This window comes from uncultured Maribacter sp., from assembly GCF_963977385.1.
Taxonomy (GTDB): Bacteria; Bacteroidota; Bacteroidia; order Flavobacteriales; family Flavobacteriaceae; genus Maribacter.
Genome location: NZ_CAXBOU010000004.1, coordinates 1 through 57,671, shown reverse-complemented (window position 1 = coordinate 57,671; position 57,671 = coordinate 1). Strand labels below are relative to the sequence as shown.

The window sequence follows — 57,671 nt, the reverse complement described above, 5'->3', positions numbered from 1 at the left end:
AATAGGTCAGAATCTCAAGTATGATATTAAGGTTTTAGATAAATACAATATTGATGTTAAAGGACCTTTGTTCGATACCATGTTGGCTCACTATCTAATTAACCCAGATATGCGTCACAATATGGATGTATTAGCAGAAACATACCTTAACTACACTCCAGTATCAATTACAGAGCTTATTGGCAAGAAAGGTAAAAATCAGTTGAGTATGCGCGATGTTCCATTAGAGAAACAAACAGAATATGCCGTAGAAGACGCAGATATCACCTATCAATTAGCGCAACATTTTAGACCAGAATTAAAAGAGGCAAATACAGAGAAATTATTTCAAGACATAGAAATACCATTGTTACGTGTTTTAGCAGATATGGAATTGGAGGGAATTAATTTGGATGAAGAATTCCTGAATTCACTTTCTTCAGATTTGAATAGCGATATTGCCATGCTTGAAAAGAAAATATATGAAGCCGCAGGTGAGGAATTTAATATTGGCTCCCCAAAACAACTAGGAGAAATTCTGTTTGATAAATTAAAATTAGTAGCCAAGCCTAAAAAGACCAAAACAGGTCAGTATTCCACTGCAGAAGATGTATTGTCGTACTTAGCAAAAGACCATGAAATCATTCAAAATGTATTGGATTACAGAGGTCTTGCAAAACTAAAAAGCACCTATGTAGACGCATTGCCAGAACAGGTAGAACCATTAACTGGTCGTGTTCATACGGATTATATGCAGACAGTAGCTGCTACGGGTCGTTTAAGTAGTAATAATCCAAATTTGCAGAATATTCCAATACGTACCGAGCGAGGTCGTCAAGTTCGTAAAGCTTTTATTCCAAGAGATGAAAATTATACGTTGTTAGCCGCAGATTATTCACAAATAGAGCTACGTATCATTGCAGCTTTAAGCGAAGAGACTACCATGATCGAGGCTTTTAAAAATGGAGAAGACATTCATGCATCTACAGCATCAAAAGTATTTAATGTGCCGTTAGAAGAAGTAACCAGAGAGCAACGAAGTAATGCCAAAACTGTAAACTTTGGTATCATCTATGGCGTTTCTGCTTTTGGTTTAAGCAACCAAACAGACTTATCTCGTTCAGAAGCAAAAGAGTTAATAGATACGTATTACAAGACCTACCCTAAACTTCGAAACTACATGAGCGAACAAGTAGATTTTGCTCGTGATAATGGATATGTACAGACCGTTTTAGGAAGAAGAAGATATTTAAAGGATATCAATGGCAGTAATGCCATAGTTCGTGGAGCTGCAGAGCGAAATGCAGTAAATGCCCCGATTCAAGGAAGTGCAGCAGATATTATTAAAATTGCCATGATCAATATTCACAAAAAACTTGAAGACGGTAATTACAAATCTAAAATGCTACTTCAAGTGCATGATGAATTAGTCTTTGATATTTACAAACCAGAATTAGAAGAATTGAAGACTTTAATTAAATCTGAGATGGAAAATGCATTTACAATTGCAGTTCCTTTAGATGTTGAAGTGGGTGTTGGAGAAAATTGGTTGGTGGCGCATTAAGACTTGCTAATTGTAATGCTTTTACCAAAACATACAAGTTTATGATTGTAGTATTTTAACGAAAAAATTGTGTTAATATAATCTTAACCTTTAAATTCGTCATAGACACTTTACAACCATTACTATGATTAAAAACTACTCTAGGCTGCTATTGGCAGCCCTCTTTTTGTTTTATCTACAACTTTCCGCACAAGGTAATGCAGCTTCAGATAGAGATGCTCTGATTGCTATTTATAATGCTACCGATGGTGACAATTGGACTAATTCATGGGACTTAAGTGCTCCTACAAGTACATGGGGCGGGGTTACATTAGACGCATCAAATAGAGTAGTTGAACTTAGGTTCAATTTTTTCGTGCAGGGTTCATTAACCGGTAGTATTCCCGAAGACCTTGGCGACTTGACTGAGCTTAAAATCTTACTTATAGTAAACAATTCTAGTATTACTGGTTCTATACCAAGTAGCATTGGTAATTTATCTAAATTAGAACAACTTGAAATATCTTCAAGTTTTTCCGGTACGATACCTGCAAGTTTTTTTAATCTATCAAATTTAAAGGTCGTAAGAATTACAACAGGAAATCAACTTACTGGTAGCGCCATATTAAATTCATTTACGTCCTTAACCAATCTAACAGATTTAGATATAAGTTACAACAACTTCACAGGTATTATTCCAAGTTCTATTCAAAATTTAACGAATCTTAAAACGTTAAGACTTAACAATAATAATTTGACGGGGACTTTACCAGATGCATTAGGCAATATGCCAAATTTAGAAACTTTAGACCTTCGATTCAATGAGTTTACAGGTGTTATACCCCCTGCGCTAGGCAACCTTAGTAATCTTAAATTATTAAACTTAGGCAACCTAAACCTCGAAACAACAATCCCTACATCTTTTGGGAATCTTACTAACTTAGAATCTTTATTCTTAGAGAGAACTGGCCTAATAGGCAATATACCAGTAGAGCTTGGTAATTTAACGAATCTTAATAGTCTTATTCTTTCTATAAATGACCTAACAGGTCCTATTCCTGAACAATTAGGGAACTTAACAAATCTTACTTATTTATTCCTAAGTTCAAATGATTTAACAGGAACAATACCCCCATCATTTAGCAACCTAGTAAATTTAAAAACCCTTGCTATCAATACCAATGATTTAGAAGGTACTATACCTATAGATTTTTCCAATTTAACACTTTTAGAAAACCTTAGATTATACTCTAACAACCTAACAGGAAATATCCCTACAGGATTAGCTAATTTAAATAATCTTAAATCTCTTGAATTTGCAACGAATGATTTATCGGGGAATGTTCCATTAATTGATTCACCCAATTTAACCTCCTTTAATATCAGTGGCAATCAATTCATTTTCGAAGACATAGAAGATAATATTTCTATGTTTGACAACATTTCTCGTTATAATAATCAATCTAGGATAGACGATATAACAACTATTGATTTAATAAAAGGTGAGTCAACTACTCTAGAAGTAGAAGAAACTGCTAGCTCCCATAATTCTTATCAATGGAGAAAAGATGGTGCTGAAATTACTGGCGCAACTCAACGTACATTGTTTATAGAAGATGTTTCACTTTCTGATGCCGGAAGTTACACCTGCATAGTAAATAACAGTATCGCCACAGAATTAACACTTGTTCGATATCCTATTACGGTCATTGTCACGTCTACTGATGATGATGAAGACGGAGTTCCGAATGATATTGACCAATGTTCGAACACACCAATGGGTGTTGAAGTAGATAGCCAAGGCTGTATCATAACAGACCCAACACAAACTAATTTTTTACAAAATTTCAGTTTTGAGAATTGGTCAGGTAACCCCCTAACACCAAATAACTGGACTATCACCAATGCAAACAGTATTATAAGAAATACTGAAGCAACAGATGGCAATTATTCTCTAGAAATTGATTTAAATAATTCATTACAATTTAAAACAGAATTACAAAATACAGCTACCATACAATTAGCTACCAATACCACATACAAGTATAGCTTTGATTATAAAATAAAAAGAGGTGACAACGTAAGTGCAGAGATACAAATATCAAAAGATGGCAATCCGTTTGGTATAAGAATCGCTGATGAATTTGTCGGGTTTGTAAGTGACGGTGCTTGGCATACCTTTTCATTTGAATTCGATACAAACGATATCGATGAAGACCATATCTTTAAATTAGTCATTAGAGCAAATACCGCCATAACGGGCATAATACAAATAGACAACATGCGTGTACTTGGAGAAGCACTTGCAGATGCCGATAACGATGGTATTTTAGATGATAATGACCTATGCCCAAATACCCCTTCAACGGTGTTAGCCGTAGATGAGAATGGTTGTGAGATCAACATAGACACATCAAACCTATTAGAAGATCCAAGTTTTGAAGATTGGTCTCTAAATGGTGGCACTAATTTGAGAAGTTGGGGCATAAATCTAATACCCGGAAGCTCTTGGAACAAGAATGAAGACATTAGTGATAACTTACTTTATAGCTTAGAGTTAACCACGGGAGATAATGGCTCTAACGCCTCCTCTATATTTCAAAATGACATTGAATTGTTTAATGGTGTCGAATATTTAATAAGTATTGATTACAAAGTTTTAGAAGGTACTTTCAGTTCTTTGGAACTTGAATTAACTACCGGCTTTTTTGAAACTTTTGAAATCTTTACAATTGACCCAACAGATGCTGGCTGGCAAACACTGACCAGAACATTTACGGCAGATTCAAATGCTTTGGCTGATTTAAGAGTAACGGTAGTTTCAAATCAGGCACAACGAAGAATTCTTTTGGACAATATGGTCTTGAAAGTAAATGTTGCTACAACAGATACAGACAATGACGGTGTTGAAGACACAAATGACAATTGCCCTAATACTCCATCAGGAGATACAGTTGATGCTAATGGCTGCACAGTTAATACAATTACAGATTCCGACAATGACGGCGTAATAGATGCTGATGATGATTGCCCTAATACACCTGCGGGTGAAACTGTAAATGTAAAAGGATGTGCTTTGGACCAAAATCCTTTACCAGAAATTTCAAATAACGGTATTCAAGTGAAAGTGACCAGCACCAGTTGCCCTGATAAGGCCAACGGAGAAATTTCAGTTTCTTTTGATGAAGACTATAACTATACCTTACAGATTACTGGACTTTTATTAGACAACACATTTAGCAATATAAGTAGCACAGATGGCTTGGTTCGGTCAAATCTTTCTTCTGGCACTTACACGGTTTGCGTAACAATACCAGAATCCCCAAACTATGAACAATGTTTTAATGCTATAGTAGAAACACCTGAAGAGTTCAATTCCGGTAAAACAGTTATAGATTATACCACACAAAAAGCAAGTATTGTTGTATCTGGAAGTAAGAATTATGAGGTATTGGTGAATGATAAAATTTATTCGTTCCAATTTGACAATACTACCAATCAACAATTATCCTTTCCATTGGATAAAGGTTCAAACCTTATATCTATTGAAACCGACAAAATATGCCAAGGTGTTTTTAACGATAGTGTAATTGTAAATAATGCCATCCTATCTCCTAACCCGGTTGCAGATGTTTTAAAAGTTGAGGGACTTGAAAGTATGGGCGATGCTCAAATTGTTATATCTAATCTGAACGGAACAACCGCACTACTAGAAAGCAAACAAATTACAAGCGGCATATTAGAAATGAATATATCAAGCCTTTCACCAGGCATTTACATATTGACAATTACAAACGGTGAAAAGGATATCAACATTAAATTTGTAAAAAAATGAAAATAGCTATAAAATTAATTTTAGTAACGATATTACTGGCATCCTGTGGAGGTAAGGATAACAATAACCCTTCTCCACCTGACGAAACGGAAAAAGAACTGGGAGCTTTCAACCTGGTATTCCCTGATAACAATTTAATTTGTACAGAAGGTGAGGACAATGGTACTGATGGTGTAAATATTGAATTTCAATGGTCCGCTTCTTCCAACGCAACATCTTATGAGCTAGAAATTACCAATCAAGAGAACAGCACTATTGACAAACGTACTGCTAATACCAACTCTCTTACTGTTGGGTTACCTAAAGGAACTCAATTTTCATGGTCTGTTTCGGCAATAGTAGATTCAAACACTTTATCGACCGATTCTTGGAACTTCTATTCAGAAGGTTCAACTACAGAAAACTTTGCTCCTTTTCCAGCAGAAATCAGTGTTTCAGATAATGGTGATGGTTCAGTAACCGCCTCTTGGGTAGGTGAAGACTTAGATGACGATTTGGCTAATTATGATGTATATATCGGTGCTACAGAGATTTTAGAATTGATATTAGAGAACACAACAGCTTTAAGCATAACCTATAACATAACTGCGGGGCAGCAGTATACAATTAAAGTAATTTCGAAAGACAGTAACAACAATTCGTCTACCAGTGAAACATATTTTGCTTTCTAGAAAGTTAAAGTTTATTTAAAGCTAGACGAAAACATATTTTACAAACGTTAGCATATAGCGTACTTCTACTATGAGGTACGCTATTTTTTATGAAACGTCTTTTTATTATATCATTTTTTCTACTTCTTAGTGCAATAACATTGTCTGCACAAGAGAATAAATATGACATAAAGATTTTTCCCAACCCAGCCACCAATGTCATAAATGTTCTTGGTTTAAAAAATGACACAAATGCTGCAATAAGTATTAGGAATAGTTATGGAACGCAAGTTATCTTCCACCAATGGGATATTAAACGAAATGCCCTTAACATTCCCGTATTTAATCTTGAAAAAGGATTGTATATGATTACAATACAATCGGAACTTCAAAATGTAAAAGCAAAGTTTTACAAGCAATAAAAAACCCTCACACGGTGTGCAAAGGTTAATATTTATTATATGAGATTTAAGCTTTTATCGCTTAATGAATATTAATCGTCCGTCTTCAGAAAAGTTAGGAATATCAAGATCACTTGCATCAACAGTCATAATATCCCCATCTATTGTTACTCCTATAGTCAACTCTTCACCATTTTCATCTATGGTGGTTACCGTTTCTCCATCAAAAGTATAAGTGCTTTCAGTTTCATCTGACTCTGTAGGGCAAGGAATATCTAAACCCGTTGCAGTCGCGTTTACTTCTACATAATTCGATGAATTAGAAGCGGTAGCCGTCAAATCTTCGTTAAACTGCAATGTTATAATGTAACAATCTTTATTCGTCAGAAAATCTAAAATTTGCTTGCCAAATTTAACATCATCATTTGCCGTTTCATTATCAATTTCAAGCTCAGTAGCATCCCATGTACCTATAATAGTAGTACTGGCAACTTCAGCTTCTACCCCATCTTCGTTTTTGTCTGAACTACAAGAAATTAGTACTAGAGCCATTCCTATACAAGATAAAATATGTTTATACATAATCGTTAAATTTGGTTATCAACCTTTTAAAACGAAAATATTCATAAATTATTTCAATAACCTTTGATTGAACTACTCACTCATCCAGCCTGGCACCAATAATTTGGCACAAAAACAATAAAGTCGTCAACACATAGAATATTATCCCATCCACTATTTGAAAAAAAACATCAATAATAATTGACTAACCAGCTGGCATTGGTGCAGCAGTATAATCCTTACTCATTTATAAGGTGTCATTTCTAGCATTTAAAATAAATATAATTTAAAAAAATAAGTTCAAATAAAGGTATTTACCCATAATAAGACGTTCTTTGATTAATTGACTCTGAAGGCTGAGTGACTCAAAAAAAACAGTTCATTTATACAAAAATGGTATCAAAATAGAGGACTTTAACAAAATTGTATTTGTTTTAAATTACTATGAAATTGCATTTGCAATAAAAATGTGAAAAATAAAGAAACAAGTATTTGTTATTCAAGTTAATAATCGTAGATTTGCAGCCCCTTTGACGGGATTGATTAAAATAATAGTTAAAAATAGCAGTAGTGGATACATTAAGTTATAAGACCGTTTCGGCCAACAGAACAACTGTAAACAAAGAGTGGTTATTGGTAGATGCCGAAGGAGAAACATTAGGACGCATGGCTTCAAAAGTCGCCTATTTGTTAAGAGGAAAGCACAAACCAAGCTTCACCCCTCATGTTGATTGTGGTGATAATGTTGTTATAATCAACGCAGAGAAAATAGTTCTTTCGGGAAATAAATGGTCGGATAAGACTTATTTAAGATACACAGGCTACCCAGGTGGTCAACGTTCTACTAGCGTAAAACAATTGTTGGAAAAAAATCCAGAAGGTATTCTTGAAAAAGCAATAAAAGGGATGTTACCTAAAAATAGATTAGGAGCGGAACTTTTCAGAAACCTAAAAGTTTACGCAGGTACTGAACATGGTCAAGAGGCTCAGAAACCTACTGTTGTTAATCTAAAAGACATTAAATAAGATGGAAGTAATTCATAAAATTGGTCGTAGAAAGACCGCTGTAGCTAGAGTATATCTTTCTGATGGAAATGGAGACATTACTATTAACAATAAAGATTTAAGTGTATACTTTCCAACTGCAACACTTCAGTATAAAGTAAAACAACCTTTCACATTAACTGAAAGTTTAGATACTTACAATGTAAAAGTAAATGTTTACGGTGGTGGTATTACTGGTCAAGCAGAAGCAATACGTCTTGCACTTTCTAGAGCAATGTGTGAAATTGATGCTGAGAACAGAACTATCTTAAAGCCAGAAGGTTTATTAACAAGAGACCCAAGAATGGTTGAACGTAAGAAATTCGGTCAGAAAAAAGCACGTAAAAAATTCCAATTCTCGAAACGTTAATTCGAATTACAAAAGCACCAGGCACTCTTTATGGGTGCCTGTTTTATATTTTTTATCATACTGGAAAATCCAGATTATTAACAAGTTCATTGAAAGTCCATCACGGACAATTAAAAATCCTTTAATCACTTTAAGATTTAAGGTAAATTAGTTTAGCATCTAAATGGTGAAGGCTTTTGCTCAATTGCAAATACCACTTTATCATTGCTAATTCATAAGAACGTAAACTAAATTTAAAATGGCGAGAGTCGAAGTAAAACAATTATTAGAAGCAGGTGTACATTTTGGTCACCTAACAAGAAAGTGGAATCCAAACATGGCTCCTTACATCTACATGGAGCGTAATGGTATTCACGTAATCAACCTTTACAAAACAGTTGCAAAATTAGACGAGACCAATGAGGCTCTTAGTAAAATTGCAGCATCAGGTAGAAAAATACTTTTCGTAGCTACCAAAAAACAAGCAAAGGACATTGTTGCTGAAAAAGCAGGGAATGTAAACATGCCTTACATCACTGAAAGATGGCCAGGTGGTATGTTGACCAATTTCGTTACTATTCGTAAAGCTGTAAAGAAAATGGCTTCTATCGATCGTATGAAAAAGGACGGTACATTCTTAACTCTTTCTAAAAAAGAAAGACTTCAAGTAGATCGTTTACGTGCAAAATTAGAAAAGAACTTAGGTTCTATTTCTGAAATGACACGTTTACCAGGCGCTTTATTCATCGTTGATACGATGAGAGAGCACATTGCTGTTAAAGAAGCTCAAAAATTGAACATTCCTATTTTCGCAATGGTCGATACCAACTGTGACCCTAGAGATGTAGATTATTTAATACCTTCTAATGATGATGCTTCTAAGTCAATTGACATCATTATGACTGAAGTTACCAATGCGGTTGCCGAAGGTCTTGCAGAACGTAAGTCTGAAAAAGGTGATGCTGCTGAAGGTAAATCTGATGCAAAAAAAGAAAAAGCTCCTAAGAAAAAAGAAGCTGCTGATAAACCAGCGCCAACTCCTGAAAAAGTTGACACAAAACCAGCTCCGGTAGTTGCTAAAGTACCAGACGTTGAAGTTAATGTTGAGGCTACTAAAGAAGCTGTTGAAAAAGAAGCAAAAGTTGAGGCAGATGACTTAACTAAAGTGGAAGGTATCGGACCTAAAGCTGCTGAAGCATTAGTTGCTGCAGGAATAGTTACTTTCTCTGACCTTTCTAAAGGGGATGCTGAAAAAATCAAAACAATCTTAACAGAGGCAAGTTCAAGAATGGCTCATTTAGATCCAACCTCTTGGCCAAAGCAAGCTAAAATGGCTGCTGATGGTAAATGGGATGAACTTAAAGAATGGCAAGACAACACTAAAGGTGGTGTAGAATAAGTAACTACATTTTTTTATATAAACAAATTAAGAATAACCCCTAAAACGGGTACACTAAAAGTAAAAGAAATGGCAAAGATTACAGCCGCAGAAGTTAATAGATTAAGAAAAACGACAGGTGCAGGAATGATGGATTGCAAAAATGCTTTAGTTGAAGCTGAAGGCGATTTTGAAACTGCAATTGAAGTTCTTCGTAAAAAAGGTCAAAAAGTAGCAGCAAAAAGAGCCGATAGAGATTCTTCTGAAGGTGCTGCTATCGCTAAAGTAAATGATGCTCATACAAATGGCGTAATCATTTCACTTAATTGCGAGACTGATTTCGTAGCTAAAAACGAAACTTTTGTAACGTTGGCAACTGAATTAGCAGATTTAGCAATCAATTACGATTCTAAAGATGCATTCTTAGCCGCCGATTACAAGGGTATGACTGTTCAAGAAAAACTTATTGAACAAACAGGTGTTATTGGCGAAAAGATTGAAATCGGAGGTTTTGAAACATTAAGTGCTCCTTTTGTAGGTTCATACATTCATGCAGGAAATAAAATTGCTGTTCTAACAGGACTTTCAGCTGCGGTTGATGGTGCAGAAGAAGTTGCAAAAGATGTTTCTATGCAAGCTGCAGCTATGAACCCAGTTGCATTGAATGAAGATGGTGTTGATCAATCGGTAATCGATAAAGAAATTGAAATTGCAAAAGATCAATTACGTCAAGAAGGTAAGCCAGAAGCAATGCTTGATAATATTGCAAAAGGTAAATTAAAGCGTTTCTTTAAAGACAACACCTTGGTTAATCAAGATTTCATTAAAGACAGTAAACAAAGTGTTTCTCAATACGTAAAATCTATTGATTCTAATTTAGAAGTAATAGGGTTTAAAAGAGTTGCATTAGGTTAATTACAATACAACTAACTCAATAAAAAACCGTCTTACTGTTAAAAGTAGACGGTTTTTTTATTTCCACTATGTTAAATAAAAACAAAACTTATTCAAATAGTTAGACTAGCCCTTTAACCAAGCATTTCTTAAAGCCGTCAAATTACTATCCACTTCTTTTAAAGGAACTATCTTTTTGACATTTTTAGAAGGTTGCCCCACCTTTCCCTCAACTGAAACTACCTCTCCATTTCGTTCAACAGTTATATTAACCACAGTTTCAGGAACCCAACCAAAGCTTTCACCTATTATCGACCTTATTGATTCAATTGTAATTTCACTACCATTTATAGATTTAAAAACATCACCCCCCTGTAATTTCAAATCAGAAAAAAAGGAGTTCAAATCAATACCCTTTCTAATGTAAACAACACTATCATTTTCAACATCTACATCAATATAAGGTACTTGACCATCAAAAAAATATCCTGCTGGCTCTTCAACATTCGAAATACCCAAACCAACCTTTTCTAAAAATACCTCATAATTAATTGGTCTATTACCTACAACATGTTGCTTAAAAAAAGAATCTACCTCAGGGTAAGTCATAGAAACAATTTCATCTAACAAAGCTTTATCTTCAAAAGGTACATTGGCACCATATTTTTTAGAGAGCTCTTTCATAAGCCACAACATACCTTTTTCACCATTACTTTTCTCCCGTAGTAAAATATCTAAACACATATTAATTAAAGCACCCTTTTCATAAACATTGGCATAATTTTCCTCGTAAGGCTCTTCTAAAATATTCTCGCTCATTAAAGTAAAAGACATGTTATCATCATAATACTTTGCATTATTCATCTTTTCCAACATGCGAACATAGAAATCATCTTCAGTTATCAAACCCTGTTGAATTTGAAATAGATTAGCAAAATATTCAGTTGTTCCTTCATACATCCACAAGTGCATTGACATCTTAGGATCATTGAAATCAAAATATTGTATCTCTCTAGAATGAACGGATAAAGGTGTTACAATATGAAAAAATTCATGAGACACAACATCTACCATAGCTTGCTCCAAAGGTTCTAAAGGCATAGCTTCTGGCAACACTACCACAGTAGAAGTATGATGTTCTAAAGCGCCAAAACCTTTAGCATCTAATGTATTCACATCTGATAAATAAAGTAAAATATTATACTCTTTTGTACTATTGACTTCCCCAAGAAATCTCTTTTGAGCCCCCATCATTGCCATCATTCTTTCTTTCAAATCTGATGCTTTATAAACCCCGTTCGGCGAAAAAAGACTTAGGGTAACAGTAATTCCATTAATTTCAAAAGTTTCACTATTAGCCTTAGCGTACATAATAGGATTATCAATGACCTCAAAATATCTATCAGCTACAAAAACATCTTTATCCCCATTTACATATTCCGTTTTCTTCTTCAATGATGTAGTAGAAATTAAACAATTAGGTTTTAAAATTTCTAAACGATAGGCGATCTCTTTTAAACCATCAAAATACCCAACAAACCCATGAAGATTAAGCATGTAATTGCTTCCTTTAGAAATATTGGTTCCCGCAGGTGAAAATACGGCCTCTACAACTTCGTTTTCAGTATCATACGTATCATTTACCCAATACTTAATCTTATCAAGCTGTACTCCATTGACAATATTCCACGAGTTTTCATCTAGCTTACTAGCTTCAAGCTGATTTCCTTCATAATCAAGCGCTATAAAATCCTGAATATATTTACCATAATTATCCGTACTATATGTACCAGGAACCGTTTTAGGTATTCTAAACAACACTGTTTCGGTAGTAAAAACACCAGGATTTATTTCTACCTGTACTCGGTCATCAACTACATTAACTAAATCAATTGTAGTTAATATTGGACTACCATTATTAGATAATATCGATTTACCAGCTCCGCAAGCATAACAAAGAAATGCTAGAGCGAAGACTATTATAATTTTTCTCATAGTAAATAAAGTATTTTACTTTTTAATTTTAGGATACCAAAGATATATAATCTGCTATACACCTTTTAGTATCAATTATGTTTTGCTTCAATTAAATATTGACAACACCCATCGAATATTTTCATTATTTTTGATGGCAAATAAAAAATTAAGATGCACTACAAAAGAATTCTTCTAAAATTAAGTGGCGAAGCCCTAATGGGTGAAAAGCAATATGGTATTGATTCCAACAGGCTTAATGAATACGCAGAAGAGATTAAAGAAGTAGTAGAGAAAGGTATTGAAGTGGCTATTGTTATTGGTGGAGGAAATATTTTCCGTGGATTAGCAGGAGCAGCGACAGGAATGGACCGAGTTCAGGCAGATCATATGGGTATGCTTGCAACTGTTATAAATGGTCTTGCCTTACAAAGTGCATTAGAGTTGTGTGGTGTTCAAACTAGACTGCAGTCAGCAATAAAAATAAATGAAGTAGCCGAACCTTTCATAAGAAGGAGAGCAATGAGACACCTAGAAAAAGGTAGAGTAGTTATATTCGGAGGTGGTACAGGAAACCCTTATTTCACGACCGATTCTGCAGCAGTTTTAAGAGCTATTGAAATAGAAGCAGACGTAATTTTAAAAGGCACCCGTGTAGACGGTATTTATACAGCAGACCCAGAGAAAGATAAAAACGCAACGAAATTTGATTCTATATCTTTTAATGACGTCCTTAAAAAAGGACTTAAAGTTATGGATACGACTGCCTTTACATTAAGTCAAGAAAATGAACTACCAATTGTAGTTTTTGATATGAACAAAAAAGGAAACTTACTTAAAATTGTTGACGGCCAAAGTATTGGTACAACAGTCAATATTTAATTTTGGTACAGTTTATGTTTCGAGAAAATAATATAATTGCTTTATGAACGAAGAAGTACAATTTGTTTTAGACGCGACAAAAGAAGGAATGGATGCTGCTATGTCACATCTTGAGCGTGAATTTTTAAAAATTAGAGCAGGTAAAGCAAGCCCTGCCATGTTATCATCCGTTTTAGTGGATTATTATGGTTCGCAAACTCCATTATCCCAAGTAGCCAACGTTAATACTCCAGATGGACGAACTATTTCTGTTCAACCATGGGAAAAGGGAATGCTACAAGAGATTGAAAAAGCAATTATGAATGCCAACTTAGGCTTCAACCCAATGAATAACGGCGATTTAATTATCATTAATGTTCCACCATTAACAGAGGAAAGAAGAATACAACTTACAAAACAGGCTAAGGCAGAAGCGGAACACGCAAAAGTAGGCGTGCGTAGTGCTAGGCAAGATGCAAATAAGGAAATAAAAGATCTTGATATCTCTGAAGACCTTCAGAAAAATGCAACTGCAGATGTTCAAGAATTAACCGACGGGTATACCAAAAAAATTGATGACTTCTTATCAAAAAAAGAGGCAGAAATTATGAAAATATAGTTTCAAAACATTTTTTTAATAGAATAAGCTACCTGATACTGGTAGCTTTTTTTATTTACTATAAATTTTAAACTTTTCTATTTAGGAACAAATGTACCTATTGGTTACCTTTGACGCCTGCAAAAACAGTTATGGTAGCTAAACTAACTAAAGGATTTTGGCCTAAAACGGCAAACATTATTCTGAGAAACAGAATCCTAATCATTCTTCTCATCATCGGATTTACAATTTTCATGGCCATGCAGTGGCAATACATGCGATTTTCTAGTTCGCAGACCAATTTGTTACCAGATGATCACCCAGTAAATATAGAATATCAAGATTTTCTTAGCAAGTTTGGTGAAGAAGGCAACGCTGTAGTTTTTGCAATACGTGATAGTGCACTCTTTAAACCTACCAATTTCAATCGATGGAATAAATTAAGCAAACAACTAGGTGCATTCCCAGAAGTAGAATTCGTTTTATCTACAGACAATCTTCAAGAACTTTACAAGGACAATGAGAAGCAAGAATTTAAAATGCGCCCTTTAATTTCTAGTGAATTAAAATCTCAGAAAGAAATCGATAGCATCACCAATCATTTATTCAACGACCTACCCTTTTACGAAAATCTACTATTTAATAAAGAGAGTAAAACACTTCGTACAATAATATATTTAGATAAGGATATTGTAAATACGACAGTTAGAAAAGACTTCATTTTACAGGACTTAAATTCATTAGTACATAATTTCGAAAAAGAAACGAATTTAGACGTTCATATATCTGGCATGCCATATGTAAGAACAATGAATTCACAGAATATTATCGATGAAATCGGTAAATTTATTTTGGCAGCTCTTGGTGTTACTTCCATAATCTTCTTCTTCTTTTTTAGAAGCATAAGAGCTACCGTAATTTCAATGTGTGTAGTTATCATTGGTGTAATGTGGGCCTTCGGCTTACTCGGACTGCTGCAGTATGAAATAACAGTACTTACCGCACTTATTCCTCCTTTAATTATTGTAATTGGTATTCCAAATTGTATTTTCTTAATTAATAAATACCAACAGGAAGTTAAAAAACATGGTAATCAGGCGCTTTCATTACAGCGAGTGATTTCTAAAATCGGGAACGCCACATTGATGACTAATATCACCACTGCATCAGGTTTCGCAACATTTATTATAACAGATAGTAAGCTTTTAAAAGAATTTGGTATTGTGGCCTCTATCAACATACTAGGCATCTTTGTTCTTTCCCTACTTATTATTCCGATAGTATATAGTTTCATGCCTTTACCTAAGACAAAGCATTTAAAACACTTAAACAAAAAATGGATTGATGCCTTTGTAAGTTGGATGGAACGTATCGTAAGACACCGTAGAATAACAGTCTACATTGTTTCTATTGCTTTATTGGTTATTAGTATTATTGGTATTTATCAAATTAAAATATCAGGAAGTCCGATAGAGGATATGCCAAAGAATGCCGAGTTCTTTCATGATATCCGTTTTTTCGAAAAGGAATTTAAAGGCATTATGCCTGTTGAAATAGTGGTGGACACTAAAACACCAAAAGGAGTTTTAAAACCAGCTACTCTTAAACGAATGAATGAACTTGGGGAAGTCATTGAAGATATCCCAGAGCTTTCTTCGCCAGTATCAGTGGTTAATTTAGTAAAATACTCTAAACAAGCCTTTTACAATGGTATACCAAAGTATTATCAATTACCTACAAGTCAAGAGAATAGTTTCATTATGGATGTTGCGAGAAAATCTTCGGACAATAGCGACCTACTAAAATCATTTGTAGATAGTACCGGACAAACTGCAAGAATTACCACATTTATGCGAGATGTTAATACCAGCCGCATGGAACAAATTGAAGAACGTTTAATGGAACATATTTCAAAAATATTTCCTGCTGAACGATATAATGTTTACATGACTGGTAGTGCACTTTTATTCTTAAAAGGAACAAAGTACCTCGTTAAAAACTTAATCATGTCACTTGCATTGGCTATTGGTTTAATTGCCTTATTCATGGCCTATCTTTTTAGGTCTTTTAGAATGATAATCATTTCATTGATTCCAAATTTACTGCCACTGGTGATTACCGCAGGCATTATGGGCTTTGTTGGAGTTCCTATAAAACCCTCTACTATTTTAGTATTCAGTATCGCATTCGGAATTTCGGTCGATGACACCATACATTTCTTGGCGAAATACAGACAGGAGTTAACCGCAAACAATTGGAGAATAGAAAAATCGGTTTATAACGCCCTTCGAGAAACTGGTGTAAGTATGTTTTACACTTCAATAGTTTTGTTTTTCGGATTTTCGGTCTTTGTGATTTCAAATTTTGGGGGCACAGTAGCTTTAGGGTCTTTGGTTTCTGCAACACTACTTCTAGCAATGTTGGCAAACCTTATTCTGTTACCTTCACTACTACTATCATTAGAAAAGAGCATTGCTAATAAGCAAACGCTTAAAAAACCACAAATAGACATATTGCCACAAGATGAAAATAAAATTTAGATAAAATTCATTTTAGTATTGGTTTTATATAGCAACTTAAGCCAATTGTTTTTTAACAAAATCCTATCTTTGGCGTTTTAATTTTCAATTCGATCAGCATGCGTTCAGCTACTATAAAAGAACTATTATCAAGTAAAAATTTACTTCAAGAAATAACTATCAAAGGTTGGGTACGAACTTTTAGAAGCAATAGATTTATTGCTTTAAATGATGGCTCTACTTTGAATACAATTCAATGTGTTGTCGATTTTGAAAATTTTGATGAAGAATTATTGAAAAAAGTAAATACCGGAGCTGCATTAAAAATCACCGGTACACTTGTAGAAAGTCAAGGTAGAGGTCAATCTGTTGAAGTTCAAGTTTCGGCTTTAGAAGTATTGGGTATTGCCGACCCAGAAGAATACCCTATTCAACCTAAAAAACATTCTTTAGAATTTTTAAGGGAAAAGGCGCATTTAAGAATTCGCACGAATACGTTCGCTGCAATTATGCGTGTCAGGTCTACCCTATCTTTTGCTATTCACAATTACTTTAGAGAGAATGGGTTTAATTATTTTCACGCACCAATTATTACCGGATCAGATGCTGAAGGGGCAGGTGAAATGTTTAGGGTAACTACCTTAGACGAAAAGAATCCACCTTTAAATGATGACGGATCAGTTGATTACAAAGAAGATTTCTTCGGAAAAGAAACAAATTTGACTGTTTCAGGGCAATTAGAAGCTGAGGCATACGCAATGGCTTTGGGTAAAGTTTATACTTTCGGACCAACATTTAGAGCCGAAAACTCGAATACTTCAAGACATTTAGCAGAATTCTGGATGATTGAACCAGAAATGGCTTTCTTTGACTTAGACGCCAACATGGATCTAGCCGAAGATTTCATTAAGAATGTTATTTCATATACCCTAACACACTGTCAAGAAGATTTAGAATTTTTAGAAAAAAGGTTATTAGACGAGGAAAAAAGTAAGCCACAAGCTCAGCGAAGCGACATGGCGCTGATTGAAAAATTAAAATTTGTCGTTGATAACAATTTCAAAAGAGTAAGCTATACTGAAGCAATTGATATTCTTAAAAACTGTAAGCCTAATAAAAAGAAACAATTTCAATATCCTATTGAAGAATGGGGTACTGACTTACAAAGTGAGCATGAACGCTACCTTGTAGAAAAACATTTTAAATGTCCGGTTATTTTATTTGATTATCCAGCAAAAATTAAGGCGTTCTACATGCGCTTAAATGAAGATGGTAAAACCGTTAGAGCTATGGACATCTTATTTCCAGGTATTGGCGAAATAGTTGGTGGTTCACAAAGAGAAGAACGCTTAGACGTCCTTAAAGAGAAAATTAAGGATTTAGGCATTGATGAGAAAGAACTGTGGTGGTATCTAGATTTAAGAAAGTTTGGTACTGCAGAGCATAGTGGTTTTGGCCTTGGATTCGAACGATTAGTTCTATTCGCTACAGGTATGGGTAATATTAGAGATGTTATACCATTTCCTAGAACACCACAGAATGCCGAATTCTAAGTGGATTTAGTTACTTTTACAAGTACTAGAATAAAGTAATGCTAAAACAACACCTACAATTTAAATTATCCCAGAAGCTATCTCCTCAGCAGATTCAATTGATGAAGCTGATTCAATTGCCTACGCAAGCTTTTGAACAACGGTTAAAGCAAGAATTGGAGGAAAATCCAGCCCTTGAAACAGGGAAAGAAGATCTAGAAACGACATCTGATGAGTATGATGATATCTATGAAGATGATTCTGAAAATGAAACCATTAATACCGAAGATATCAATATTGATGACTATCTAAGTGATGATGAAGTTCCAGATTATCGTACCAAAGCAAATAATTATAGTTCAGACGACGAAGAAAAAAGCGTACCCTATGCTGCGGGCATTTCATTTAATCAACACTTAATAAATCAATTAAATACGTTTTATTTAAGTGATGATCAATGGACCATTGCTGAATTTCTAATAGGTAGTGTAGATGAAAGCGGATATATCAGAAGACCCATTGCCGATATCATGGACGATTTGGCTTTTACTCAAAATATTTATACCGATGAAGCTACTATCACAAAGATATTATCAATCGTTCAAGATTTAGATCCTCCCGGTGTTGGCGCTCGTTCACTTGAAGAGTGTTTAATTATTCAACTAGAACGAAAAGAAATCACGCCAAGTGTAGAAATGGCTACCGAAATTCTTAAAAAATCTTTTGAACATTTCACTAAAAAGCATTATCAAAAATTAATACAAAAGCACAATATCACTGAGGCAGAACTAAAAAGTGCTATTAGTGAAATTGAAAAGCTCAACCCTAAACCTGGCGGGTCGTATTCCGGTAACAACCGCATTGCTGAACATGTAGTTCCTGATTTTGCCATACGAATTGTTGAGGGTGAATTAGAATTAACTCTTAATGGTCGTAATGCTCCTGAATTGCATGTATCGAGAGAATATAGTAACATGTTAAAAGGCTACAAAGAAGCCAAAGACAAGTCTAAATCTCAAAAAGATACGGTAATGTTCATAAAGCAGAAATTAGATGCTGCAAAATGGTTTATTGATGCGATAAGACAACGTCAACAAACTTTGTTCATTACCATGAACTCTATCATGCATTATCAAAAGGAATACTTTTTAACCGGTGATGAGCGAAACTTGCGCCCAATGATTTTAAAAGATATTGCTGACGAGATCGGTATGGATGTCTCTACTGTATCACGAGTAGCAAATAGTAAGTACGTGGACACTCCGTATGGTACTAAATTGATAAAAGAGTATTTCTCTGAATCAATGAAAAATGAACAAGGTGAAGACGTATCTACCAAAGAAATCAAAAAAATTCTAGAGACTGTTATTCTAAACGAAGCTAAGAAGAAACCACTTACTGATGATAAGCTTGCTGGTATTTTAAAAGATAAAGGCTATCCTATTGCTAGAAGAACGGTTGCAAAATACAGGGAACAACTTAATATACCCGTTGCCAGAATGAGAAAAGAAATTTAATGAAGGTTTTTTCAAATTTCATTTCCTATCTTCTTCATCCACTTTTCATTCCTATAGGTGGTACCGTTGCTTATTTTCTTATAACCCCCAAATACACGCCTTTAGAAATACAAAGCGCTAGTATATTACCAATCTTCATATTAACGGTCATAATCCCAATTGTGACATTTTTTATTTTAAAAAATTTAGGCTTAGTAAATTCCATTTTTCTAGAAACCGCAACAGAACGTAAATACCCTCTTTATATTCATGCCACTATTCTACTTTTAATACTCTATAAGGTGATTCCTAATAATTATGTTAGTGAACTATATTTCTACTTTACAGGTCTTTTAGGAGCTACGGTTGCATGTATTCTATTATTGTTATTCAACTTTAAAACAAGCTTACATGCGGTAGGCGTTAGTAGCTTACTAATGTATCTAATTAATCTAAGCATACATTTCGAAATCAATTTAATAATAGCAATAAGTGTTTTTATTGTACTCACCGGTGCAATATTATCTGCTCGTCTTTATTTAAGAGCACACACTAGAATAGAACTTATTATGGGTATTTTTATTGGCCTGTTATCCCAGCTATTGACTGTAAGATTCTGGTTATAGAATATAAAATATAAGCCCAATACGAAGTGGTCGGTATTGAAGAACTTCACCATTAACAGTAGCACTACCATCAAATAAATCGGTTAAAGCATAATAAGCATGTAGGTTAAAAGTATTATACCCAAAGCTTAATGTTAATCCATATTGAAATTTTGAAAGATCCGTATTATAAAATCCTTCGCTAGATGTGTCTGAAACAAATTTAGACCTTGCCCCAACTATATAAGCCGCTTTGATTCCTGTATAAATTCTCCAGAACTTATATTCCTCGACTGTTGAATTACGCCACCTAAATTCTACCGGAAACTCTAAAAGATGTGTTTCTAATTTACTTCTTGTAATATCATCATCAATACTATAGGTGATTTCATCATTAGAAAAGTCAGCAACAAGATTCGAATAATAACTATTTAAAGCTAATCCTGCCCCAATACCTATAGCCTTAGTTCCTGAGCGATTTAACGGAATATCATTGATTACACCTGCTTGTAGTCCATAAGATAAATTACGTTGATTAGATCCCTCTGGAATATTTAATAAAAAGTTATAGGATAACCCTAAATAAAACTGGTCTTCAAAATATCGTTGAGTACTAATGCTATCATTAGTAGTTTGTCCAAAAGAAGAAAACGATAGAAGGATAAAAAGAAGTACAAATCGCATCTAGTAAAGTTAATGAAATAAAAAAACGCCTCAAATAAATTTGAAGCGTTTTGAAAATTTGTATACTACTAACTAACTATTGTAAATTATTAAAAGCATCTCCTTCATAGGTAGTATAATTTACCTTTAAAGCGTTCACTTTTCTTAACTCTTGTTTAATATCGGATATTAATCCCATACTAGCATTCTTATCAACTTTGAGTGCTGTTGTCAATACATTTTGAAGTTCTTGAGGTTTTTTAGCTCTCTCCATCAAAATATAATCACCAACTTCTGAAGCACTAGCGAATTTATCGTTTAATTGAATTTTTGGTTCAGTACCAAACGTCTTCTCGTATTCTTTAGTTGGTTTTCCAACATAAATATAAATTACACGATCTTTTTTCTCCAATTTCTTAACTTCACTAGCATTTGGAAGCACATTTTCAACCTTCAAAGAACTATCCTTCATTACAGTTACCGTCATGAAGAAAAACAAAAGCATAAATACAATGTCAGGAAGTGAAGCAGTGGAAACCGCCGGTATCTCTCCATCTTTTTTCTTTGCAAATTTTGACATAGTGTTACGTTTAGTTATTAATTATTCTTTTGAGGTTTCAGCTTCGGATAGTTTTTGAGGATACAATCCTTGAATACGAGTTACCTTTTCTTTCAATTCTTCTTTAACAGAATCATCAGTCTCAGGGTTTAAATATTCAGCTTCCATATCAACATACTCCTTACCAAACAACCTTTTAGATTCTCTATTACGAAGATCGTTATACGCCCCTACCAATTCATTTTGAACTGTAATGTAAGTACTGTACTTTGTTTCACGATCATTTTTAAGAGAAATAATTGCCTTTGCTGGGTTATCTGAAGATTCAGCATTACGCTTTCCTTTACAATAGCTACAATAATCTGGGCTACCTTGAGGCGCTCCGCCGTTATCTAAAAACGCCATCGCTTTTTCACGCAATTTATCAATTGAAAGAATTTCATCTTCCACCAACAATTGTCCATTTCGGTTAATATTTACCGTAAAAATGTTCTTTTGCTTAATAATTGGTGGTTCCTCCGTAGGTGGTTCCATTGGTGGAAGCATACGATCCAATCCTGCATCTGTTTCAATAGTAGTAGTTACCAAGAAAAAGATAAGTAAAAGGAACGCTATGTCCGCCATCGAACCAGCACTAACCTCTGGTGCTCCTGCTCTTCTAGCCATAGTTCTTTATTTTATTATTTACTAAACATATTTTTAATTGCTGGCAATACAAGAGAAGCTACAGCTATTATCGTCAGGATAAAGAAAACATTCAATCCCATACCAATTTTCTTAACTGTACTTTCCGTAGTCATAGCCATGAACTCAGGAGAAACATCCGTCCCACTCGCCATAACATAAGAAATACCAACTACCAATAAAAGACCACCTACAACAAACAAGGTTTTTTTCAATCCTTGTGGGTTAGAGAATAAGTTTTTCAAGGTAAAGACTAAACTTACTATAACCGCAACCGCTAAAAGGAAATAAGTTATAATAAACATAAAGTTCATAGCTCCGCTTTTAGCTGCTTCAGCAGCTGGCATATCCCTTTCAGGAAGCATGAACCAAAGAACCGCACCAAGTAATCCTATTACTACCAATGCTATTTTTACAATTTTTTGCATAATATTTTAGGTATTAAAAGTGTTACTTATTTTTTGTGATCCACCAACATATCGATTAATGAAATCGAAGAATCTTCCATATCATTAACAATGCTGTCAATTTTTGCGATAATATAATTATAAAAAATTTGAAGTATAATAGCCGTAATAAGACCAAATACTGTTGTCAATAATGCAACCTGAATATCACCTGCAATAAGAGATGCACTTAAGTTACCAACAGCAGCAATCTTCTGGAAAGCCTGAATCATACCAATTACCGTACCCATGAAACCAAGCATCGGTGCAATAGCGATAAACAATGACAACCAAGAAACATTCTTTTCTAACTGTCCCATTTGAACACCACCGTAAGCAACAACTGCTTTTTCCGCAGATTCTACACTTTCACCAGCTCTGTCCAAACCTTGGTAGTAAATAGATGCAACAGGACCTTTTGTATTTCTACAAACTTCCTTAGCAGCTTCTACACCACCTGACGCCAAAGCATCTTCAACTTGTTGTTTTAATTTAGTAGTGTTTGTACTTGCCATGTTCAAATAGATTATTCTTTCGATGGCCACAGCCAAACCAAGAATCAAACATAAAAGAACGATACCCATAAAACCGGCACCACCAGTGATAAACATTTCTTTTAACATTTGGGTAAAACCTACCTCTGCTTCTGGTGTTGCGTCTTGAAGTAATAAAGCTACTGCAGCTACTTTAGCGCTTGCCATATTTGTACCTGCTACAAATGCCCCAGCGATTGCTAGGCTTGGGAATAATTTTTTCATTTTTTCGAACTTAAATTAGTTAGTTAATAGGGTTAAAGATAAAAAAAAAACAATATAAAAAAAGTAAAACTTACTTGCAGAGAGGAAGGGATTCGAACCCTCGATACCCTTTTGGGGTATACACACTTTCCAGGCGTGCGCCTTCGACCACTCGGCCACCTCTCTAAGTTCACCCTTTTAAGGGTGGGCAAATAACAAAAAAAATATTAGTTAAAGAAATTAAACCACTGTTAATTTTAAAGCATTTCTCCACGTAAAGAAGTTTCAAAAACCGTTTTAAATAAGTCATGTGAGACATCACTACCCAATAGATACATCGCTTTTGTTATTGCCGCCTCGGTTGTAATATCCTTACCATTAATAACTTGCATTTTCTTAAGTCTTGAGCTTGTCTCGTAATGACCCATCATAACTGCACCACCAGAACATTGTGTTACGTTAATTATATGAATACCATTTTTTATTGCATCATTCAACTTGTCTAAAAACCATTCTTCCATCGGCGCATTTCCCGAACCATATGTTTCTAAAACAAGAGCTTTTAAATTTTTAGCCCCCAATATAGCATCAATAATATTTTTGTTAATTCCTGGAAATATTTTTAAAATAGCGACATTATCATCCATATTCCTATGCGCCTTTAGTCTTAATTTTCTCTTTTGTGGCAATAAATACTCATTAAATATCGTCAAATGGACTCCTGATTCAATAAGTTGTGGATAATTTAAAGAAGCAAATGCCTGAAAATGTTCTGCATTTATTTTTGTTGTTCTATTTCCTCTATATAATTTATATTCAAAATAGAGTCCCACTTCTTGAATAACAGCTTTACCATTATTTTTCAATGCCGCTATTTGAATGGCCGTAATCAAGTTTTCTTTCGCGTCAGTTCGCAAATCTCCTATCGGCAGTTGCGAGCCAGTTAAAATAACAGGTTTCCCTAAATTTTCCAATAAGAAACTTAAAGCAGAGGCTGTATAACTCATAGTATCACTACCATGCAGCACTACAAAACCATCATACACATCATATTTTTCAGCAATAATATCTGAAATTGCAACCCAATGAGTAGGATTCATGTTAGATGAATCTATAGGATGCTCAAAAGAATAGCTAGATATCGTACAATCTAGTTGATTAAGCTCTGGTATATTTTTCAATAACTGCGAAAAATCAAAAGCCTTCAACGCACCAGAAGTATAATCCTTCATCATTCCGATGGTACCCCCAGTATATATCAATAAAATACTACTCTTAACTTTGTTCAAACTTTATATTTTAGATAATTACTAAATTCCAAATACCTCTATCGAGTTATTCGTAGTTGCTATAGCAACTTGTTCATTGGGAACCCCATGAATTTCAGCCAATTTTTCAAGAACATTAACAATATAAGCACTTTCATTCCTTTTACCTCTATAAGGTATAGGGGCTAAATAAGGGGAGTCTGTCTCTAATACAATATGTTTTAATTCGATTCTATTTAAAAATGTATCTATTTTACCATTCTTAAAGGTAACAACGCCTCCTATACCCAACTTCATATTATATGATATAGCCTTTAAAGCTTGTTCATATGTACCAGTAAAACAATGAAAAATCCCTTTTAAATCTACTCCTTTCTCTTCTTCAAGTATTTCAAAAACCTCATCAAAAGCATCTCGGCAGTGAATAACGATAGGTAGTTTATTTTTCTTGGCAAGTTGAATCTGGGTTCTAAAAGCAATTTGCTGCTCTTTCAAATACTTTTTATCCCAATATAAATCAATTCCTATTTCACCTATAGCATAGTAAGTATGCTTAATCAACATCTCTTCGACATGTGCCAGCTCATCTTGAAAACTCTCTTTCACGTGAGTAGGATGTAAACCCGTCATTAAATAAACATGTTCTGGAAAATCTTTTTCCAAATCGAGCATTCGTTGAGTATACGTAGAATCAATGGCTGGAATAAAAAATCGTTTCACGCCTAAATCTATGGCTTTTTGAACAACAATATTTCTGTCCTCATCGAAAGCTTCGCTATACAAATGCGTATGTGTATCGGTTATCATCATGCCGCAAAAATAGACTTATCTTTGAAAAAAATGAGTAATGAGTACCCTCAAAAACTTTTTAAAGAAAAAAAAATATGTTCGTATTCCCCTAGTTTTAACGGCAACGGACCACTTTGAGATTAATGCAAAAATAAACTCCATTAAAGGTCGATTCATTTTAGATACAGGTGCTTCGAATACATGTATTGGCATGGACCGTATTGAACATTTCAATCTAATATCCGAAGAATCTAAAATAAAGGCTGCCGGAGCGGGAGCTACAAACATGGAAACTCTTATCTCGAAAAAAAACGTAATAGATTTACGTTCATGGCAATTCAAAAAACTTAAAATAGTATTGTTTGACTTAAAACATGTCAATGAAGCTTTGATAGCTCACAATGCTCAACCAGTAGACGGAATAATCGGAGCTGATATTTTAAAAAAATCAAAAGCAATAATAGACTACGATAAGAAATGTATTTATCTAAAAAAGAAAAAGCGTTGAGAATTCTCAACGCTTTTTGTGTTATTTATATCTTAGAAAATTTACATTTCCAAAGCCTTCTTAACATTATTATCCATTAATAAAGCCTCAGGACTTTCTAACGCTTCTTTTATAGCTACTAAGAAGCCTACAGATTCTTTACCATCGATGATACGGTGATCATAAGATACCGCAACATACATAATTGGAGCAATAGCAATAGCGCCGTCACGAGCAATAGGACGCTCAACAATATTATGCATACCTAAAATTGCACTTTGAGGCGGATTAATTATTGGCGTCGATAACATCGAACCAAAAACACCACCATTGGTTATTGTAAAAGTACCTCCTGTCATTTCATCTACAGTTATCTCACCTTCACGAGCCCTAATAGCCAGTCTTTTGACTTCTGCTTCAATACCTCTAAAAGTTAAATTTTCCGCATTCCTAATTACCGGCACCATTAATCCTTTTGGTCCCGATACTGCAATACTGATATCACAGAAATCAAAAGAAATCATTTCTTTACCATCTATCATCGAATTAACAGCTGGGTACATCTCTAAAGCCCTAACAACAGCTTTGGTAAAAAAGGACATAAACCCTAAACCAACTCCGTGTTTACTTTTAAAATCTTCCTTATACTTATTTCTAAGTTCAAAGATGGCGCTCATATCCACTTCGTTGAACGTAGTCAACATTGCCGTTTCATTCTTAGCAGAAACTAAACGCTCAGCAACTTTTCTACGCAACATAGACAGCTTTGACCTTGTCTCACCACGATTACCACCAGTAGGGGTTCCCATAGAAGGAACTGCATTTACTGCGTCTTCTTTAGTAATTCTACCGTCGCGACCAGAACCAGAAACGGTGCTTTTATCAACTCCTTTTTCGTCTAATATTTTCTTTGCAGCTGGTGAAGGAGCTCCCGATGCATATGTTTCTTTAGATTGAACTGGTTGCGGAGCTTTTTCAACTACCGCTTCTTTTTTAACTTCATCACTTTTAGACTCAGATGCCTTATCTACACCCTCCGGCTTAGCAGCACTTGTATCAATTAAGCACACAATGGCACCAACCGCTACAGCATCACCTTCTTCAGCCTTCAGAGTAATAATACCACTAGCTTCAGCTGGTAATTCTAAAGTAGCCTTATCTGAATCTACCTCAGCAATTGCCTGATCTTTTTCTACGTAATCCCCATCTTCAACTAACCACTCCGCTATTTCTACCTCTGTGATAGACTCTCCCGGTGAAGGGACCTTCATTTCTAGAATCATTCTTTCTATAATTTGATATGTTATTTTAACTCTTTGGGTTTAAACATATTATTCTTTGACTTGTCAAAGACATAATCTATTACTTGTTGATGACGTTTCTTAGATCTAACCGCACTACCTGCAGCAGGAGCAGCATAAAAACGTCGAGAAGCAACTCTAAATTTTTGAACTTCGCTAAAGTGCATTAATAAATGACTCCATGCTCCCATGTTTCTTGGTTCTTCTTGAGCCCAAACAAGGTCATCTACATTCTTATACTTAGCCATTACCTCTTGCATTTTCTCTTCAGGTAAAGGAAATAATTGTTCAACTCTCACAAGTGCAACATCATCTCTTTTCTGCTCTTCTTTAACCGACAATAAGTCGTAATAGAACTTACCGGTACAAAAAACCAAACTTTTAACTTTCTTAACATCAGCAGTTACATCATCAATTACTTCTTGAAAACCGCCTTCTGTTAAATCAGAAACTTTTGAAACCGCCTTAGGGTGTCTCAATAAACTCTTAGGCGTAAATATGATTAAAGGCTTTCTAAAATTCGCTTTCATTTGCCTTCTCAATATATGAAACATCTGTGCAGGTGTAGTTACATCTGCGATATACATATTATCCTTAGCACATAACTGTAAATAACGCTCCATTCTTGCCGATGAGTGCTCTGCACCCTGGCCTTCATAACCGTGAGGTAATAACATTACCAATCCGTTTTGAAGCTTCCATTTATCCTCTGCAGCAGAAATATACTGGTCAATCATGATTTGGGCTCCATTACTGAAATCTCCAAATTGAGCCTCCCAAATAGTTAACGTATTTGGGCTAGCCATAGCATAACCGTAATCAAAACCTACAACACCATATTCTGATAGAAGTGAATTATAGATTTGAAATTTTGCTTGTTGCTCGGAAAGCTTGTTTAATAAGACAACCTCTTCTTCGCTCTCCTCAACCTTCATTACTGCATGACGATGCGAGAAAGTACCACGTTCAACATCTTGACCGGACATACGCACAGCAAAACCTTCCTCTAAAAGAGAACCATAAGCAAGTAACTCACCCATTGCCCAATCTAAATTGTCAGATTCAAAATACATGTTATGGCGATCATTAACCAATTTCTCTACCTTTCGTAAAAACTTTTTACCCTTAGGTAATTCCGTAAGTACTTTAGCAATTTTAGTTAATTTAGTTTTATCAAAAGTGGTATCAACGACATCCATCATTGCCCATTCACGCACATTTTCAAAGCCTTTCCATTCATCAGCCATAAAAGGTGTAATGACCGTCTTATCCTCTTTTCTTGAATCTTCTAATTTTTCCTCTAAAGAATCTTTATATTGTTTTTCAAGTTGAGCGACAAAAGTATCATCGATAACCCCTTCTTTAATCAATCTCTCAGCATAAATATCTCTAGGATTCTTATGCTTTGCTATCGCTTTATATAATTTTGGCTGTGTAAACCTTGGTTCATCACCTTCGTTATGACCATATTTTCTATATCCCAATAAATCTATAAATACATCACTCGCAAATCGCATTCTATACTCTAACGCGAAAAGTGAAGCATGTACAACCGCTTCGGCATCATCTGAATTCACATGCAGAACCGGACTCAATGTTACTTTCGCAACATCAGTACAATAGGTAGATGTTCTTGCATCTAAATAGTTTGTTGTAAACCCTATTTGGTTATTAACAACGATATGTATGGTTCCTCCTGTCTTATACCCATCTAGGTTCGCCATCTGCACCAATTCGTACACCAAACCTTGACCAGCTATTGCAGCATCACCATGAACCACTATCGGTAGCACCTTTGAAAAATCATCTTGATAGTGTGTATCTTGTTTTGCTCTAGCAATACCTTCAACAACAGCACCAACGGTTTCTAAGTGCGATGGGTTTGGAGCAATGTTCATTTTGATTTTGTTACCGTTGTCAGATTTACGATCAGATGTCCAACCTAAATGATACTTAACATCGCCATCAAAAATTTCTTGCTCGTAATCTTTACCATCAAATTCACTAAAGATATCTTTCGCCGATTTACCAAATATATTAGTTAGCACATTTAATCTGCCTCGGTGTGCCATACCCATAACGAACTGTTCAACTCCCATTTCTGCTGCACGTTCAACAATTACATCTAGCGCAGGTATTAAAGACTCGTTACCTTCCAAAGAAAATCTTTTTTGCCCTACATATTTAGTATGCAAGAAAGTTTCAAAAGAAATCGCGTGATTTAATTTTTTGAGGATGTGTTTTTTTCGTTCTGGTTCAAAATTCGGATGATTGTCATTGACATTTATCCAATCTTGTATCCATTTAACCCTATTAGGGTTACGAATAAACATATATTCCACACCAATGGCATCACAATATATACTCTTAAGATGTCTAATTATTTCATTTAACGAACTTGGTCCAATACCGATGATATCTCCGGCATTAAAAACAGTAGTCAAATCAGATTCTTCCAAACCGAAGTTTTGAAGATCTAATGTTGGTTCGTAATGTCTTCTCTCTCTAACGGGGTTCGTTGCAGTGAACAAATGACCTCTACTTCTATAGCCATCGATTAAACGAATCACCTGAAACTCCTTCTGAAGAGATTCTGGCATTTCACTTTTATTGCCATTAACTATAGCTGTTGTTCGATTTTCATCAATATCTAGTTCATCTAACGAACTCTCTAGGCCAAAGTCGAAACCTTGAAAAAAGGCTCTCCAACTTGGCTCTACACTATCCGGGTTCACTAAATACTTATCATATAGCTCCGAAAAAAAAGAGGTATGAGCGGTATTCAAAAAGGAATATTTATCCATGAATTACTTTCTGTATCTTTAGAATAAATTTGTACAAATTTACAACATTTACTATATCTAACGGAAGAATACAGTGTATTATTGAAAAAAATGAAACTTTAAAACAAAATCAGCAAATGCACTTAAAAAAATTACTTTTCACACTACTGTGTTCCTTTAATATTATTTTTTCTTTTGCTCAAGGTTCAAGCAATAATTCCGATTTCTGGAACAATGTTAAATTTGGCGGCAGTATTGGTCTAGGCTTCTCCAACGATGGCTTCAATAGCTCTATATCACCAAGCGCTATCTACCAATTTAATGACCAATTAGCCGTGGGCACAAGTCTGAGTTTCAGCTATGCCAAATTTGACAATGATAAATTTTCAGCTTATGGTGGTAGTTTACTATCACTCTTTAATCCTATACCCCAACTACAGCTTTCAACCGAATTCGAACAATTGCGAATCAATAGAACGTTATTCACGCAAACCACGAACATTAAGGACAATTATTGGTTACCTGCGTTTTTTGTAGGAATTGGTTACAGCATACCCAATGTAACCTTTGGCTTACGGTACGACTTACTATATAATGATGAAAAAAGTATCTATGGTAATGCTTTGATGCCATTTGTTCGTGTTTACTTTTAATTTTTATTCTACCTTTCAACCCCTACAAAACCAACCAAAATGAATGCATTAAAAAACAGATATCTATCCTTAGACGTTTTTAGGGGAATAGATGTTGCATTGATGATTATAGTTAACTCACCTGGAAATGGTGATACCAGTTTCGGAATACTGAAACATGCCGAATGGAACGGATTCACACTCACCGATTTAGTATTCCCCACCTTTTTGTTCGTAGTTGGTAACGCTATGAGCTTTAGTATGAAAAAATATGAAGCAATGGGAGATGGAGCCTTCCTTAAAAAAATCTTCAAACGTTTTTCAATCATATTCCTTTTAGGGTTTTTAATGTATTGGTTTCCTTTTTTCGAAAACGGAAGCCTAAAACCTATTGCTGAAACTCGAATTTTTGGTGTCTTACAACGTATAGCACTCTGCTATTTGTTTGCATCTATTTTACTTCATTATTTTAAAACAAGAACCGTCATTATTTTCAGCGTGTTAGCATTAGTAGGCTATAATATACTACTAGTTGGTTTTGGAGATTTAACTTTACTGGGTAATGCAGTTTTAAAATTTGATAAATTTCTAATTGGTCCAAATCACATGTACCACGGCAACGGAGGAGTCGCTTTTGACCCTGAAGGATTACTAAGTACATTGCCCGCCATCGTTAATGTAATTGCAGGCTATCTCACAGGAAAATTCATTCAAAAAAACGGTCAGAATTTCGAAACTATCGCTAAATTGTTAATGGTAGCAGCTGTATTGGTAGTTGCAGGTTTTGCTTGGGATTTAATAATGCCATTCAACAAAAAACTTTGGTCCAGTTCATTTGTACTACTGACTAGTGGTATCGATATATTCATCATAGCCTTGTTGGTTTATTTACTGGATATGAAGAAACCAGGAAAATGGACCTACTTTTTTGAAATTTTTGGCAGAAACACCTTATTCATATACCTATTATCAGAATTATTTATTATTACGTTAGCCGTAATTTCAATGAAAGGCACAAGTGCCTATAATTGGATAGCAGATAATATTTTCATTGCAACAGCAGGTGACTACTTTGGATCACTACTTTTTGCATTATGGATTATGCTGACTTGCTGGTTCGTTGGCTACCTTATGGACAAGAAAGGTATATACGTAAAAGTCTAGTATGTGTAGGTAGAATTTGAATTGTAAATTCTACCTACTTATACCTATTTCTATACCATACTTTTTGGTATTCGCGTTTTAAGATTAGAAAAGTCATTTGATCAGCAACCTCAACGGCATCAGTAATTTCAATTTGTTGAAATTGACTTTCAGGTATATCAACTACATATAGAAGATTAAGGTATTCCGAAAAATGCTCCATCATTAAATAGTACACCTTTTCACGAATAGCAGCTATAAACGTTTGCGCATCAAACTTCAGTGGTAATTTCAAAGAAATATTAGCAAGACCAAAATCTTTCTCTATCTGGTACGTCAAATCTTCAATTAAGGTAGAATCATTAGCCAAAACCAACAACTGATTACTATTCATAACATTTAACTCCATGTCATAATATTATTAGCGAATAAAAATCTTTATCAATCTAAAGAACCTATTCTTTATAAACTACTCCGTCTTTCATAACAAAGACAACATCAGTTAGGGTGTCGACATTTTTTAAAGGATTGTCGTTTACTGCTACAATATCCGCAATATATCCTTCTTTTAATTGCCCTAATTCATCTTCACCTAAAAGCTTAGCATTTATAATTGTAGCTGATTGTAAGGTTTCTATGATTGGCATTCCCGCATTATACATATAAACGAACTCTTTACCATTATCCCCGTGTGGCGAAACTCCAGAATCAGTTCCAAAAGCAATGCTCACCCCTTTCTTATAAGCTCTTGCAAACGTAGCTTCTAACTTTGGACCGATTTCCAGTGCTTTCTTAGCCACAACAGGCGGCAAAAAATTAGGTATTTTGGCCAACCTAGCTGCCTCCCTACCCGCAGAAAGTGTAGGCACCATAAAAGCTTTATGTTTCACCATCAAATCCATTGTTTCTTCAGACATTAAAGTTCCATGCTCAATGGTTTTTATTCCACCTAAAATAGCTCTTTGCATACCCTCATCTCCATGAGCATGAGCAGCAGTAAGCATTCCGTAATCGTCAGCTGTTTCGGTAATAGCTTTTATCTCGTCGATTGTAAACTGTGGATTTTGACCATTTTTCGCAACACTCAAAACACCACCAGTAGCCGTAATTTTAATAACGTCGGCTCCTTCTTTATACCGTTGACGTACCGCTTTTCTTCCATCTTCAGGCGAATTCACCACTCCCTCTTTAGGTCCTGGATCACCCATTAAATCATTCCTAGTTCCATTAGTTGGATCCGCATGACCGCCAGTTGACGCCAGAGCTTTACCTGCAGTGAAAATTCTAGGCCCAACTATGGTTCCTTTATTAATTGCGTCTCTAAGCGAAATATTCACTCCAGAGCCTCCTAAATCCCTAACCGTAGTGAATCCTGCCATTAAGGTTCTCTTTGCATAAAGAGTAGATTGAAAAGCAATATCAGCTTCATTCTTAGTGAAGCCTTCCAAATATCTAGAAGGGCTAGATTCACTTTCGATATGAACATGCATATCAATAAAACCTGGCAATATTGTTTTAGATTTTAAATCGACAACCTTATCCGTATTTTTTCCAGCAACAAAACCGTTAACTATACTTTTGATTTTATTTCCAGAAATAACGATTGTTTTTTCAGATAATAATTTTCCTGTTTCAACATCTAATATCTGACCACATTGAAGATAAGTATCTTGGGCATTTATAAAACCTACAATCAAGAATAATAAAAATAATAAGTAATTTTTCATAAGGAGTTTTCTCTAAATTAAATAAGGGGAAATATAGCTATATTTCCCCTTATTTAAGTCTTCGAAATCAAGAAATTCAATCACGAATTTTCTGTTCCCAAATCCATGCGTAGTTCATTGCCTCTTCTAAAGTATATTCAGCTTTCCAGCCCAAGACAGTATTCGCTTTAGTTGTATCGGCATAAGCAGAAGTGATATCACCAGCTCTCCTATCAACAATTTTATAATTTAACTTTCTACCTGAAACTTTTTCAAAGCTATGAATAGCTTCCAATACAGAACTTCCTGTACCGGTACCTACATTAAAAACTTCGTAGTTCTTTTCATTCTTTCCTTGAAACAAACGCTCTAACGCAACAACATGGGCTTTTGCTAAATCGACCACATAAATATAGTCTCTAATACAGGTTCCATCTGGTGTTGGATAATCATCTCCAAATACTGACAATTCTTTTCTTAAGCCAATACCCGTCTGGGTAATATAGGGCACTAAATTTTGCGGAACTCCTATTGGCAATTCTCCGATCTCACCACTTGGGTGTGCGCCCATTGGGTTAAAATAACGTAATGCAATAGCATTTAAACTCGGAGTAACTTTACAAGTATCGGCAATAATTTCCTCCCCCATTTGCTTTGTGTTCCCATAAGGAGATTCAGCCACCTTAATAGGAGCATCTTCGGTTATAGGCATTTTATCTGCTTGACCATATACCGTACAAGATGAACTAAAAATAAAACTTGCTTTATTCTTTTTACAAAGTTCTTTTAAAATATAAACCAGTGTACCTATATTATTCTCATAGTAAAGCAATGGTTTTTCAACACTCTCCCCAACTGCTTTTGAAGCAGCAAAGTGAATAACCCCAGCAACATCTTGATGTCTTTGAAAAAACTCTTCTACTTTATGTTTCTCCTTTAAATCTAACTTTTCGAAAATTGGTTTTTTCCCAGTAATCGCTTCAATACCAATAAGCACTTTTTCGTCAGAATTAGAGCAATCATCTATAATGATTACTTCAAAACCTTTATTCTGAAGTTCTACAACTGTATGTGATCCGATGAATCCTAATCCGCCTGTTACTAATACTTTCATTTAATATGTTATTTCAACTTCTACCAAATATAAAACACTTCGAAATTTATCCATTAACAAAACCGATAACCATCTTCGTAATATGGTTAATCTGCTCTTCATCCAATTCTGTATGCATCGGCAATGAAATCACCTCTTTTACTAATTGATTAGTAACTGGAAAGTCTTCTTCTTTATATCGTTCATCAACATAAGCTTTTTGATTATGTAGCGGAATAGGATAATATACACCACAAGGAATATCGTTCTCGTTCAAATATTTCGCCAAAGCATCTCTTTTTCCGTTGGTAATCTTCAACGTATATTGATGAAAAACATGACAATCACACACATCGCAGATACCGTCACAATTATTTACGGTAACCGGTGTAACGATATTTTCTTGATTTTTAAACGCTTTTGAATATGCGCGCGCAGCATTTCTTCTAGCTTCGCAATACCCATCTAGCCTTGGAAGTTTAGCTCTAAGAACGGCAGCTTGTATAGAATCTAATCTAGAATTAACTCCAACTACATCATGATGATATCTTTCATACATACCATGGTTTACAATTCCTCTAATAATGTGCGCCAAATCATCATCATTGGTAAAAATAGCACCACCATCACCATAACAGCCCAAATTTTTAGATGGGAAAAAGGAAGTCGCGCCTACATGCCCCATACTACCCGCCATAGATTTTTTTCCATTTTTGGATAAATATTTGGCTCCTATTGCTTGTGCATTATCCTCTATCACAAATAAGTTATGCTTTTCAGCTAAGGCAAGAATAGCATCCATATTAGCACATTGTCCAAAAAGGTGAACAGGAACAATTGCTTTTGTCTTAGGAGTTATTGCTTTTTCTAATGCCTCTATATTAATATTAAACGTGTCAGGATAAACATCAACCAAAACCGGTGTTAATTGTAATAAAGCAATAACCTCTACGGTTGCGGCAAAAGTAAAGTCTGCAGTAATAACTTCATCGCCTGGCTTTAAACCCAAACCCATCATTGCAATTTGTAATGCATCTGTTCCATTTGCACATGGAATCACATGTTTTACACCAAGATATGTTTCTAACTCCTTTTGAAATGCATGAACTTCAGGACCATTAATAAAGGCCGATGTTTCTAGTATTTGAGTAATAGAGGAGTTGACTTGATCTTTTATTTCTTGGTATTGACCACTTAGGTCAACCATTTGTATCTTTTTCATCTGTTGAAATTACATGAAGTGGTACAAAAATACGAAACAGACGACACTAATTTTATGGAAAGAAACGTAATTTAGCCCAAAAGCATCAGTTTGTACTTTCTTTATAATCTTCTTGTGTTAAGCACCTCCGCTATTCTAAGGGTATTAGCGTTAATAAATGCGAAACTATCACTTTTCGTAAATGGCAGAAAAGATACTTTCCCCTTATTAAAAAAATCTATTTCAGAAGACGATAAAGTTATTTGGATACATGCTGCTTCTTTGGGTGAATATGAACAAGGTCTCCCAATTATGGAGGAACTTAAACACAACTATCCAACTCATAAAATAGTCCTTACATTTTTTTCACCCTCAGGTTTTGAAGTGAAAAAAAATAGCAAGGCTGCAGATGTAATTTGCTATCTACCTTTAGATTCTAAGAAGAATGTTGATTTATTCATAGAGGCCACACATCCTGAATTAGTCATTTTTATTAAATATGAAATTTGGCCTAATTACTTATCTGCCCTTAAAGAAAAGAACATACCTACCTTTCTAGTATCTGCTTTATTTAAAGAGAATCAGATCTATTTTAAATGGTATGGAGCTTTCATGCTAAAAGCTTTAACCATGTTTTCTCACTTTTTTGTTCAAAATGAAAAATCAAATATTTTATTAAATTCTATCGGATTTAATAATTTGACAATTGCTGGTGATACTCGTTTCGATAGAGTAAGTGAAATTCTGGATCGAGATAATTCATTAAATTTTATGACCCGTTTTAAACAGGAAAAATTTTGCTTTGTTGCGGGCAGTACTTGGCCAGAAGATGAAAATATAATTATAGATTTTATAAATAGTAATACTCATCCTATTCAATTTGTAATTGCCCCACATACCATAAAAAGAAAGCACATTGAATCTATAAAAAATGCAATTAATAAATCAGTACTGAATTATACGGAAATTGGTGATCTGACACTTGAAAATTATGAAGTTATCATAATAGACACTATTGGACTATTAACCAAAATATACAGTTATGCAGATGTTGCCTATGTAGGTGGCGGATTCGCAACAGGATTACACAACACCTTAGAACCTGCCGTATTTGGCATGCCAGTTATCATAGGGCCAAAGTTTAAAGGTTTTGCAGAAGCAGAAGATTTAGTTAAACTAAACGGCGTACAATCAATAAACAACGCTATCGATTTTAAAGAGCAATTAAATTCGTTTTTTGAAAGTGAGAAATTAAAAAATTCAACTGGCCATATAAATTATAAGTACATAAAAGAAAAAACTGGTGCAACTGAAAAAGTCATGAATGTCATAACTTCAATTTTGAGATCACAATATTCATGATTTTTACTCACTTACCTATCAAAATACCATCTAAATAATCTCCTACAGTTTAATTAGAAAAATTTACAAATCATACTTTGCACTGGTAATATCATACGTTGGTCGATTTTATAGTCTTATATCACAGTAGATTAGAGCTTATATCCCTATATTGAGTACAGAACTTTAGAATTATGATTATGGAACAAGAACTTTCTCCAGGAGTTAAAATGCTCAATGGTTTTCTCAAATTAATGATTATCTGCTTAATAATTATCCTATTATCTGTACCACTTGCTGGTATAGCAGACTGGTTAGGTTTAATCTAGTATTTTACCGTAAAACCAACTTGCAAAATTTAAATTTTAGAATTATTGTGTAAAGTACAGCTGTTTCGACAAAAAGCTATTTTGTTAGATAAAGTGCATTAATCATTACCAACAAACCACAAAAAAATAAGTCATTACAACAATTCTGTAAGGTTTTACAACAATCGTTGTTTAATTGTTGCAAACTTCCACTAGCTTTATTAGTATAACTTTAAAGTAGGTAATGTTATGAACAATTTATCATTTAAAACGGGGGTAGATACTTATCTATCCGTACTTATCATTGCAATGAACGCTTTTTTGGCAGTCGTTGCAGTTGGAACTTTTTTAGCCCTTATAGGGGTTGTTTAACGTTTTAACCATAGCCCATATTGTTAAAAAAATACGTTAAAAAAAAAGCCCCTTTAAATAAGGGGCTTTTTCATTTTATAATCTAAAAATATGTGATTCTAATTTTTAGCTTTTGATTTCTTCTTTGCCTTTCTTTTCCATATGTCCAACATATCTAATGAGAAAGGAATCGTCTGCCATATTGTAGGATAAACTTTTATATTTTTCATGTTTTAAATTCTTTGTATTTATAATATGCAAAGGTTTATATTGTTAGGAAACAATAAAACAAGCATATTATCCACTATCTATGTTGGATTACCTACAATAACATTAATCAACAATTGATTAATAGAATATTACACTTCTTTTTATTGATTTTCAGTACTTATTCAATAAACCTCTTTTTATTGCAAACAAAAAAACATTTATCATTAAATGGCTATATGCAATTGAAGTATTCGCTTATTTTAAGCTTTAGTTTCTTTCTAGCTTTTTCAAGTACTTTTTAGACACAATCAAGTCAAAAAAATAGAATGATCATTCGATCAGACATTAAAGCAGATCTAAATGATACAAAATCGTTCGTGCGATTATTTCTTTATTCGAACGAAGTATAAAATAAGGGAATGGTTGCTACCACTTCATTCTGACTACAGAGCAAAAAAAATTCGGAATCTTTGCGAAAAATAATCAAAGTATATGGTGAGGTTCAACCCAACTTGTTAAAGCATGAAAAAATTACCTAAGAGCATCAACTTTAGATAGCCTAGTAAAAAATAGCTTACATAAATATGGCATAAAGGAAGTAGGTCTTGGCATGGATTCAGAAAGGTCTGATTGGATTATTAAAATTCTAGAAGAAGAAGAAGAAGAAGAAGAAGAAGAAGAAGAAGAAGAAGAAGGCGATCGCCCACTTAAGATTTCTGTATGAGGTGGAGTAAATACACTAGCCCAGTCAATTCATAAAATAAAAAACACTAAACATTCAAAAGAAGCTAAAAGATTAATTTATAAACTTAGAATTTACACTATTTCTGATCAAAATGATAGCGGCATTTGGACTAGAAACAATTTTTCAGATTTGTTCTATATAGTAAGTTCTGGTATGAGTACAGCCAGGTAACGTGAACAAGTATAAATAACCTATATCAAAGGTTTCGACAACACAGCAATAAGCACTGGCTGGATTGCAGAACACATACAACAAAATCACGGTCGGACAGAACCTATTTAACCTGACTTCGACTGGGGCATAGAAGATGATACACCCGCATTCTTATCATTAATACCTAACGGACTTAATTTTGTAGAGCATCCGGAATTAGGAGGATGGGTGGTCGGTACGAATTATATAAACCCGATTACTCAAAGACTATAAAAGGCGGCTCAATTGTCACGAAAGCCCCTGAGACAAGAGCCAATCATAGCTACACTCCGCATATTACTAAAGAATATAGCAAATCAGTAAAACCTAACACCATTTAGTTCTATGGATACTAAAAGACTTTATGGCGTTGGAAAGATGATTTTCAAAATTATTTTGCGGCCCGTATGGATTGGTCTGTCATGAATTCTGAAGAAGCAAACTATCCACTGGTTCCCAAATTGATTCACATCGAAAAGTTTACCGTAAAATCAGGTGCAGCTTTTTTCCTGATACTTTGAAACCCACAGACCCTGATAGTGATAACCTTAACTTTTTATGGTTTCAAAACCCAGAAAATGGCTCGTATAAAAAGAAGATAAAATAGATGTAGATAATGTGCATATAGTTAACCTCACCGCACCAGAAGTGTCTAAAAAAGACACACTTCATTTCATTGTTAAGGTTTCTGACAAAGGCACACGTATACTCTCAAAATATAATCCTATAATCTTAACTGTACTACCTACTTAGTAGAACCATATTATTTCAAGAAATAAAAAACAACAAGAATTAGAAATTACTTTAAAACTAGTTTCATAAAACCTTCTTTATATGCTCGACCAATGGGGAGGTTTATATCACCTTCAAAATGAACTCGATTCCCGATAATCTTTTGAATTTTTGAAATATTTAAAATATAAGATTTATGAATTCGAACAAATTTTCTTGAATCTAAATATCCTTCCCAATAACGTAATGGTTCTTGTGACAAGTACTTTCGTTCTGTAGTGTAGATTTCAGTATAATCAGCATCAGATTGAATATATCGAATATTTGCCACTTCAATTTTAATATGTTCGTAGCCTGACTTTATAAATATCAATTCTGGGTATTGTTCTAGTTCTATAATATTCCGTTTTCTATTTTCAATATTCTTCTTTAAGGGCACTTTAGAAACAGCCTGAACAAAGCGTTCAAATGAAAAAGGCTTTAAGAGATAATCCACAACATTGTATTCATAGCTTTCAAGAGCATAGTCAGAAAATGCAGTAGTCAAAATAACATTGGGGTTATTCTTTACGACTTTAAGAAAGTCAATACCTGAAATTTTCGGCAAATGAATATCCAGAAAAATCAAATCAATAGGATTATTGTTCAAGAAATCCATCGCTAGTAAAGCATCTGCAAAGGTCGCTTTCAAATTTAAATTTCCAATATCCGCTATGTATTTTTTAAGTACACGTTGTGCGGGTGGCTGGTCTTCAATGATAATGCAACTAATCATAATTCCATCTTTGTTAGTTGTAATTTCAATTGTACATAATAAATATTCTGCTCATTTTGAATGTACAACTCATGCGCATTCGGATATAGTAATTGCAGACGTTTTTTCACATTCTTAAGCCCTATACCATTTGAAAGATTATCGGTATTGGTTACGGGTAGAAAAGAATTTCTACATTCAAAATATAAAGCTCCATATTTATCTAACTTGATATTAATATCAATAAAAATTCCGTCAGATTGGCTAGCAGTGCTATGTTTAAATGCATTCTCGATAAATACCGATAATATTAAGGGCGCAACTACAAATCCAGGTTTAATAGTACCCATATTAAAAGTCACTTTACCTCTTTCTTCTATCTGCATTTCGTTCAACTGGGTAAAATTCTTCAGATGCTCGATTTCCTTATGAAGCACCACAAAATTCTCTTTACAATCGTATAACATATATCGCAGTACCGAAGAAAGCTCTAATATAATCGAAGGAGTTTTTGGCGATTCTTCAATCGCATACGAATAAAGGTTGTTTAAATTATTAAACAAAAAATGTGGGTTAATTTGAGATTTTAAAAACAACAACTCACTTTCCTCTACAGAGCTACGCAATTCCTCTACTTCCAATTGTTTTTTTGATGCATCCCAAGCAAATTTAAATCCTGCTAAAATCATAATCACTGGCATTACATCTAACAAACTGAACACCACCCCAGGAAAATACTGTCCGCGTGTAGTCGGATAAAATATGCGCTCCAATACCAACTCTTCAACCATAATAATTAAGGTCACTACAACAACAACATATATAAAAAACTCAAAGTACTTTTTCCGATAGAAAAAACGGGGAAGTAAAACGTAGTTGATGACCAATGCACCTAACGCATAATTTATAAAAGCAATTATCTTGAATGCCTGTATTTCGGGTTGATTTTTATCGAAAGAGAAAAACAGAAACAATACAACATGCAGCACTATTTGAAAAATGACTTCTTTAGAAGTACTGTTCAAGAAGGAAAGTTTTAGTGCCATAAATTAAAAATAACCAATTGTACCGAACTAATATTGAACAAAACTGTCATCGACAGAATTAGCACGATAAACACCATTCACAATAATTATGTCGTTCGCACTATTACCTTGGTCGTTTACAGAAAATAGATTTCTTAAATGTAATGATTACATCATCTTTGAGAATAAACACTCAACCTCGTTTAAAATGCGCAACTTTTATTTCTTTTTATTACTCGGATTTTCAGTTTTCGGAATCAATCTAGCGTCCGCTCAAGCTGGCATCACCACAATTACTGGCAAAATAGTCGAAGACAATAACAGTGGCCCAATTAAATTTGCTACAGTTTTAGTTGGAAATCCTGTAGACCAAAAACCCATTGTAGGAACCACCACTATTGAAGATGGTAGCTTTATACTCGAAACAGGTGCACCTAATTTTTATATCGAAGTAAGTTTTATCGGATTCACCACTAAGAGATTCGATAATCCGAATATTGTTAATGGTAAAATCAACTTAGGCACTGTGACCATTTCTGAAGATTCGCAACAATTAGATGAAGTTATTGTAGAAGGCGAAATTTCACAAACAACATTTAAGCTAGATAAACGAATATTCAATGTTGGTGCCGATTTAAGCAGTACTGGCGCAAGTGCTTTAGAGATATTGAATAATGTGCCATCGGTAAATGTGAATATTGAAGGGCAAATAAGTTTACGTGGTAGCCAAGGGGTACAAATGCTTATTAACGGCAAACCTTCAGTAATCGCTAATGAACAGGGCAATGCTTTAGGAACCTTGACTGCAGATATGATTGAACGCATCGAGGTTATTACCAATCCGTCTGCAAAATATGATGCTGAAGGTACTTCTGGGATTATTAATATTGTTCTGAAAAAAGAAGAAAAAAAAGGATTGAATGGTGCTGTTACCTTAAATACCGGAGTACCGAACAACCATAGCATCGGCTTAAGTCTTAACCGACGTACAGAAAAATTCAACCTATTTAGCCAAATGGGTTTTGGTAGAAGAACATTCCCTAGTGACAACGAGACTGAAAACCGAAACTTGGTTGATGATACCTATATCACAAGTTTTGGGCAGAGCAATAAGAACGAAACGTTTTTTAATCTTATTTTAGGTACAGACTACCACATTAATGATCTGAATGTTCTTACCCTTTCTGGAAACTTCGCTTATGAATGGGAAAAGGAACATTCTGATGCCTTGTTCAGCACATTCGATTCTGGAAATACTAGAACAGATGCCTTTCAACGTAATGAGCTCACCACAGCCACCAACCCTAAGTATTCGTACGAATTACAATATAAAAAGGACTTTGAGGGCAATGAAGAACAATCTTTATTACTTAGCGCGACCGGAAATCTCTTTGCGAAAGACCAATCATCTGATTTTGACAATATAACTACGTTTGGTAATGGTGATGATATGCAACAGCAATCACGTACAGACTTTAGTCAGGTAGATTATACTTTTAAAGCGGATTATACCCATCCATGGGCAGAAAAGTATACGCTTGAAACAGGAGCTCAATACCAAATAAACGATGTAGAAAATGATTTTGCCATCAGTGATTTTGATGGTTCACGTTTCGTAGAAAATCCAGATTTAACCAATGTTTTTGAATGGACACAAAAAGTACTTGGGGTTTATGCTACTACAGCCTATGAAAGTGATTTATGGGGATTAAAATTGGGCGTACGATTTGAGGATACCGATTTAAGCACTTTACTAAAGAACACCAATGACAGCAATGACCAGAAATACAATAATTTTTTCCCTAGCGGTCATACCTCATATAAATTCAGTGATAATCTTTCTCTGCAAGCCGGGTATTCAAAACGAATCTTTCGTCCAAGAATGTGGGATTTAAATCCGTTTTACAACATCCGTAATAATTTTAGCATCCGAACAGGTAATGCAAACCTACAACCTGAATTCACCGATAGTTACGAGCTTACCAGCATCTATAAAATCGGTAAGGTTTCAATGAACTTGGGTGTTTTCTACAGACATACCGAAGATGTGGTAGAGCGCATCGTGGAGTTCGAAGATAATGTGAGTATTTCACGACCAGAAAATATCGGTAACAACAATACTACCGGTGTTGAATTTAATGCCAAATACATCCCTACCAATTGGCTGTCATTTACAAATGACTTCAATTATAGCCACTTCACACGGGAAGGAGATTTTGAAGGAAATTCCTTTGATTTCAAAGGAGACCAATGGTCGACGCGACTTACCAATAAATTAAAACTACCTGCAGATTTTGATTTGGAATTTATCGGTCATTACCGATCAGACTATAGAACGCTACAACAAGAAATTTCAGATAACTTGTTTATGGATTTTGGAGCACGGAAGAAAATATTAAAAGGCAAAGCAATTTTGAGCCTTAGCATTCGCGATGTATTTGCTTCACGCATACGTGAAAGCATTACCAACCAACCTGGTTTCTATTTAAGGGATTTCAGTCAACAAGGTCGCTTTATAACCTTTGGTGTTAGTTTTGGTTTTGGACGTGGAGAAGCTATGGAATTCTCGGGACAAAAACATTTTTAGGCCCGTTTAGAAAGATGCGTCATTGAACCCTTATAGGTGTTTTGCACCCAAAATAATCATGTATATATTCTTAAGTACTCGAGTGTATTTGTAATTATTTTACCTCTACACCTTTCCAGAAGGCTATATAACCTTTAATACCTTTAGCTAAAGGGGATACCTCAGGGTAATACCAAGCGGCGTCTTTATTAACCGAACCATTCACCTCAACATCATAATAAGAAGCAATCCCTTTCCAAGGACACTTGGTGTGAGTTTCAGTGCCTTTAAAGAACTCTTGTTTTATATCAGTAGGTGGAAAATAATGATTTCCTTCTATTACAACAGTAGCATCACTTTCTGCTATAACCGTATTATTCCAAATTGCTTGTTTCATATCTAATTTTTTAATCTATCTATATTAATTCAGTAATAATAACAGCACCTGAAGAAAGTGTTTTATGCACCGGACATTTATCGGCAATTTCTAATAGTCTCATTCGTTGTTTTTCGTCTAATTCTCCGAATAGTTCTATTTCTCTTTTAAAAGTATCGATTTTTTCTCCCTTAGAGGAAGCATTTTCAGAATCTGGGGCATGGTCTTTCCCATGATCTACATGAACAATAACTTTTTGTAAATCCCATTTTTTTCGTGTCGCATACATCCTCAATGTCATTGCTGTACATGCTCCTAAACCAGAAGCCAGATAATCATAAGGTGAGGGTCCAAAATCATTACCTCCAAAATCTGTAGGTTCATCAGCTATAAGTAAGTGATTTCCTGACACGATTTCAGATGTAAACCCCTCATTACCGATACTCACAGCCACTTGATGGGAAGTTTTCAATACTTCTCTTTTTGGAATACTCAAATATCGTTCTGCCCAGCCGGCAATAACATTTCCAACATAGTTCGAATCTTCACTATTCATTAAAAGGTGGTCGGCTTTATCAATCGACACGAAGCTCTTTGGATGATGTGCAAATTGATATAGTTCTTTTGCATTTTCAATACCAACTATTGTGTCTTGTGGAGAATGTATAACCAAAAATGGTTTTCGCATATTCTTCAGAATCCCTTTCATAGGTTTAGATTCTATATCATCTAAAAAGTCCTTTTTAATGGTAAAGTCTCGTCCGCCAATATTAACCTTTGCTTTCCCTGTTTCTTTTATTTCATCAACACTAGATTTAAACAAATGTTGCACATGTGATGGAGAAGATGGTGCGCCAATAGTTGCTACTGCCACTATCGATTCTAGCTCTGATGCGGCATAAATTACAGCTGCCCCACCTAAAGAATGACCAACCAATAAAGAAGGGGCTTTATAATTCCCTTCTAAAAATTTAGCCGCTTGAATTAAATCTGAAACATTAGATGAAAAATTAGTTTCTTCAAAGTCTCCTTCGCTTTCACCCAGTCCTGTAAAATCAAAACGAAGAACAGCAATACCCTTGCTCACCAATGCTCTTGAAATATTTCGAACGGCAGAAAAGTTTTTATTGCATGTGAAACAATGCGCGAAAATCGCATAACTATGAGCATCTTGATTATTAGGTATTTCTAACCTTGCCGCAAGTTGTTTTCCTTGTGAATTTGTAAACGTTACCTTTTCGAAGCCCATACCTTGTCTTTTCTTTAATTACAATTAATCGTATTATTAGAAGTAAAAATATCTAAAACTTACAAATAAGTAAGTTAACCTATTCTCAGCAATGAGTATATAAGAGTTAAACAGAATAAATATAGAATTATGAGTGAGAAATTTGCAATTCAAAGACCGTAACCTAATTGACTTAGCATCAGAAAAAACTATAAAACTCTTGATATCTTTTGAGTTTTACTTTGCGCAGGTAGAGAGACACAAACCCTCAAGCTTTTCGGCACTACATTCTAAGTCTAGCGTGGCTATTAATTCAATCACGCCTGAACCCCTTTTCAACATTTCATTTTGCTGTCATGAATATTCTATTATTGTAGAGTAGCTCTGTATTTTATTTCCTCGATAACAATTTTTACAATCATATTTGTTTTTATCATAATAAATAAAAATTTAAAAAGGGCATTCAATTTAGGGTAAACCACAGCATTTATCTCTTACACTATCAAAAGCATTCTATTAACAACAATTAAAAATTTACTACAACAAAACCTTCTAGTTTCGCTTCGCTTTAATAAGCTATTAGACCTTTTAAAATTAAGAACACGAATTCCAAAATATAAAGTAGATTGAGGCATACTACATCGTTAAAACTAATTCTTACTATTCCAATTACCTCATTTTTTTTTTTACTAGGATCTGTTGTCTCCGTTGATACAATTGGATCTAAGGAAAGAAAAATTAGTCAGCCTACAAACACTAGCTATTACCAACCTTTTATAGATACAGATGGTGATGGTCTTAGTGATGATATAGACGAAGATGATGATAATGATGGTATTCCCGATCTTTTTGAAAATGGTTGTGAAATAAATACAGCATTTGGCTCTCCTCCTTCAAGTTTGACTTCTGCCAATTATGTTACTTCAGTCTATACAAACTACAGCGGTTTTTGGGCTTCATCTGTAGGATCTCTCAATCCAAAGGCTTATGACAATGTTTCTGAACTCTTAGCCTTTAAAGTAGGTAGTGAAACTTATGCTACAGGGGTTGGAGCTAGTGCAATGATAGACAGTAATAGTAACGGCCTGTATGATTCTATGGATACAGACGGGAACGGCACGGGAGATATTACCGTAGTAGAAACCTCTTGGACCGCACTTAGACCAGTGACAAAAATTAAGTCAGGAATACGTTTGGAAGGAAGGGCTCTAGATGGAAACAACGGAAATGCCATGGGACCACAGCTTACCTCAGGGGGAATTCCGTTTAATCCATATCTTTATGAAGGGGAAAGAGGGCTCGACATGGGCTATGCCATTGCCAATATTAACAATGCATGGTACTTTCGTTTAGGAGGAGCAAATACACCTGCCTACGGAGATGGAGAAATGGATATTTTATTAACACAGGGCGCACAATTGGGAGGTGGCTACAACTACAACAGGTTGCACCTGCTTGATGAAGACGGAAATTATCTCGGCAATGGTGTTGAGGTCAATTGGAATAACACTCCTGTCGTAGGAAACTCCCATGTAGACCAATACAATACTGATGATTCCACCAGTGGTAAAAATGTCAAAAAGAATATTCGTCTTGCAGCCGTTGAACTCTCAGAGTTTGGACTTACACCAGCAGAAAGAGCCAAAGCAGTAATATTTCGTCTTGAAATTTCAGCCAATGCAGATCCTATATTTTTTGTAGTGAACGATAATAGCTTTATCACTAATTGTACTCCACAAGATACTGATGGCGATGGCATAGCGAATAGTTTAGATTTAGATAGTGATAATGATGGAATTTATGACGGTATTGAAGCTGGCCATGGGGAAACACTTGTTGAAGGTAGATTAACCGGACCCGTCGGAACCGATGGTATCGCTAATACTGTACAAGCTGTAGGACAGTATGACAATGGAACTATTAATTACGAAATTAAGGATTCCAATAACGATAATATACTTGACTTTTTATCATCCGATAGTGATTCTGACGGATGTAGTGATGTTATAGAAGCTGGTTTCTTAGATGGGGATAATGATACATTTCTGGGAACTTCACCAGTCACGATTAATTCTTGGGGAGTGGTTACTGGTCAAGGTGGTTATACCTATCCAATGGATGGAGATAATAATACTGTACCGGATTATCAAGAATTTAGTTCAGCTCCTGATATTTTAATAACCCCTCAGGACACCACGATTTTTGATGGGGACTCTGGCATTATTTCTATAACAACGTCAAATACTACCAAGTACCAATGGCAAATTAGCATTGATGGTGGTATGAGTTTTTTAAATATGGTAGATTCTGGTAATTATTCAGGAACCGAGACAGCTACTTTAAGTATTTACGATACCAACTTGGATTTTGACGGACACTTATTTCGGGTACTATTAATAAATGAGGGATATGCCTGCTCCTCATTCATTTCTTCCGAAGTAGTAACATTAAATATTAGAGTGAAGACCGTAATTACTAATAAGAGAATCACATATAGGGCTTATTAAAGTATAGACGGAATCAATATCCGAAAATTATAAGATTAACCTGCACTATAAAAACTGATAATCAAATTACTAGTTATTGATTATTTGGTTCATTTTATGAACTACGCTATAAGTTTATGGCCTTTATAACAAAAAAACCTCTTGATTTCTCAAGAGGTTTGTCTTTGTACAGGCGGAGAGACTCGAACTCTCACACCGCAAGGCACTAGATCCTAAGTCTGGTATATATTGCACCAATAAAGCATAAATTATCTCATTTTCAATGATTTATGTTATCAGTCATTTTATTTAAAGTCAATTAATATCAGTTGATATCAACATTTGTTGTACCTATGTTGTACCCAAAAGTTCTAATAAAGACGTATCTTTAAGGTGAATTTTTGACAAAATGTTGTACCTGATTTGACTTTCGTACTCAAAACAGGTTCATAATGTCAACAAGTGCAAAAATAATTCTTCGTAAAAAGCCCAACTCAAAAGGTCTATATCCTCTTGCTATTAGGATAACTAAAGACCGTCGTTCAACGTATAAACACATAGGTCACTATATCGAACTAGAAGATTGGGACACAAAAAATCTTAAGGTAAAGAAATCACATCCAAATGCAGAAAGTCTGAACAATCTATTAACCTCAAAGCTTTCAGAAGCCAGAAAAGGTTTAATTATTTTACAGACCAATAACAAGGATGCAACGGCACATCAAATTAAAAAGGAAATTTACAAGCCAACTTCCAAGCTGACTTTTTTTGATTTTGCAGATGAACATCTTGAAGCTCTGGAAGCAGAAAATAAAATTAATCGCCATTCTACGGATTCAGCTTGGCTCAGTTATATTGAGAAATATTGCAAAGCCCGACACCTTACTTTTCAAGAAATTGATGAGCGTTTTCTCAAAAAGTTCAAAATCTATCTAAAAGGGACTTGCTCGCTTACCGAAACTACTGCTATGAATGTTATGGTTTTAATTCGATTACTTTTTAATCGGGCAATCAAGGATAAGGTAGTAAGTAAAGAACTATATCCGTTTGGGACAGGTAAATTTAAAATCAAGTTTCCTGAAACTACCAAAACGGGACTTACAGGAAAAGAAATACAAGCCCTTGAAAATGTTTCCGAGCTTTCGGGTATGGAAAAACATTCCTTAAATGTTTGGCTGTTTAGCTTCTATTTTGCCGGAATGCGTGTTTCGGATGTTCTATTTACAAGGTGGTCCCAGATTTATGATGGCAGACTACATTACAGAATGGGTAAGAATTCAAAATTGTTATCCTTAAAAATACCCAGTAAGGTTGAAAAAATTTTATTGCAGTATATAACGGACAGAATGAATGATGATGATTTTGTGTTTCCAGAAATGAAAAAAGCAGATTTAACCGATGCGAAAGATATTTATAGAAAGAAGAAAGTCGCAAATAAAAAGTTCAACGACCATCTAAAGAAAATTGCGAAAAGAGCAGGTATTCAAAAAAAGGTAACAATGCATATTGCACGTCATTCTTTTGGCAATATTGCCGCAGATAATATCCACCCTTTAATGCTTCAAAAGTTATATCGTCATACAGATTTAAAAACCACCATTAATTACCAAGCCAACTTCATCCATAAAGATGCAGATGATGCCTTGGATAGTGTAGTCAACTTTTAAGCGACATAATTATTCGTAATTTTAATCTTCACATCAGTTTTAACTGAAAGCATTCGTCACATTTCAAATTTTTAAAAAATCGTCAAAAAAATTAAAATATATTTAATTATTTGCTTAGATAATTATATAATTTTATTTTTACATCAAATGTTGAATTATGAAACTTGAAATAACCTGTACAAGAGCTGAAGCCGACCATAAGCAGATATCACGTTGTCGAGAGTCTTTGGATAAAACTTCAAAAACAATTAGTGAAATGGGTAAGATTTTTTCCCTCGCAGGTAATGAAACAAGGCTAAAAATTCTTTTTCTTCTCAACCAAGAAAAAGAACTATGTCCCTGTGATTTCTCAGATATTTTAAAAATGAGTGTTCCTGCAATTTCTCAACATATTCGTAAAATGAAAGATGTCGACCTAATTACTTCTAGACGTGAAGGGCAGACACTCTTTTATTCTATTAATGCACAAAGAAGTAGTATGCTGATGAATATTTTAAATAATATTCAATCTGATAAGATAGCTGTATAATAAAAAAACTGTGCTTACTATTGATTTTTAAGTTGCAGATTCAAAAAATCACATTGCCAGTACAGGTGATGATACTATTTTAAATAATCGGTATACCCTATTAAACCAAATTAGAACCTAATAAATTATGATACATATTATAACAACGGGTGGAACCATAGAGGGGCTAGATTATAATAAAAAAGAAAATGCTCCTAATGAAGTAGGTATATCGATTAAGACTTTTCTTAATTCGGCCAATGTAAAATTCGATTATACTATTGAAGAAGCATTCAATAAAGATAGTCGCTTTATTACAGATGATGACCGTCGGCTTTTGGTTGATAAAATTAAAGCTACGAGAACAGAAAAAATAATATTAACCCACGGTACTTTCACTATGGAAGATACCGCAAAATATATCGGAAAACTTAACCTAAAGAAAACGATAGTCTTGGTTGGCTCATTTGTTTTAGGCACATCCAATAATACAGATGCTCCATTTAATTTAGGTTACGCAATATGCTCAGTTCAATTTCTAAAACCAGATGTATATGTAGCAATGAACGGCACCATATTTCATTGGGAAAACGTAACAAAAAATTTAGAAACCAACAAATTTGAGCAGCAATGAAAAAGATAAATGTTTGGAACATCAATACATTGGACTACTTTTTTCTATCTTTTATTGGATACGGTCATTGTATTGTTCACGCTCTACTATTCTACCCGAAAAGACTCAAGTGGCTATAAACGATTTTTATCGTTGGGTATTTTATTCATTACTTATAATCTATCAGGTGGATTCTTGCCTGTAAAGGATTTTCCTGGCCCTCTTATTCTTCAATACATCATAACCTATGGCGTTGCCATAGCTTTATGTGTTTATATAGTTTACTACCTCTATAAAGAATATGATATCATAGTATTAAAGTACAATTCTTCCATTAGGAACTTGGCTATATTAACTTCTGGTAGTTTTATTATTCTCTTCTTAATTCCCTATTTCTTTACTTGTTCATTAGATTCTTCAAGGTTACTTTTTACAATACCTATTTCGGTTCTTGCCTTTGTTTTTTTGGGGATGTTTTATGAAAGAATTTCACATCCAAATAATCCAAATGAATACATATTACGTCGTAATAGGTTATCGATGATTAGCGTTACAAGTATTGCATTGTTACCTATATTGACCTTAATCGGGGATTTTCAATGGTTGACTTTTACCGTTATGAATGCGGCTTTTTATGCCATAACCATTGTTGAAATTGACAGACACCTATACTTCTTGGAAAATAAGACCAAGATGTACGAAGTATTTGCTATGAGTAAAGAACAGGCAATTCACTCAGCAGACACAAAAATAATTTATGAAAACTTGACAAGAAGGGAAATAGAAATTACCTTGTCCATTCTAAGCAATCTCAGTTATAAGCAAATAGCCAAGGATTTATTCATTGCTGAAAGCACCGTCTCCAAACACGCTTCAAATATCTACAAAAAAACAGGTGTAAAAAATAGAAGACAATTTATTAATCGATATCGAAAAAAGTCGAAGTAGCGTTGTTCCTAATACCAGAGCGATTACCGTAGGAAAATACGGTTCATTCCGTAGATATCTACGGAATAAAATATCCTTCATTCAAAATTATGTTATTATATTTCAGTAGCTCTTTAGATGTCCCTTGTCGTAAAAAGTTCTCCTAACAAAGTACCTGTCCTGCGCATTCGCTAACTAAAGAGCTCTAACAACAACTAATCCACCCAAACTAAGACTGCGCCCAATATTGTTGGGCTTAACTGTATTTATGGCTGCAAATGGATTTAGAAATGTTAGGCAAAAATCTTCTCGTGACATTAGACGAGATAAGTCTCGAAAATCTACCGATTTTGGAACAATCCTATCGTTCTATTCAGTTAAGTAGAAACTTGCTTACTGTTTTTAAAAGAAACATTCTGACCAATGATTTTGAAAGTGTTGAGAATGAAATAATCTTCTTCAAAAAAATAAAACAAGTGCCATTGGTTAAACTTATATATTTCTCAGAAATTCATTCTTTTGAAATTCAATTTCCCAAAGCAGACAGAGCTGCACAATTAAAATTTGTAAAAAAGAAGATTAGTAAATTAAATCGCTTTTTTCTTTATAACCTTGATTTCGGCCAATACGTTAAATCTGGTGCAACCCACTTTGACAAAGCTTATTACACCAGAAAGCATCTTGATATTTATCATATTACTACTTCCAAATTCTATTTTCAAGACCCTGATTTTTGTACACCGAGAGATATGCTTTTAGGAAAGTTCAAGGCTTATATATCTCTTATCAACTATATGGACCAAAAGAAACATTCTATTAAAAGTAGAGTGAACGGAAATAGTGTGACTATAAAACCTACAGAAAAAATTCCTTGGCCGTTCACAAATACAGACTGGGTTGAACTTCTATATTCACTAAGTGCTGCTGGAATGACGAAACAAAAGGGTCTAAGTATTATTAAATTATCTAAAATTTTGCAAGAAGTATTCGACTTTACTCCAAAGGAAATCTACAAAACATTTCAGGACATCAAAAATTGTAAAAATAGCCGAACATTATTCCTCGACCAATTGACGGCTTCCCTTCTTTCGGAAATGGACAAAAGCGAGGAATAGTCGCTAGTTGTTATCATTCGTTCCTTCTTTTATATGTTAAAAAAAGACCGTACTAAGGTTGACCTACGGTAATTGTATTCCGTAGTTGTTTTTAATAAATTTTGATACAATTTCAAGGTCTGTTAGTTACGGAAATACCTTTAAACACTACTAAAACAATTGAAATTTCAAAATGTTAAATTTTAACCGTAGTACGGTTGTACTGGGGAATAAAATCCATTAAAGCTATTCAAATTTGTAGAACGAAAGTCAAATCAGGTCAGGGGTTATCAATTAAAAGTATGAACTCAGATAGCCCCTTCCTTTAAAAACCGTTCTATTATGCCGACAAGTATTATTACAACAGACGACCTTCGAGACTTCAAATTAGAATTGCTCGATGACATTAAAAAAATATTATCCAAACAAGCTCCTGGAAAACTCAAAAGATACCTCAAATCTTCTGAGGTTATGGATTTGCTTCAGGTAAGTCCAGGCACACTACAAAACCTTCGCATCAATGGCACTTTACCTTACACTAAAGTTGGTGGTATTATCTACTACGATGCCGAGGAAATACAAAACATAATGACCGCCAATCGTGTACAGCACGGCTCAAATTCTTAAATAATGAACTATATAAAGCTACTTAATGCGGCTTTTGAAAAGTTCTATTTTGATGACCGCCTAAATCCTACCCATATCAGTCTGTATATGGCGCTGTTCCAAGAATGGAACAGTAGTCGCTTTGCAGACGAGTTTTATGTGAATCGCAGAGATTTAATGCGCTGTGCTAAAATAGGCTCAAAATCCACATACCATCGCTGCGTGACGGATTTGGACTCGTGGCTTTACCTATGCTATTTCCCATCTAACAATCCATACAAAGGAAGTAAAATCAAGATGTCCATTATTGGTACAAGTAGTGAACCAGATATGGAACGGTACAATCCCACATTAGAACAGCTTGCGGAACAGTACTATCCCATACGTGAACCAGTTGTGGGACTGCACCGTCCCACTAATGGACAAGTACTGGTATCTAATACAAACAATACCAAACAAGAAAACTATATAAAACAGCTAAAGGGCAGGCAGGCGGTTATTGATTTTTTTGAAGAAAATGGTTTTGATGCCGATGAAGGTAAAAAGTTCTTTGAGCACTATGAAACTCGAAACTGGCAAACAAGCGATGGGCAAGCAATTCGTGATTGGCGAGCTCTAGCCACAAATTGGATGGACAGAACAGAGTTGTTCGACGAAAAAAACGAATCAAACAAAAAACAAGCATCCCAAATCAAGGACAACTTGCGAACCACTAAAAACAAAGATTATGGACAACCCCTCTAAAATTACCGAAGGTGGCGTGGAATATTCGCTCGGAAAATTTGATGGTAAAAGTGTGCTCTACGATTTTCCAAAAATCTTAATTTACCTAAACGCTAAAGGTAAACTGCTTTTTGGCAAAAAGTTCAGAATTTATGACGAAGATAGAGATATACTGCTAAAGCTCTGTTCATATTTCATCAAGGATAAAGCCAATTGCACAACCTATGGAATTGACATCGATAAGGGCATCTTACTTTCCGGACCCGTTGGCTGCGGAAAAACTAGCTTAATGAAATTACTTAGATATATTGTTCCGATGCAAAGACCGTATGAAATGATTCCTTGCAGAAATGTGACCTTCAGTTTTAACCATCTTGGTTTTAAGACCATTGAAGAGTATGGAAACACAAAATTTTTCTGCTTTGATGATTTAGGTATTGAACCTGCCGGACGTTTTTATGGTAAAGACCTGAACGTAATGGGGGAAGTACTTTTATCTCGATATGAACTATACCTTGAGACAAAACATAAAATCAAAACCCACGCAACCACCAACCTCAATGCTGAAGAATTAGAAGAACGTTATGGCAATCGTGTTCGTAGCCGAATGCGAGAACTCTTTAATTTGATTGCTTTTGATACAAAAGCAGGGGATAAGAGAAAATAATAAGCCCTTATTTTGCGCAAATTATTTATAAAACACTAAAATTGAACTCCTTTTGTAATTAACTACATACATTTTATTGTTTACAATTTCAATATCCGTTGGTTGATTGAATTTATCAGAAAGAATTTGTAAAAGTTTACCATTTAAATCGTAAACCAAAACCCGGTTACCTTCAAAATCAGCAACAATAACCTGTGAATCTGTTACTTTTACACCTGTTGCTACCTTAATGCCTTCATTCCAACCAATCATTCTCACATAATTCCCATTTAAATCAAAGACCTGAACACGATTGTTATAAGCATCTGCAACGTAGATTAAATCATTGCTTATTTCTACATCTGTTGGGTAGTATAGTTCGCCATCCTTATGCCCTTCTTTCCCTATAATTGTTACTTTATTATCTCGTTGTAAAATGATTCGATTATTATAAAAATCAGCAACAGCAGCAGTATTTCCATCAATGCTAACACCAGCAATAGCATCTGGCTTTTCCTTTAGTTTATAGATTGAAACCTTACCATCTTCAAGAATTTTTAAGCTGTCTGATGTGTATTCAGGAACATAGATTTTACCTTTTTGAATCGCGATGTGCATTGGACGTTGAAAACCATCAAACGACTCAATAATTTTCCCGTCAAGGTCAATTTTTACGATACGGTTATTGTCCACATCTGAAAGCCACAAGAAATCTCCCTGTGCTACAATACCGATGGGATTAACATTATTTAAATCGATAATTTTTGCAAATTTCCAGTGCGTATTAATTTCTGTCTTTTTCTCTTGCTCGCCTCTACAAGAGAAAAGAAACAACGTTCCTAAAAAAGCTGCTATTAGTATGAATACAACCTTATTCTTCATCTTTTTTTATTTTAAATGGTGTTTTAGAAAAGATTATTTCTTTAGGTGTAAAACCAGCGTCTTTAACGATTTTCCGTAATTCTTCTTCTGTTGGTTGCTGTTCTTTTGGAACACTCATTGTTGCTTCTCCTTCTTCTAAATTTATGAGCACATCTTTGGATCCTGCTTGTTTAAGTTTCTTTTCTAAACCATAGGCACAAAAAGGACAGGAAAGCCCGTCAACTTCTATTTTAATATAAATCTTGTCTGTTTCGTTTTTAGTTTGTGCATTTACATTTGTAGTAGATAATATAAAAGTTGCAAATGTAAGTAGCGTAATTATTCCTGTTTTTAATAAAGTTTTCATACAAAGGTTTTAAAAAATTAATATTCGTGTACCAAAAGTTAGTACATAGTTTGTTTTTTGAGCTTCAGGTACTTCTTCAACTATTGGGATTTGTAAACCAGCTTCAAACAAAGCTGTTTTACTGGTAATCCATTGTATTCCACCCGACGCCAAAATAGTATTGCTATTTACATCAGTAAAAAAATTTCCATTAATTCCAATATTCAAGTTCAGTTGATTTGGTGGATATTCTTGTGGCAAAAGCGGATAAACAAAAGCAGCATTGTAAATCAAATTATCTGGCAATCCATTTGACGTTATATTATAACCAACCTGACCGTAAATACCATATTTTAAGGTTACATAACCAGTTACTAAACTTAATTGTGATTGCCAAGAATCACTTCCAATGGATGGTATACTACTTGTTTTTCCTATGGGAAATACTTGGTCTAATTTTGCTATAATTCTAAATGTCTTGCCTTTTCCATCTTTTTGATAAAGCTGTTGTTTGAGGAAGAAAGTAAGGTCGCCAAAGCCAGAAACAGACTCGAAATTGTTTGGATTAATATTTATAAATCTTCCTGCAATTCCAATTTGAGTTTTGCTTCCTAAATTATAAGGTATTGCTAACGGCTGAACGTAAACTGTAGCATTTTCTTTTACTATAAACCTGCCAAAAGTTCTCATTCCACCGCCATCCAAACCCAGTAAAATTGGTGTTTCTGTAAAAATTGGTGGTCCTTGGGCAAAGACATTTAAGGCAGAAAAAACACTTATTGTTAATATAATCAATCTATTCATTTGCATTATTTTTAATTATGTATCCTTTTGATTTTATCACTTTTTCTATTTCACTGACAGTCGTTTTAGTCGTATCAAATTTTATTTCAGAAGTTCCTTTTAAGTGAGAAGTCTTAATCCCTAAAATTCCGTCCAATTTGTTCACGGAATGATTGATATTAACTTCACAACCAGAGCATACCATCCCTTCAACATTCAACTTTACAGATTGAATATGTGTATTGTTTGTTGCAACAATCCCTTTTGTGGCTGTTGGATGAAATATTTGAGGATAATAAGAAACCAATGTCATCACAACAACAAACACAGCGACCAACCACAAGTAGAATTTCGATTTAAAAAATGATGGTTTATCAGTTTCACAGTTGCCACAATTGTCCACTTTCTTTTTTTTATAAACTTGATAAAAAGCAAATCCCAATGACAAAAATGCTATGGCCAACAGATATGGTTTCAAGGTAATGAGCCAAGAAAAATAGACAGAACTTCCGCTAATTCCTGCAACTCCTGTTAAAAACAATGGACCCCAACAACAAAGTTTTAAGGAAACTGCTGAAAATAAAGCAGTTCCCATTGATGCCTTTTTGTTCAATTTAGTAATTGCCATACCTAACAGCTTCCTATTCCTGCGATAGTTAAATCATCTTTTGTTATTTCGATGTTTGTACAGCAGTCTAATAGTTTTCCATTAACAGCAATAGCAGGAACTCTTTTAACTCCATATTCCTTCATTTTTGAAATACAGATTTTACTTTCGCATTGCTCGGATAAGTTATGAAGTGTGATTTCGCAGTCTTTTCCTGCTGTCTCTTTTACTAATTGCACCACAGGCTCGCATACTGGGCAACCTG

General features: G+C 34.5%; 53 protein-coding genes and 1 tRNA gene (1 of these 54 running past the window's edge). 29 read left to right on the top strand and 25 right to left on the bottom strand.

The window, feature by feature from the left end:
* The 4 genes from polA to AAC084_RS06745 all read left to right on the top strand — a co-directional run.
* On the top strand, nt 1–1,543 hold the 3' portion of the coding sequence (gene polA, locus AAC084_RS06760) for a DNA polymerase I (RefSeq protein ID WP_339838637.1). 1,292 nt of this gene lie to the left of the window's left edge; 1,543 of the gene's 2,835 nt are visible here — the last part of the coding sequence; its start codon lies off the left edge, out of view; its stop codon occupies nt 1,541–1,543.
* A gap of 124 nt (nt 1,544–1,667) precedes the next feature.
* Nucleotides 1,668–5,357, top strand: a complete 3,690-nt coding sequence (locus AAC084_RS06755; RefSeq protein ID WP_339838634.1) for a leucine-rich repeat domain-containing protein — start codon at nt 1,668–1,670, stop codon at nt 5,355–5,357.
* Nucleotides 5,354–6,028, top strand: a complete 675-nt coding sequence (locus AAC084_RS06750; protein WP_339838631.1) for a hypothetical protein — start codon at nt 5,354–5,356, stop codon at nt 6,026–6,028. The genes AAC084_RS06755 and AAC084_RS06750 overlap by 4 nt, the downstream gene beginning before the upstream one ends.
* An 89-nt stretch (nt 6,029–6,117) precedes the next feature.
* Nucleotides 6,118–6,429: a T9SS type A sorting domain-containing protein gene (locus AAC084_RS06745; protein ID WP_339838628.1), complete on the top strand. Its 312-nt coding sequence runs from the start codon at nt 6,118–6,120 to the stop codon at nt 6,427–6,429.
* A 54-nt stretch (nt 6,430–6,483) separates the two neighbouring features.
* Here the strand turns inward: AAC084_RS06745 and AAC084_RS06740 are convergent, their stop codons facing one another.
* Nucleotides 6,484–6,990, bottom strand: a complete 507-nt coding sequence (locus tag AAC084_RS06740; protein WP_339838626.1) for a hypothetical protein — start codon at nt 6,988–6,990, stop codon at nt 6,484–6,486.
* A 549-nt stretch (nt 6,991–7,539) separates the two neighbouring features.
* On the opposite strand from AAC084_RS06740, the gene rplM reads away from it, so the two are divergent.
* From rplM to tsf, 4 genes are all read left to right on the top strand, one after another.
* Nucleotides 7,540–7,995 carry a 50S ribosomal protein L13 gene (gene rplM / locus AAC084_RS06735; RefSeq protein ID WP_339838623.1) on the top strand — a complete coding sequence of 152 codons (456 nt, stop codon included), beginning with the start codon at nt 7,540–7,542 and terminating at the stop codon, nt 7,993–7,995.
* Between the two features lies 1 nt (nt 7,996).
* Complete coding sequence (rpsI, locus tag AAC084_RS06730) at nt 7,997–8,383, top strand: 30S ribosomal protein S9 (protein ID WP_027064994.1); 387 nt, start codon at nt 7,997–7,999, stop codon at nt 8,381–8,383.
* A 238-nt stretch (nt 8,384–8,621) separates the two neighbouring features.
* On the top strand, nt 8,622–9,761 hold the full coding sequence (gene rpsB, locus AAC084_RS06725; RefSeq protein ID WP_339838620.1) for a 30S ribosomal protein S2: 1,140 nt from the start codon (nt 8,622–8,624) through the stop codon (nt 9,759–9,761).
* Nucleotides 9,762–9,830: 69 nt separating this feature from the next.
* Nucleotides 9,831–10,655, top strand: a complete 825-nt coding sequence (gene tsf / locus AAC084_RS06720) for a translation elongation factor Ts (protein WP_339838618.1) — start codon at nt 9,831–9,833, stop codon at nt 10,653–10,655.
* Between the two features lie 105 nt (nt 10,656–10,760).
* Here the strand turns inward: tsf and AAC084_RS06715 are convergent, their stop codons facing one another.
* Nucleotides 10,761–12,629: a peptidase M61 gene (locus tag AAC084_RS06715; RefSeq protein ID WP_339838616.1), complete on the bottom strand. Its 1,869-nt coding sequence runs from the start codon at nt 12,627–12,629 to the stop codon at nt 10,761–10,763.
* Nucleotides 12,630–12,782: 153 nt separating this feature from the next.
* Here AAC084_RS06715 and pyrH point away from each other — a divergent pair, with 153 nt between their 5' ends.
* From pyrH to AAC084_RS06685, 6 genes are all read left to right on the top strand, one after another.
* Nucleotides 12,783–13,490, top strand: a complete 708-nt coding sequence (gene pyrH, locus AAC084_RS06710; RefSeq protein ID WP_339838613.1) for a UMP kinase — start codon at nt 12,783–12,785, stop codon at nt 13,488–13,490.
* Between the two features lie 43 nt (nt 13,491–13,533).
* Nucleotides 13,534–14,088 carry a ribosome recycling factor gene (frr, locus tag AAC084_RS06705; protein WP_339838610.1) on the top strand — a complete coding sequence of 185 codons (555 nt, stop codon included), beginning with the start codon at nt 13,534–13,536 and terminating at the stop codon, nt 14,086–14,088.
* Between the two features lie 131 nt (nt 14,089–14,219).
* Nucleotides 14,220–16,607, top strand: a complete 2,388-nt coding sequence (locus tag AAC084_RS06700) for an efflux RND transporter permease subunit (RefSeq protein ID WP_339838607.1) — start codon at nt 14,220–14,222, stop codon at nt 16,605–16,607.
* A gap of 98 nt (nt 16,608–16,705) precedes the next feature.
* A complete protein-coding gene (gene asnS, locus AAC084_RS06695; protein ID WP_339838604.1) occupies nt 16,706–18,139 on the top strand; it encodes an asparagine--tRNA ligase in 1,434 nt (477 codons plus the stop codon).
* 38 nt (nt 18,140–18,177) lie between these two features.
* On the top strand, nt 18,178–19,635 hold the full coding sequence (gene rpoN / locus AAC084_RS06690; protein ID WP_339838602.1) for an RNA polymerase factor sigma-54: 1,458 nt from the start codon (nt 18,178–18,180) through the stop codon (nt 19,633–19,635).
* A complete protein-coding gene (locus tag AAC084_RS06685) occupies nt 19,635–20,240 on the top strand; it encodes a hypothetical protein (RefSeq protein WP_339838599.1) in 606 nt (201 codons plus the stop codon). The genes rpoN and AAC084_RS06685 overlap by 1 nt, the downstream gene beginning before the upstream one ends.
* Here the strand turns inward: AAC084_RS06685 and AAC084_RS06680 are convergent.
* The 8 genes from AAC084_RS06680 to AAC084_RS06645 all read right to left on the bottom strand — a co-directional run bounded on the left by AAC084_RS06680 (nt 20,235) and on the right by AAC084_RS06645 (nt 25,386).
* On the bottom strand, nt 20,235–20,903 hold the full coding sequence (locus AAC084_RS06680) for a porin family protein (protein WP_339838596.1): 669 nt from the start codon (nt 20,901–20,903) through the stop codon (nt 20,235–20,237). The genes AAC084_RS06685 and AAC084_RS06680 overlap by 6 nt on opposite strands.
* A gap of 76 nt (nt 20,904–20,979) precedes the next feature.
* Nucleotides 20,980–21,462 carry a biopolymer transporter ExbD gene (locus AAC084_RS06675; protein ID WP_339838593.1) on the bottom strand — a complete coding sequence of 161 codons (483 nt, stop codon included), beginning with the start codon at nt 21,460–21,462 and terminating at the stop codon, nt 20,980–20,982.
* Nucleotides 21,463–21,483: 21 nt separating this feature from the next.
* A complete protein-coding gene (locus AAC084_RS06670) occupies nt 21,484–22,107 on the bottom strand; it encodes a biopolymer transporter ExbD (RefSeq protein WP_339838590.1) in 624 nt (207 codons plus the stop codon).
* Nucleotides 22,108–22,121: 14 nt separating this feature from the next.
* Nucleotides 22,122–22,553: a hypothetical protein gene (locus AAC084_RS06665; RefSeq protein ID WP_339838587.1), complete on the bottom strand. Its 432-nt coding sequence runs from the start codon at nt 22,551–22,553 to the stop codon at nt 22,122–22,124.
* A 26-nt stretch (nt 22,554–22,579) separates the two neighbouring features.
* On the bottom strand, nt 22,580–23,329 hold the full coding sequence (locus AAC084_RS06660; RefSeq protein WP_339838585.1) for a MotA/TolQ/ExbB proton channel family protein: 750 nt from the start codon (nt 23,327–23,329) through the stop codon (nt 22,580–22,582).
* Between the two features lie 77 nt (nt 23,330–23,406).
* Nucleotides 23,407–23,494 (bottom strand) — tRNA-Ser (locus tag AAC084_RS06655).
* Between the two features lie 71 nt (nt 23,495–23,565).
* The gene (locus AAC084_RS06650) at nt 23,566–24,597 is read right to left on the bottom strand and encodes an asparaginase (protein ID WP_339838582.1); all 1,032 of its coding nucleotides are present in this window, start codon (nt 24,595–24,597) and stop codon (nt 23,566–23,568) included.
* A 21-nt stretch (nt 24,598–24,618) separates the two neighbouring features.
* Nucleotides 24,619–25,386 (bottom strand): TatD family hydrolase, encoded by a 768-nt coding sequence (locus AAC084_RS06645; RefSeq protein ID WP_339838579.1) that lies wholly within the window; start codon nt 25,384–25,386, stop codon nt 24,619–24,621.
* A 37-nt stretch (nt 25,387–25,423) separates the two neighbouring features.
* On the opposite strand from AAC084_RS06645, the gene AAC084_RS06640 reads away from it, so the two are divergent.
* The gene (locus AAC084_RS06640) at nt 25,424–25,873 is read left to right on the top strand and encodes a retropepsin-like aspartic protease (protein WP_339838577.1); all 450 of its coding nucleotides are present in this window, start codon (nt 25,424–25,426) and stop codon (nt 25,871–25,873) included.
* 41 nt (nt 25,874–25,914) lie between these two features.
* Here the strand turns inward: AAC084_RS06640 and odhB are convergent, their stop codons facing one another.
* Together odhB and AAC084_RS06630 are read right to left on the bottom strand one after the other, a co-directional pair.
* Complete coding sequence (odhB, locus tag AAC084_RS06635; RefSeq protein WP_339838575.1) at nt 25,915–27,135, bottom strand: 2-oxoglutarate dehydrogenase complex dihydrolipoyllysine-residue succinyltransferase; 1,221 nt, start codon at nt 27,133–27,135, stop codon at nt 25,915–25,917.
* Nucleotides 27,136–27,155: 20 nt separating this feature from the next.
* A complete protein-coding gene (locus tag AAC084_RS06630) occupies nt 27,156–29,957 on the bottom strand; it encodes a 2-oxoglutarate dehydrogenase E1 component (protein WP_339838573.1) in 2,802 nt (933 codons plus the stop codon).
* A 116-nt stretch (nt 29,958–30,073) separates the two neighbouring features.
* Here AAC084_RS06630 and AAC084_RS06625 point away from each other — a divergent pair, with 116 nt between their 5' ends.
* Nucleotides 30,074–30,589 (top strand): alpha-ketoglutarate decarboxylase, encoded by a 516-nt coding sequence (locus AAC084_RS06625; RefSeq protein WP_339838570.1) that lies wholly within the window; start codon nt 30,074–30,076, stop codon nt 30,587–30,589.
* Between the two features lie 39 nt (nt 30,590–30,628).
* Complete coding sequence (locus tag AAC084_RS06620; protein WP_339838566.1) at nt 30,629–31,732, top strand: heparan-alpha-glucosaminide N-acetyltransferase domain-containing protein; 1,104 nt, start codon at nt 30,629–30,631, stop codon at nt 31,730–31,732.
* Nucleotides 31,733–31,766: 34 nt separating this feature from the next.
* Here the strand turns inward: AAC084_RS06620 and AAC084_RS06615 are convergent, their stop codons facing one another.
* The 4 genes from AAC084_RS06615 to AAC084_RS06600 all read right to left on the bottom strand — a co-directional run bounded on the left by AAC084_RS06615 (nt 31,767) and on the right by AAC084_RS06600 (nt 35,732).
* Nucleotides 31,767–32,120: a hypothetical protein gene (locus AAC084_RS06615; RefSeq protein WP_339838563.1), complete on the bottom strand. Its 354-nt coding sequence runs from the start codon at nt 32,118–32,120 to the stop codon at nt 31,767–31,769.
* A gap of 46 nt (nt 32,121–32,166) precedes the next feature.
* Nucleotides 32,167–33,438: an amidohydrolase family protein gene (locus AAC084_RS06610; RefSeq protein ID WP_339838560.1), complete on the bottom strand. Its 1,272-nt coding sequence runs from the start codon at nt 33,436–33,438 to the stop codon at nt 32,167–32,169.
* A gap of 76 nt (nt 33,439–33,514) precedes the next feature.
* A complete protein-coding gene (gene galE / locus AAC084_RS06605) occupies nt 33,515–34,531 on the bottom strand; it encodes a UDP-glucose 4-epimerase GalE (RefSeq protein ID WP_339838558.1) in 1,017 nt (338 codons plus the stop codon).
* A gap of 46 nt (nt 34,532–34,577) precedes the next feature.
* Nucleotides 34,578–35,732, bottom strand: coding sequence for a DegT/DnrJ/EryC1/StrS family aminotransferase (locus AAC084_RS06600; RefSeq protein WP_339838555.1), 1,155 nt, complete (start codon nt 35,730–35,732; stop codon nt 34,578–34,580).
* A 114-nt stretch (nt 35,733–35,846) separates the two neighbouring features.
* Here AAC084_RS06600 and AAC084_RS06595 point away from each other — a divergent pair, with 114 nt between their 5' ends.
* Both AAC084_RS06595 and AAC084_RS06590 read left to right on the top strand, forming a co-directional pair.
* Nucleotides 35,847–37,073, top strand: coding sequence for a glycosyltransferase N-terminal domain-containing protein (locus AAC084_RS06595; protein WP_339838553.1), 1,227 nt, complete (start codon nt 35,847–35,849; stop codon nt 37,071–37,073).
* A 536-nt stretch (nt 37,074–37,609) separates the two neighbouring features.
* Complete coding sequence (locus tag AAC084_RS06590; RefSeq protein ID WP_339838551.1) at nt 37,610–37,732, top strand: hypothetical protein; 123 nt, start codon at nt 37,610–37,612, stop codon at nt 37,730–37,732.
* A 1,925-nt stretch (nt 37,733–39,657) separates the two neighbouring features.
* Here the strand turns inward: AAC084_RS06590 and AAC084_RS06585 are convergent.
* Nucleotides 39,658–40,365, bottom strand: a complete 708-nt coding sequence (locus AAC084_RS06585; protein WP_339838548.1) for a LytTR family DNA-binding domain-containing protein — start codon at nt 40,363–40,365, stop codon at nt 39,658–39,660.
* Nucleotides 40,362–41,390 carry a histidine kinase gene (locus tag AAC084_RS06580; protein ID WP_339838546.1) on the bottom strand — a complete coding sequence of 343 codons (1,029 nt, stop codon included), beginning with the start codon at nt 41,388–41,390 and terminating at the stop codon, nt 40,362–40,364. Before AAC084_RS06580 ends, AAC084_RS06585 begins: the two co-directional genes overlap by 4 nt.
* A 187-nt stretch (nt 41,391–41,577) precedes the next feature.
* Between AAC084_RS06580 and AAC084_RS06575 the strand changes: the two genes are divergently transcribed.
* Nucleotides 41,578–43,956: a TonB-dependent receptor gene (locus AAC084_RS06575; protein WP_339838543.1), complete on the top strand. Its 2,379-nt coding sequence runs from the start codon at nt 41,578–41,580 to the stop codon at nt 43,954–43,956.
* 94 nt (nt 43,957–44,050) lie between these two features.
* On the opposite strand, the gene AAC084_RS06570 is transcribed toward AAC084_RS06575, so the two are convergent.
* Together AAC084_RS06570 and AAC084_RS06565 are read right to left on the bottom strand one after the other, a co-directional pair.
* Nucleotides 44,051–44,332 (bottom strand): DUF427 domain-containing protein, encoded by a 282-nt coding sequence (locus AAC084_RS06570; RefSeq protein WP_339838540.1) that lies wholly within the window; start codon nt 44,330–44,332, stop codon nt 44,051–44,053.
* A gap of 19 nt (nt 44,333–44,351) precedes the next feature.
* Nucleotides 44,352–45,560: a bifunctional alpha/beta hydrolase/OsmC family protein gene (locus tag AAC084_RS06565; protein WP_339838537.1), complete on the bottom strand. Its 1,209-nt coding sequence runs from the start codon at nt 45,558–45,560 to the stop codon at nt 44,352–44,354.
* 605 nt (nt 45,561–46,165) lie between these two features.
* Between AAC084_RS06565 and AAC084_RS06560 the strand changes: the two genes are divergently transcribed.
* The 9 genes from AAC084_RS06560 to AAC084_RS06520 all read left to right on the top strand — a co-directional run bounded on the left by AAC084_RS06560 (nt 46,166) and on the right by AAC084_RS06520 (nt 54,830).
* A complete protein-coding gene (locus AAC084_RS06560; protein ID WP_339838534.1) occupies nt 46,166–48,046 on the top strand; it encodes a hypothetical protein in 1,881 nt (626 codons plus the stop codon).
* A 431-nt stretch (nt 48,047–48,477) separates the two neighbouring features.
* Nucleotides 48,478–49,692 carry a site-specific integrase gene (locus tag AAC084_RS06555; protein ID WP_099543772.1) on the top strand — a complete coding sequence of 405 codons (1,215 nt, stop codon included), beginning with the start codon at nt 48,478–48,480 and terminating at the stop codon, nt 49,690–49,692.
* Between the two features lie 157 nt (nt 49,693–49,849).
* Nucleotides 49,850–50,221: a metalloregulator ArsR/SmtB family transcription factor gene (locus AAC084_RS06550; RefSeq protein WP_099543774.1), complete on the top strand. Its 372-nt coding sequence runs from the start codon at nt 49,850–49,852 to the stop codon at nt 50,219–50,221.
* Nucleotides 50,222–50,348: 127 nt separating this feature from the next.
* A complete protein-coding gene (locus AAC084_RS06545) occupies nt 50,349–50,834 on the top strand; it encodes an asparaginase domain-containing protein (protein WP_099543776.1) in 486 nt (161 codons plus the stop codon).
* Nucleotides 50,835–50,843: 9 nt separating this feature from the next.
* On the top strand, nt 50,844–51,761 hold the full coding sequence (locus AAC084_RS06540) for a helix-turn-helix transcriptional regulator (RefSeq protein WP_099543779.1): 918 nt from the start codon (nt 50,844–50,846) through the stop codon (nt 51,759–51,761).
* Between the two features lie 269 nt (nt 51,762–52,030).
* Nucleotides 52,031–52,855, top strand: coding sequence for an RteC domain-containing protein (locus AAC084_RS06535; RefSeq protein WP_339838527.1), 825 nt, complete (start codon nt 52,031–52,033; stop codon nt 52,853–52,855).
* A 321-nt stretch (nt 52,856–53,176) separates the two neighbouring features.
* Nucleotides 53,177–53,461: a helix-turn-helix domain-containing protein gene (locus AAC084_RS06530; RefSeq protein WP_339838524.1), complete on the top strand. Its 285-nt coding sequence runs from the start codon at nt 53,177–53,179 to the stop codon at nt 53,459–53,461.
* A gap of 3 nt (nt 53,462–53,464) precedes the next feature.
* Complete coding sequence (locus tag AAC084_RS06525; RefSeq protein ID WP_339838522.1) at nt 53,465–54,184, top strand: hypothetical protein; 720 nt, start codon at nt 53,465–53,467, stop codon at nt 54,182–54,184.
* Nucleotides 54,168–54,830 carry an ATPase gene (locus AAC084_RS06520; RefSeq protein WP_339838520.1) on the top strand — a complete coding sequence of 221 codons (663 nt, stop codon included), beginning with the start codon at nt 54,168–54,170 and terminating at the stop codon, nt 54,828–54,830. The genes AAC084_RS06525 and AAC084_RS06520 overlap by 17 nt, the downstream gene beginning before the upstream one ends.
* Nucleotides 54,831–54,851: 21 nt before the next feature.
* Here the strand turns inward: AAC084_RS06520 and AAC084_RS06515 are convergent, their stop codons facing one another.
* The 5 genes from AAC084_RS06515 to AAC084_RS06495 form a co-directional block, all read right to left on the bottom strand.
* Complete coding sequence (locus AAC084_RS06515) at nt 54,852–55,691, bottom strand: NHL repeat-containing protein (RefSeq protein ID WP_339838518.1); 840 nt, start codon at nt 55,689–55,691, stop codon at nt 54,852–54,854.
* Nucleotides 55,681–56,037, bottom strand: a complete 357-nt coding sequence (locus AAC084_RS06510; RefSeq protein WP_339838516.1) for a heavy metal-associated domain-containing protein — start codon at nt 56,035–56,037, stop codon at nt 55,681–55,683. Before AAC084_RS06510 ends, AAC084_RS06515 begins: the two co-directional genes overlap by 11 nt.
* A 9-nt stretch (nt 56,038–56,046) precedes the next feature.
* Complete coding sequence (locus AAC084_RS06505; protein WP_339838514.1) at nt 56,047–56,820, bottom strand: transporter; 774 nt, start codon at nt 56,818–56,820, stop codon at nt 56,047–56,049.
* Nucleotides 56,813–57,427, bottom strand: coding sequence for a mercuric transporter MerT family protein (locus AAC084_RS06500; RefSeq protein ID WP_339838512.1), 615 nt, complete (start codon nt 57,425–57,427; stop codon nt 56,813–56,815). The genes AAC084_RS06505 and AAC084_RS06500 overlap by 8 nt, the downstream gene beginning before the upstream one ends.
* A gap of 2 nt (nt 57,428–57,429) precedes the next feature.
* Nucleotides 57,430–57,671, bottom strand: a 242-nt coding sequence (locus AAC084_RS06495) for a thioredoxin family protein (protein ID WP_339838509.1), incomplete at its 5' end; no start/stop codon positions are given.

Bases quoted from the DNA above. Each gene is read 5' to 3' on its own strand.
- AAC084_RS06755 (WP_339838634.1), top strand. From the start codon at position 1,668: ATGATTAAAAACTACTCTAGGCTGCTATTGGCAGCCCTCTTTTTGTTT.
- AAC084_RS06750 (WP_339838631.1), top strand. From the start codon at position 5,354: ATGAAAATAGCTATAAAATTAATTTTAGTAACGATATTACTGGCATCC.
- AAC084_RS06745 (WP_339838628.1), top strand. From the start codon at position 6,118: ATGAAACGTCTTTTTATTATATCATTTTTTCTACTTCTTAGTGCAATA.
- AAC084_RS06740 (WP_339838626.1), bottom strand. From the start codon at position 6,990: ATGTATAAACATATTTTATCTTGTATAGGAATGGCTCTAGTACTAATT.
- rpsI (WP_027064994.1), top strand. From the start codon at position 7,997: ATGGAAGTAATTCATAAAATTGGTCGTAGAAAGACCGCTGTAGCTAGA.
- rpsB (WP_339838620.1), top strand. From the start codon at position 8,622: ATGGCGAGAGTCGAAGTAAAACAATTATTAGAAGCAGGTGTACATTTT.
- tsf (WP_339838618.1), top strand. From the start codon at position 9,831: ATGGCAAAGATTACAGCCGCAGAAGTTAATAGATTAAGAAAAACGACA.
- AAC084_RS06715 (WP_339838616.1), bottom strand. From the start codon at position 12,629: ATGAGAAAAATTATAATAGTCTTCGCTCTAGCATTTCTTTGTTATGCT.
- pyrH (WP_339838613.1), top strand. From the start codon at position 12,783: ATGCACTACAAAAGAATTCTTCTAAAATTAAGTGGCGAAGCCCTAATG.
- frr (WP_339838610.1), top strand. From the start codon at position 13,534: ATGAACGAAGAAGTACAATTTGTTTTAGACGCGACAAAAGAAGGAATG.
- AAC084_RS06700 (WP_339838607.1), top strand. From the start codon at position 14,220: ATGGTAGCTAAACTAACTAAAGGATTTTGGCCTAAAACGGCAAACATT.
- asnS (WP_339838604.1), top strand. From the start codon at position 16,706: ATGCGTTCAGCTACTATAAAAGAACTATTATCAAGTAAAAATTTACTT.
- rpoN (WP_339838602.1), top strand. From the start codon at position 18,178: ATGCTAAAACAACACCTACAATTTAAATTATCCCAGAAGCTATCTCCT.
- AAC084_RS06685 (WP_339838599.1), top strand. From the start codon at position 19,635: ATGAAGGTTTTTTCAAATTTCATTTCCTATCTTCTTCATCCACTTTTC.
- AAC084_RS06680 (WP_339838596.1), bottom strand. From the start codon at position 20,903: ATGCGATTTGTACTTCTTTTTATCCTTCTATCGTTTTCTTCTTTTGGA.
- AAC084_RS06675 (WP_339838593.1), bottom strand. From the start codon at position 21,462: ATGTCAAAATTTGCAAAGAAAAAAGATGGAGAGATACCGGCGGTTTCC.
- AAC084_RS06670 (WP_339838590.1), bottom strand. From the start codon at position 22,107: ATGGCTAGAAGAGCAGGAGCACCAGAGGTTAGTGCTGGTTCGATGGCG.
- AAC084_RS06665 (WP_339838587.1), bottom strand. From the start codon at position 22,553: ATGCAAAAAATTGTAAAAATAGCATTGGTAGTAATAGGATTACTTGGT.
- AAC084_RS06660 (WP_339838585.1), bottom strand. From the start codon at position 23,329: ATGAAAAAATTATTCCCAAGCCTAGCAATCGCTGGGGCATTTGTAGCA.
- AAC084_RS06645 (WP_339838579.1), bottom strand. From the start codon at position 25,386: ATGATGATAACCGATACACATACGCATTTGTATAGCGAAGCTTTCGAT.
- AAC084_RS06640 (WP_339838577.1), top strand. From the start codon at position 25,424: ATGAGTACCCTCAAAAACTTTTTAAAGAAAAAAAAATATGTTCGTATT.
- odhB (WP_339838575.1), bottom strand. From the start codon at position 27,135: ATGATTCTAGAAATGAAGGTCCCTTCACCGGGAGAGTCTATCACAGAG.
- AAC084_RS06630 (WP_339838573.1), bottom strand. From the start codon at position 29,957: ATGGATAAATATTCCTTTTTGAATACCGCTCATACCTCTTTTTTTTCG.
- AAC084_RS06625 (WP_339838570.1), top strand. From the start codon at position 30,074: ATGCACTTAAAAAAATTACTTTTCACACTACTGTGTTCCTTTAATATT.
- AAC084_RS06620 (WP_339838566.1), top strand. From the start codon at position 30,629: ATGAATGCATTAAAAAACAGATATCTATCCTTAGACGTTTTTAGGGGA.
- AAC084_RS06615 (WP_339838563.1), bottom strand. From the start codon at position 32,120: ATGGAGTTAAATGTTATGAATAGTAATCAGTTGTTGGTTTTGGCTAAT.
- AAC084_RS06610 (WP_339838560.1), bottom strand. From the start codon at position 33,438: ATGAAAAATTACTTATTATTTTTATTATTCTTGATTGTAGGTTTTATA.
- galE (WP_339838558.1), bottom strand. From the start codon at position 34,531: ATGAAAGTATTAGTAACAGGCGGATTAGGATTCATCGGATCACATACA.
- AAC084_RS06600 (WP_339838555.1), bottom strand. From the start codon at position 35,732: ATGAAAAAGATACAAATGGTTGACCTAAGTGGTCAATACCAAGAAATA.
- AAC084_RS06590 (WP_339838551.1), top strand. From the start codon at position 37,610: ATGAACAATTTATCATTTAAAACGGGGGTAGATACTTATCTATCCGTA.
- AAC084_RS06585 (WP_339838548.1), bottom strand. From the start codon at position 40,365: ATGATTAGTTGCATTATCATTGAAGACCAGCCACCCGCACAACGTGTA.
- AAC084_RS06580 (WP_339838546.1), bottom strand. From the start codon at position 41,390: ATGGCACTAAAACTTTCCTTCTTGAACAGTACTTCTAAAGAAGTCATT.
- AAC084_RS06575 (WP_339838543.1), top strand. From the start codon at position 41,578: ATGCGCAACTTTTATTTCTTTTTATTACTCGGATTTTCAGTTTTCGGA.
- AAC084_RS06570 (WP_339838540.1), bottom strand. From the start codon at position 44,332: ATGAAACAAGCAATTTGGAATAATACGGTTATAGCAGAAAGTGATGCT.
- AAC084_RS06565 (WP_339838537.1), bottom strand. From the start codon at position 45,560: ATGGGCTTCGAAAAGGTAACGTTTACAAATTCACAAGGAAAACAACTT.
- AAC084_RS06555 (WP_099543772.1), top strand. From the start codon at position 48,478: ATGTCAACAAGTGCAAAAATAATTCTTCGTAAAAAGCCCAACTCAAAA.
- AAC084_RS06550 (WP_099543774.1), top strand. From the start codon at position 49,850: ATGAAACTTGAAATAACCTGTACAAGAGCTGAAGCCGACCATAAGCAG.
- AAC084_RS06545 (WP_099543776.1), top strand. From the start codon at position 50,349: ATGATACATATTATAACAACGGGTGGAACCATAGAGGGGCTAGATTAT.
- AAC084_RS06540 (WP_099543779.1), top strand. From the start codon at position 50,844: ATGTTTGGAACATCAATACATTGGACTACTTTTTTCTATCTTTTATTG.
- AAC084_RS06535 (WP_339838527.1), top strand. From the start codon at position 52,031: ATGTTAGGCAAAAATCTTCTCGTGACATTAGACGAGATAAGTCTCGAA.
- AAC084_RS06530 (WP_339838524.1), top strand. From the start codon at position 53,177: ATGCCGACAAGTATTATTACAACAGACGACCTTCGAGACTTCAAATTA.
- AAC084_RS06525 (WP_339838522.1), top strand. From the start codon at position 53,465: ATGAACTATATAAAGCTACTTAATGCGGCTTTTGAAAAGTTCTATTTT.
- AAC084_RS06520 (WP_339838520.1), top strand. From the start codon at position 54,168: ATGGACAACCCCTCTAAAATTACCGAAGGTGGCGTGGAATATTCGCTC.
- AAC084_RS06515 (WP_339838518.1), bottom strand. From the start codon at position 55,691: ATGAAGAATAAGGTTGTATTCATACTAATAGCAGCTTTTTTAGGAACG.
- AAC084_RS06510 (WP_339838516.1), bottom strand. From the start codon at position 56,037: ATGAAAACTTTATTAAAAACAGGAATAATTACGCTACTTACATTTGCA.
- AAC084_RS06505 (WP_339838514.1), bottom strand. From the start codon at position 56,820: ATGAATAGATTGATTATATTAACAATAAGTGTTTTTTCTGCCTTAAAT.
- AAC084_RS06500 (WP_339838512.1), bottom strand. From the start codon at position 57,427: ATGGCAATTACTAAATTGAACAAAAAGGCATCAATGGGAACTGCTTTA.